Source organism: Pasteurella oralis, from assembly GCF_042681465.1.
Lineage (GTDB): Bacteria > Pseudomonadota > Gammaproteobacteria > Enterobacterales > Pasteurellaceae > Pasteurella > Pasteurella oralis.
Window position 1 is genome coordinate 57,672 of record NZ_JBHUFP010000002.1, and the last position, 46,557, is coordinate 104,228.

A 46,557-nucleotide genomic window follows, 5' to 3' on the forward strand; every position below is an offset into this window, starting at 1 on the left:
TCTAGGGCATCCAGAGCGTGTGTATGCACCATTAAGTGCGGTTGTAAAAGAAACGGTTGATGGTGGGTTGTCACAAGCAGACAGTATCATGAACGTAGATATGCTAGAGCGTTTAGGTACTGAACGTGATGAACAAATTGAAGTGCGTCCAGCGCATGCAGAAGAAGTGGGTACTCCTATTGCAATTTCTTTAGCAGAATTGACCGCACTTACTGCAGAACTAGTTTTTCCGTTGATCAATCCGACTCGTGTACCTGCAGTTGAGCGAGTGGATCTATTAGATTTTCCAGGTTATCGAGGTCGTTTAGCGATTACTTCATTGGCAGAGGTAAAAGAAGGCAATCCTGTTTCACAATTGATTTTACGCGGTAAGGTGGCTTATCTGTTTGAACGTTATACGGATAGTCAAGAAATGAATATTTTGATTGTTTGTACGCCTTCGACTAAACAGTCTGATGTGAATAGCGTTGGTCCAGTACTTGAACGCTGGATTCATAAAACACAAGGCGATAGCCCTGAACAACGCGGCTTACGTAAGCCAGGTTTATTATGGGCAATTACCATGTTTGATATGCGCATTAGCCAAGACTTATCCAAAGAAGAAGAGTTGTTAAAAATTTCTTGGGGGGCAGGTGGGTTGCTAAAACAAACAATTTTAGAGCGTTTTGGCAATTATGATTGGTTTAATAATTGGTCAGATGGTAATCCATTTGATAATGTATTTTTAGTGCGTAAGCCGGGCTTTAAAGTCGCTTTTTTAAATGTGGAAGGCGAAAATGAAGTGAGTATCAACCAGAGCGAAAAAGCCCAATTGGAATTGTTAAAACGTACTTTCTGTCAAGATCCTGATATTCGTAAGCATGTGGCAAATCCAGAAGAAGCGTGGGAGGCGATGCTGCTATTGAATGATGGTGGGATGAAGCGTATTAGTAATTACTTAGAAACCATTGCATTACCTGAAGTGAAAGCAAGCCGTTTAACTGAGCAACTCAATGAGCGTATTCATCATTTCGTAGAAAATCGCTTTGCGAGTTGGTATCAAAGTGATGGTGAAGAAGAGGTGGCGAAAAAACGCCAGCTAGCTAACACATTGGCTAAAGAGCTACATCCACAAAATCCACGTTCTATTTTAATGGGAGAATTGCTGCGTCATTTACAATTGCCAGAAGAAACAATTCGTTCTTTATATTTTTCTGATTTAGATGAAGTGCTTGCTACAGAGGAGCAACAAAACCACAGTTATTCACCAGCAGATGATTTTGATCTATTTAGTGATCCGACACCATCCGTGGCAATTCAGCAAAGTGCGGTCGAAAAAGTAGAAGAATCGCGTTTTGCACAAGCTGTGTTTAAAGCATGGGTGAGCCATTTACGCAATCTCACAGCTGATCATAAGTTAATGCAATATTTTGGGCTTTCACTTGATAGCATTGAAAATGTGGTCAATGAGCTTGTAACTGGTGCAACTCGTTTGAAATTGCAGGATCAACTATCGCAAATTGCATTACGTAATGAGAATAGTGGTAGTAAGCGTGATCAACTTGCAGAACGTCAAGTCTTTACGATGAATACTGCGATTGCCGATTTTATTTCATGGCTAGGTTATGCTGAAATGCCACTAGATCAGCGACCTGCAAGTCGTGTGTTGCAGGGACAAATGATTTTTGAGCAACGCCCTGTCGAACAACAAAATGGTTTACCAAAATTAAATGATCAAACCAGCAATTATGATGATAACTATCGTTTAGATTGGTTAGTAGCGTTCGGGCATTTCGCAGTCAATAATGCAGGGCATAGCGCAGGTCGTGAAATTAACTCAACGCAAAATGCGCAGTTAGGCAGTGTGTTGCGAGCATTCCGTTCAGCACAAATCACAGCATAAAAAACATAAGAGGAATTGATTGTGTTACGAATTGAATTAAGAGAAGACAGCCCAGGTTATGCACAGTTTAGTGCGCGTAAATGGAAAGGAACTAATGAGGTCGAGATTGCCGTACAACGCAACCAAGATCGCTATTATTTTGCGGGTAATAATCAGTGGACACCAGAACCAGTGTGGCATAAAACCTCAGAATTAACTGTAGAAGGTGATGCACTGCAAGGTAGAGTAGGTCCTTGGCTCATTGATGGTCTAATGAGTCAGATGGGGAATGTGCGTTTCTTGTTACAAGTGCGTGATGGCACCATTGAAGATGGTGGTGCTCTGAGTTTAGTTGGCAATATTTTAGCTTCTTCAGCAGGTGGCGATTCTTCCCGTGAAACTGAAGTTCGAGAAGTGATTCAACCCGTTGTAGAAGAAACATTACCACCGCTTGTTGAACCTATTGAAGTTACAGTTGAACCTGTGATTGAAGAAACTATTGTTGAAATTCCTGTTATTGAAGAACTAGGCGAGGTACCTCCTGTCGTTGAACCGCCCGTACAAAAGAAAAGCCGGTTAGGTCTAATAATCAGTCTATTGCTACTGCTATTCGTTATTGGTGGTGCTGTTGCTTATTTCCTTTTGAGCAATAAATCAAGTGCGCCTACCTCAGCACCTGTCGTTTCAGAATGTAGTGTGGCAAGCAGTACAGATGAATTGGCTTTTATTCAACGTTGCTTAAAAACGAAACCTGATAGCAAACGCGTGTTAGCAGTTATTGCTGAAGCTAAAGCCGCGAATAAATGTAGTATTGCACAGCGTTTATATGCACACCAAGCACAGGGAGGCAATGCTGAAATTGCACTAGCCTATGCGAAAGAGTATGAAGTGGGTAGCCCTTGTTTTGCTAAAGATAAAGAAAATGCGATTTATTGGTATGAAACCGTACTTTCAATTGAACCGAATAATGAAGTAGCGAAAAAAAGCTTGGCAGAGCTGAAAAAATAAGCATGTTGGAATCCATTTTTCCACATGGAGAGGAATGAAATATGGCTAAATTGAATTTGGCACCTTTATATGCATTATGTTTGGCATTGCCTTTAAGTGCTCATGCATTGGCAAATGAAAAACCCTTATTACAAGCAGGAAAAACCACGTTGTACCAACGTGTGCTAAGTACACCAACTTGTGAATTATTGGAAAACAATATAGCTAAAACAGGGAAGAAAATCCCTGCATTTTCTCGTTATTATGTGTATCAACGTGAAAATATCGCAGGTAAAACTGTTGTCAAGGTGGGACCAGATACATTTGGTAAAACAGTAGGTTGGTTAGATGAAAGCTGTACGGTGCCATGGAATATGCAAATGACGTTAGTTTTTACGAATCCATCTGATCGTGATCGTCTGTTATTTTTCAAAGATCGTGCTGAGTTAGATAAAGTCATTAATGCCAATGATCCTATGCAAGTTGTAGCACCTATTCGGCAAGATTTAGCGGATAACAAGACAAATCCCGCTGTATTGGCGCAGGAACCCGCTGAGTTTGTCGATTTTCAAAGGAATTTCTATTTATTGCCGATTTTACAAGGCGAAGAAGTAATGAATGCGAAGGGTTTTTATGAACGTGCTTTAGAAGTTGCTTCTGTCAGTAAAGACGATCATGCTTTAGCCAAATCTACTACTGACCCTACTGCAAGTAAAACCAGCCAAACTGATCCGACAAAAGCCGCTAAAGGGGAAAATACCGATCCACAAGAAGTTGTTGGTTTTAGTGCAGCAGTCGTGTTTGTCATTGACTCTACTATTTCTATGGATCCTTATATTAACCGTACACGCGAAGCGATTAAACAAGTGTATGAGCAAATTGAAAAAGAAAATTTAGGTAAGCAAGTCAAGTTTGGTTTAGTGGCGTTTCGTTCTAGTACGAAAGCGGTGAAAGGATTGGAATACACTTCGAAAATGTTTGTTGACCCAACGACGGTAAAAGATGGTAAGGACTTTATGCAAAAAGTCGCGTCGTTGAAACAAGCCAAAGTATCGAGTAAAGAATTTAGCGAAGATGCTTATGCAGGTATTAATCAGGCGTTGAATGAAATTCAATGGAATGAATTTGGTGCGCGTTACATTGTTTTAATTACCGATGCGGGAGCGATTGAAGGAGATAATCCCATTTCTACTACAGGATTAGATGCTAAACAATTACGTTTAGAAGCACAGCATCGTGGTGTTGCGATCTATGCATTACATTTAAAAACACCTTCAGGCGCTAAAAATCATGAGCAAGCGCAAGCACAATATACAGATCTTGCCTTTAATAACTATTTAAACAAAGCCTTATATTATCCAGTGAATGCGGGCGATGTGAATGAATTCGGTGAAAAGATCAGTACATTAGCCAAAGCCTTAACTGCACAAGTAAAATTAGCTTATCGTGGTGAAATGGCAGCAGGCAGTGCATTAAGTGCGGTCGAAAAAGAAAAAGTTTCAACGCCTGTACCTGCACCTACTTCAGAAATTGAGCAAGATGCGATGTTATTAGGCAAAGCAATGCAATTAGCTTATTTAGGGACAACTAAAGGAACAAAAGCACCGCCAGTGTTTAAAGCATGGATCAGTGATAAAGACTTTGCGAAGCCAAGCGTACCAACTGCAGAGGCACGTGTATTGCTGACAAAGTCACAATTAAGTGATTTAAGTGATGTGGTGAAAAAAATTGCTGATGCGGCAAATGAAGGTTTAATTTCACCTAATGACATGTTTGCTCAGTTACGCTCTGTAGCCGCAGCAATGGGGCAAGATCCAAGTAAAATCAAAACACAAAGTTCGACTAAAATCGCTGATTTAGGCTTACTAGGCGAATATCTTGATGATATCCCTTATAAGAGCCAAGTCACCTCGATTGATGAAGAAACTTGGAAAGGAATGAGTGTACAAGAACAAGAGAAATTCATTCGTGAGCTACACAGTAAGTTGCGTCATTACCGTGTATTTAATGAAGATCAGAGTCGCTGGATATCCTTATCTGAAGGAAGTGATCCACGTGATTTTGTCTATCCCGTCCCATTGGAAGCCTTACCATAATAGGATAAGGATAACTTTGTGCTGATCATTGAAAATATGTCTGTGACGAGAGGTAAAGGAGAACAACGCTTTACCGTTTCTTTACCGCATTTGAGCTTAAATGATGGTGAGGTTGTTGCGATTCAGGGAACGAGCGGCTGTGGAAAAAGTACCTTATTAGAAATGATTGGTTTAATTCTTAAACCAGAACAATTGTCTCATTTTCAATTAGGAAAACAGTCAGTGTTAGTGGACATTCACCCTTTGATTCAGCAACAAAATCAAAGGGCTTTGGCAAGTATTCGGGCTGAAAAATTGGGTTTTATGCTACAGCATGGTGGCTTACTGCCTTTTTTAAGCGTAGCTCAAAATATTGCATTGCCTAATGCATTGTTACAATCTGAAATGGATCAACAATGGATAAGCTTCTTGTGTGATGAATTAAATATTAATCACTTACTCAGTAAATATCCAAAACAATTGTCAATCGGCGAACGCCAAAGAGTTGCCTTTATTCGCGCAGTCGCGCATAAACCTTTATTGTTATTGGCAGATGAACCGACTTCAGCCCTTGATCCTTATCATGCAGATGTATTATTTGAGTTGATTTTGAAGTTGGTTGCGCAACAGCAGATTTCTGTATTGTTAGTGACTCATGATTGGGCATTAACTCAGCGTAAGCAGCTACGAACCTTGCAAGCGTATTTAGTTTCAGCGCGTCAAGCGGTATTTAGCGAATCTTAAGTTGAAAAAGTGAATAGCACATGGCATTGATACAAAAAGTGAATTTGTTGAGTAAGTTAGCATTGCGTGATTTGTTATATGATCGCAAGGTGTCTTTTTGTATTATCGCTTCCTTGATTGCGGTGATTGCGCCATTGTTACTGTTATTTAGTTTGAAATATGGAATTGTTTCGCAGCTGCGTTCACAACTTGTTAATGACCCACGTAATTTGGAAGTTAAAATTGTCGGTAATTTAAATTTATCACCAGATTGGTTTGCATGGTTAAAACAGCAACCAGAAGCACGTTTTGTGATGCCATTGACTCGTTCACTCAATACAATTGTTGATTTACGTAGTAACACTCGACGTTTTATATCAGATGTCGAGCTATTACCGACAGAATCTGGTGATCCTGTATTAGCACAGCAGCAGTTACAGCACGCACAAGGCATCGTGTTAAGTGCATTAGCTGCAGAAAAATTAGTGGTTAATGTTGGTGATAAAGTGGCATTACTTGCTACGCGAAAGTACGAAGGTATCACAGAAAAAGGCATTGTTGAATTGGTAGTTGAGGGGATATTGCCCGAATCACAGTTTACTCGGGCAGCAGCGTTTGTCCATTTAGCCACATTAGTTGGGATTGAAGACTTTCGCGATGGATTACAGACTGCACTTTTTCCAAACATGCAAGGTAAAACAAACGAACAGGCAAGGACGACATTTGCACGCGCTAGAATTTATGCCACGAGTTTAGAGGATGTTGCCCCTTTGGCATTAAAATTGCGCGAGAAGAATATTGATACACGGACAGAAGCGAAAGCAATAGAAAATGTCAAGGCCATTGATTCAGTACTAAATGTGATTTTTATGGTTATCGCGATGACATCCGTCATCGGCTGCATTCTCTCTTTAATTGGTGCTTTTTTAGCGAATATTGATCGTAAACGCAAAGAAATTGCGGTGCTACGCTTGCTCGGTTTCCAGTCACTTGGTGTGATGGGCTATTTGGTTTTGCAAGCGGTTATTTTAAGTAGTGCAGCTTTTATACTCTCTTATCTTTTTTTCTTAGTCGGTAGTCAGCTATTTAATCAAATATTGACCAGTAATTTAGCTGACACGCATTTTATTAGTAGCTTACATCCATTGCATTTAGTTTTAGCATTTATCCTTGCCTTTATTTTAGCTGCAATTGTGGCAGCAATTGGTGCTATGCGTGCAATACGTATTCAACCAGCGGAGAGTTTACGTGATGTTTAAATATACCTATTCTTTTTTGGTGCTCAGTTTAATCAGTGCTACAGCACAAGCAGCATGGGAAGAAAAATTTTATAACCCTCAACCATTAGAAAATGATGTGATTTTGCCTCTACCTTGTGAAGGTAGTATGGTGTTTCGTGTCGTAAAGACAAATACGCATAAGCCATTGGAAGATATGTCTGTGACTTTAGGTGGTAATAGTGAGCAAGATGGCTACGCAGAATATGCAACGCCTAATTACATTGCAGGTGGTTTTGCGGATAAAAACCAAGAACGTTTCTTTTTGATTGCGAAATACGAGGTTACGGAGTCGCAATATCAAGCTGTGATGAGTGAAAAATGCAGTGCGCCCAATATGAAAGGTTTATTACCAATGACTCATTTAAGTTGGTTTGATGCGATGAGCTTTACGCAAAAATATAATGAGTGGTTGCTTAAAAATGCGAAAGATAAGCTGCCTAAAGAAGATGGGATGGCAGGTTTTGTGCGTTTACCGACCAATACCGAGTGGGAATTTGCTTCCCGTGGTGGTATGGCAGTGACTCCATCGGAATTTCGTGAAAAAGTCTTTCCGATGGAAGGTGGCTTAATTAATTATGCATGGTTTAATAATGCGAAGTCGGCCAATGGTCGTTTACAGATTATTGGTCGCTTAAAACCCAACCCATTGGGGTTATTTGATACTTTAGGTAATGCCAGTGAAATGATGTTTGATAGTTTTAAAATGAACAAGTTAAACCGTTATCATGGACAAGATGGCGGTATTATTTCGCGTGGTGGGAGCTATTTAAAATCTGAAGTTGATGTGAACAATGTATTGCGTTTAGAAATTCCATTTTATGATCAAAATGGAGCGAAAAAGGCTAAAGATATGGGCTTTCGCGTTGTTATCGTGGCACCATTATTAACATCAAGTGAACGAATTAAGTTGATGGAAAAAGAGTGGGCGGCTTTAGGGCAAGATAACCAAGCGAGCGATCAAGGTGAAAATACGAAAATTGTGGATAAGTTAGAGCAGCTTGCGAACAATACGTTGGATGAAAAATTAAAACAAGAGTTAAATAATACAAAAGAGCAATTGCGTGCGGCTAATTTAGAACGTGATGAACAACGTGATTCAGCAGTTCGTTCAGCTTTACAACTCGGTGCTTTTTTATGCGCTAATGTGTCAGATTTACAAGGTGAAGTTGAGCAAAATAACAAAATTGTTGAAGCCATGACCGCACTTTATCCAAACTCGGATAAAGAAACCAATGCCAGAAATCGCTTGTTAGAATCAGAAAAAGCACGGGATTTTGTGTTGAAATATTATGCTGATACAATTGTAGCCAGTTCAGCAACTTATCATAAAGCCACGATTCAAGCACAAGTCGATCGAACGAATAATATCGTGAAGAGTAGCGGTAAGGGGAATTTAACTCAATATGTTGATCTTTATTGGCGACATCTTGAACAATATTATCAAGATGGCAAAATAAATCGCCAGCAATGGCTAGATAAATGTACTCAAATCAAACAGGGGAACCAAAATGAAAAAATCAAGCAAATCAATCTTTAGTGTCTTGACACTTTCTGCAGCAATTGCGTTAAGTGGCTGTCAAAATGCAGGTTCAAGTTATTTTGGCACGAAAAGTAGCTTATCTACTGGTGAAGAGGCTGAATTTTTTAGTGATTCAGGTTTAAGTGCTTGTGCTTGGGGCGCTGCTGGTGGTGCGGTGCTTGGTGCGGGTACAGCATTATTAGCAGGTAAAAATGCATCAACGGCAACAGTCGCTGGTGTGGCTGGTGCTGCGGTCGGCTGTGGTGCATTAATGGGGACTAACTATTATCTTGAGAAACAACGTAAAGCCTATTCGAAAAAAGAAGATCGCTTAAATTCTTATATTGCTGAAACACGTAAAAATTCAGAGATGGTTAGAAAAGCGACATCAAAAGCGAAAACACAGCTCGATAAAAATAATCGTGCTTTAGCGAATTTGAACAAACAATTAAAATCAGGTGCGATTCAAAAAGCGGACGCACAAAAACAATTAGTGCAAATTGATGCGGATATTAAAGCTGCACAAAGTAATTTAGCATCAATGAAGAAAAGAGCACAGACTTTACGTGAAGTGGCAAGTAAAGAAAAATCAAATGGCTTAAATGTAGGGCGTTTTGAAGCAGAAATTGCCAGTTTGAATAAACAAATTGCAGCTTATGAGCGTTTAGTTGACGCCTCTTCTAAACAACGTTCAGCAATTCAAATAGGGTAAGTTATGAAAGGATTAAAGTTAACATTTTTAGTATCTGCCATATTTGCGTTGACAGCTTGTTCCGTCACACCAGAACAATGTGACCCAAGTGTTGAATCTAGTGTGTGGAATAAAATGGCATGTTCTACTTCTGGCACTTATGATAGTCGTGTTCGAGAAAAAGAACAGACATTACAAAGTGAAAAAAGTAAAAACACTGCATTAAATAAAGAATATGCAACTGCACAGAAAAAAGCGAAAGCATCACAACGTACCTTAGCGCAAAAGAAAGCTGAGTTAGCACAGTTGAATAAATCTGTCAGCGATTATGCCGCACAGCTTAAACAAAAAGCGAAGGGCAGAGATGATGTGTTGGCTGAGGTGAAAAAAGTGGAGCAACAGTTGAAAAATGTCAATGGCTCTACGGTAAGTGAAGAAGCCAAACAAGCTGAAGTCAAAGCATTACAGCGTAAGCTAGAAGCATTACAAGCCGCAAGCGGTATTTAATTGAGCTTGATTAGGCAGTCTAATGGCTGCCTATTTTTTATCAATTTCATTGGAAAGAGTTATGCAACGTTTAGCCCGTTTTACTATTCAAAATGAAAATCAGTCTGCTATAGATTTGTTGTCTCGTTATGACGAGTTAATGCATATTATTGTGCGCCATTTGCCCCCGAGTACTGCGACATTATTTGCGCGTCCAGAAGTGCAAGCGGATGGTAAAACGATTGAATGGTATAGTGATTTACAAGGACAACCTTATCTATTAGGTAACAATGTTGCAGATCAACAAAAATTTGTTGAAATTCGACCGCACTTAGAGCAGCGTTTGCAAGCAGTTGCCCAATTAAATCAAGATTTAGTTAGACAAGGGGCGATTAGTGCCGAACAATCACGTTGGCTTACTTTGTTAGTTGAAGGTGCAAGCCATAACACCAAACAAATTTATGTAGTTAATAATGAGCCAGTCATTACAGGGTGGGGAATTGGTGAGAAACCTGCTGCACCGCCACCACCAATTGTACCACCAGTAAAAAAACGCCCTTGGTGTTGGTGGTTATTACCTTTGTTATTATTACTGTTAGCGCTATCGCTTTGGTGGTGGTTTTGGTTACGTGCTGCTGAAAAGCCGCCTGAAGCTGTTAAGACGCCTCCTGTGATTGAGCAGCCAAAAGAAAGTAAAAAAGAAGAAGTTAAACCGGAGCTGCCTAAAGTTGAGCCTGTGCAACCAGAGTTGACAGAACCCGTTAAACAAGCGCCTGAACAAGAAAAAGTAGTCGAGCCAACGAAAACAGAAGAGGTTGCCTTAAAACCTGTACCGCCTGAAAAGCCAAAAACCGCTGAACCACCGAAAAAAGTGTGTTCAATTTCAACCAAACCGGGGGAAAGTCCACAGATGGTGATTATTTTTGATAATTCGAGATCCATGTTGTATTCCTTATTAGAAAATAATCAGAGTATTGAACAGTTCCATTGGCGTTGGGATCGTAATTTAGTTACTCCAGAAGATTTTGCTTATATGCGTCGTTCACCGAATCGTCTAGAGGTAGCGAAAAAATCGTCTTCTAGCATTATCAATAGTATTGCTAAAACTGTGGATATTGGTTTAGTGGAGTTAAGAGGTTGCCCTGCTGCCAATAATCATGGTTATTACAGCCCAGCTAAACGTAAACAATTACGTGCCAAAATAAGCTCCATGCAGCCAGCGCCTGATAACGATCCTGTCGCAGGTGGTACGCCTTTATATAGTGGCTTACAAAAAGCAGCGGGTATGGTTGATGGTAAAAAACGTGATGGTTTCATTTTAATTTTAAGTGATGGGGAAGATTCTTGTGAAGTGGGGGATGTTTGTGCTTTAGCAAGACAAATTGCCAAGCATCAGCCTCGTTTAAAAATTAATGTCGTCGATATTGGCGGTGCCAAAGGGGCAAACTGTGTTGCTAAAGCGACGGGTGGTAAAGTCTTTACTGCAAATAGCCAGAAGCAATTGATTAACATGATTAATCAAGCCGTGAAACCAATCACGGAAGTTGAAGTATGTAAATAGTGAGAGGTTAACATGCAACGTTTAGCACGTTTTTCTATACAAACAGAAAATCAAGAAGCCATTGAACTCCTTTCACGTTATTCGGAAATTGAAAGGATTTTACTGCGCCATTTGCCACCAAGCACAGTCACTTTATTTGCGCGTCCAGTGCTGCAAGCGGATGACAAAATAATTGAGTGGTATACTGATTTACAAGGTCAGCCACAATTATTAGCTAATAGCCAAGCTGATCAGAAAAAATTGGCTGAAATTCAACCGCACTTAATGCAGCGTTTAAATGCAATTCGTCAACTGAATCAAGAACTGAGTAGTAAAGGACAGATTAGTACAGCACAATCTCAACTTTTAACGCAATTAGTTGAAGGTGCAAGTCATCACACGAGACAAATTTATTTAGTTAATAATGAACCTGTGATTACGGGTTGGGGGATTGGTGAAAAGCCGCCTGAACCTATGCCTGTCACGCCAGTACTTGTGACAAATAATCGTCATCGTTGGTGTTGGTGGCTATTACCTTTATTATTAATGCTGCTCGCTTTCCTATTATGGTGGTTCTGGTTGCGTGTGCCTGCTGTTGAGCCTGTGAAAGTAGAACCTATTATTGAACAGCCAAAGCAAACACCGCCTGAACCTATTAAAGTGGATGAGCCGAAAGAAGAAGTACCAAAAGTGGAACCTGCGCCACCAGAGAAAGTATGCCGTCAGAAAATTATTCCTGCAGAAGCACCGCAAATGGCGATTATTTTCAATAATGCCTCAGGCATGCGCTATACGATTAAAGAAGGGATTAAAAAGATTGATGATTTTGATAAACGCTTAGCACGTGAAGCGGTTCCTCAAAAGGACATTGATTATATGTATCGTAAGCCAAATCGTTCAACCGCTTCAAAAGTGGCGGTCAATAATATTTTAGCATCCATTGATCCGAATATTGATATTGGCTTAGTGGAATTAAAAAGTTGTTTAAGTAAAAGTAAAAAAACATCTGCAGCGGTCTCGCATGGTATTTTTACTTCTGGGCAACGTGAAACATTGAAACAAAAAATCAATCAAATGAAAGTCCGTCAAAACCAAGTGCCAGGCACACCAATTTATGAAGGATTAGAGAAAGCCTTGGCAATGGTGGATGGTATTGAAAGAGAAGCGCTGATTTTATTAATTACTGAAGGTAATGGTGATTGCACTTTCCGCGATCCTTGTCAGTTAATTCAACAAGAATTAGAACGTCGACCAAAATTAAAAGTCAATATAGTGAGTATTAACTCACCTTGGAATGCCACTGATTGTTTAGCGAATTTAACGGGCGGACAAATTTTTAATACTGAAGTGAATAGTGAAATTCAACTCACGGAATTGATTAATAAAGCAGTGAAATCGGTACAAACTGAAGAAATATGTAAATAACTCTTTTTTACAGTAAACAAAAAGCAGGCAATCATCAGAATGCCTGCTTTTTTGTCTGGATAAAGCTATATTTTGTCCCGCCATTTTATGCGAAAATAGACCGCACTTTTGTTATTGATTATAGAGATAAGCATGGATAACTTAGAATTGCATACGCCAATGATGCGACAATACATCGCACTTAAAGCAGAAAATCCCGATATTTTGTTGTTTTATCGCATGGGGGATTTTTATGAGCTATTTTATGATGATGCGAAAAAAGCGGCAGCATTGCTTGATATTTCATTAACTAAGCGTGGACAATCCGCAGGACAACCTATTCCAATGGCAGGGGTTCCTTATCATGCGGTTGAAGGTTATTTGGCTAAGTTAGTGCAATTGGGTGAATCAGTGGCGATTTGTGAACAAGTCGGCGATCCTGCTACAGCTAAAGGGCCGGTTGAACGTAAAGTGGTACGCATTGTCACACCTGGTACCATAAGTGATGAAAGTTTGTTACCAGAACGTCAAGACAATCTGATTGCAGCACTGTATCAAGAAAAAACACGTTTTGGTTTAGCCATTCTAGATATGAGTTCTGGACGTTTTCAAATCAGTGAGCCAGAAGATCAAGCTAGTTTACAAGCAGAATTACAGCGTATTTCCCCTGTAGAGATTCTATATTGTGAAGATCTTGCGGATTTTTCTGCCATTGAACATTTCAAGGGGCTACGCCGTCGCCCTATTTGGGAATTTGAATTAGGCACGGCAGTACAATTACTCAATCGTCAATTTAATACCAAAGATCTACGTGGATTTGGCGTTGAAAAAGCGATTTTAGGCTTATGCGCCGCAGGTTGTTTATTGCAATATGCAAAAGATACTCAACGTACTGCGCTGCCCCATATTCAAAGCATTACACTTTTACAACATACTGAAAATATTCAATTGGATGCAGCAACGCGCCGTAATTTAGAGTTAACTCAAAATTTAGCCGGAGGCACTGAAAACACGTTAGCTTCAGTCTTAGATAAGTGTGTTACTGCAATGGGCAGTCGTTTGTTGAAGCGTTGGATTCATCAACCGATTCGTGATGTAGAAAAGCTTACTCAGCGTCAACAAACAATAAGTGCAATTTTAACACAAGATTTAGTGTCAGAGCTGCAACCACATTTACACCAGATTGGTGATATGGAACGGATTTTAGCACGTGTAGCATTGCGTTCTGCACGTCCGCGCGATCTCACACGTTTACGCACAGCATTAGCGCAAATTCCCGCAATTCGTCAAATTTTACAACAGCAAATTTCACCAAATCTGACCGCACTTTTACAGCCGATAGGTGAGTTTGCCCAACAACTTGATTTATTACAACGCGCATTAATTGATAACCCGCCGATGTTAATTCGTGATGGGGGTGTAATTGCAGAAGGTTATAATGCAGAACTTGATGAATGGCGTAGTTTGTCAGACGGCGCAACGCGTTATTTAGAAGATTTAGAACGTCGTGAACGTGAAAGTACAGGTATTGATACCTTAAAAATCGGTTTTAATGCAGTACATGGTTATTATATCCAAATCAGTCAAGGGCAAACGCATAAAGCACCAATGCATTATGTACGCCGCCAGACCCTTAAAAATGCAGAACGTTATATTATTCCTGAGCTGAAAACCTACGAAGATAAAGTGCTAAAAGCTAAGGGTGCTGCTTTAGCCTTAGAAAAACAGTTGTATGAACAAATTTTTGATGAACTATTACCGCATTTGTGCGCTTTGCAGCTAGCGAGTTTGACTTTAGCAGAACTGGACGTGCTGACAAATTTAGCAGAACGAGCAGAGCGCTTAAATTATATCGCCCCACAATTTAGTGATGAGATTGGTGTGCATATTCAGCAAGGACGTCATCCCGTAGTAGAACAAGTTTTGAAAGAGCCGTTTATTGCAAATCCAGTACAACTCAATTCGCAACGTCATTTATTGATTATTACTGGACCTAATATGGGCGGTAAAAGTACCTATATGCGTCAGACGGCATTGATTACCTTAATGGCGTATATGGGTAGTTTTGTGCCCGCAGAACACGCACTGATTGGACCGATTGATCGTATTTTTACCCGTATTGGTGCGTCAGATGATTTAGCCTCTGGGCGTTCTACTTTTATGGTAGAAATGACCGAAATGGCGAATATTTTACATCAAGCCACGGCACAGAGTTTGGTACTCATTGATGAAATTGGGCGCGGTACTTCGACTTATGATGGCTTATCATTGGCTTGGGCATGCGCGGAATGGCTTGCGAAAAAATTACGCTCACTGACATTATTTGCCACGCACTATTTTGAGCTGACCGTATTACCAGAACAGCTGGCTGGCAGTGCAAATGTACATTTAGATGCGTTAGAACATAATGATACCATCGCATTTATGCATGCCGTACAAGAAGGCGCAGCAAACAAAAGCTACGGTTTAGCGGTAGCCGCCTTAGCGGGTGTACCACGATCGGTCATTAAACTGGCAAAGCAAAAATTAACACAATTAGAAAAGCTATCACAACAAAATGCTGACCAGCGCATTCAAGATTTACGCCAACTCAATCAAACGCAAGGCGAATTAGCGCTAATGGAAGAAGATGATGGTAAACATGCAGTTTGGGAAATGCTCGAAAAACTTGATCCTGATGAACTGAGTCCAAAACAAGCACTGGCGTATTTGTATCAGCTGAAGAAGTTAGTTTGAATTTTACGGAAAGTAAGGTAGACTTGCAGGACCGCTGAAATTATAAGCGGCTTAGAAAATTATTTTTTTGATTTTTCTTTAAAAGTTTTACCGCCGATTTTAGGCGGTTTTAAATTTACATTCCATTATTTTTTTAAATTTTTCTTTATTCTATTGTTTCTTTAAATTTGTTGACATTCTTTACCTTATTAGTATATTATTTACTCACTCTAATTATAAAGAGGTATAGTGACATGTCTAATAATATCAAATCTCGAATAGCTTTGTTCCTTCAAGAACAAAATATTAAGAAATCTGGAAAAGAACGTAAGAAACTAGAAAAGGCTACAGATCCTGTTGAAATTGAAGAATTACTGAAACTTATTCAAAAGTTTGATGAAAAATATCGGTTTGATACTTGGATTGCCTATTCTGCTAATAAAATGGCGAAACAATTAAAATTTGGAACACATATTTCTAAAGGCATCCATCCTGATTCTAGGGGAAATAATGTTAAATTTGAGCCTAATTCGCAGATACTGGTTGAGTATGTTGGTTCACATAATATTGAAGAGTTAGAGTTAGATGCAAATGGCGATGCTTCAGCCTTACCTTTAGCTGCATTTTTTAATTTTATTGTTGATGAAGAAAATCAACTTACATTGCGAGAATTGCTTTTAGCTGATGATCCTCGGTTAGCTGGCTGCTTTTCAGATGATTTAGCATTATCAGAGCAATATAAAAAACAGTTTCAACAAGCGCTTGCGGGTGATTTAAGTCAGTTAAATACTTATGAATTAAATAAGCAACTATTTTGGGTAAATAGTAATACTGCCATTAGAGATGACGATTATACTTGTTTAATTCCGCTTTATCCTTCTTCTCTCACTAATGCGTTTTATCAAAAAATCACTCAAAAGCGCTATTCTGAACAAAATAAGCAGGCACGTGATAGCCGATATAAAAAGAGCATAGAGCAAGAAAACTATCTCTATATAAATGGATTAGCCATCGTATCTCTAGGCGGAAGTAACAGCCAGAACGTGTCTCAGCTAAATAGTTCACAGAAAGGACACCATTACCTACTCCCTTCCCTTCCCCCCGTTTTTAAACCCAACAAAATTATGCGACTTAATCTCTCTAGTACAACCATTTTTAATGATGAATTAGCTTATATTTGCCGAGCGGGTTTATATAAGCTCTACAGTGTTATTGAGGCAAAGAAAAATATTTATACAATTAGAGATACGCGCATTGAAGCATTGAATATGATCCTAGAAGCTGTATTACGTACAGCAAGTGTATTACAAAAACAGCCAGCAGGGTGGTCGAAAGAATATCAATTAAATATGCATGAAAAGTATTGGCTTGATCCAAAACGTGCAGAATTAGCTGATGAAGAGGCATTTCGTGCAGAACGTGAAAAAGGAGATTGGGTGGCAGAAGTAGAATGCAGTTTCGCTTTATGGTTAAACCAATGCTTACAACGCCGTTTCCCTAAATTAGCACATGATTTTGCTGATGCAGAATATAACGAATGGCGTCGTAATATGCGTCGCTCCCTACGCTATCGTTTACGCCATCCCTAGGAGGAGATATGTTTCAAACTGATTACTATATTTTATTTGATCACATTAAGCTACAAGGCGCCAATGCGATTTCTGGTCCGTTAAGTTATGGTTTTCCTGCATTAACAGGGTTTACTGGCGCTATTCATGCACTGAGTCGTAAGTTAACTCATCATAATGTGCAATTAGGTGGCGTGATGATCGCGTGTCACGATTATGAACTACAAACCTATCAAAATTCGCCATTTTCTGACCGCACTTTTAAGCAAACCCGTAATCCAATCAAACGAGATGGTAAACCTGCCTCTATTATTGAAGAAGGTAAGATCCATTTAGATGTTTCGTTAGTCGTCGAAATGCATGTACCTGATCAACATTTATATGATGCGTTGGAAAATAAACAAAGCCAAACGGCACAACAGTTCTTACAGGAATGTAAGCAGTTATTATGGCAACAGCGCATTGCAGGTGGTTCAGTCTTAGAGATTGGTGATGTACAATTATTTAGCTTAGCAGAAGAACCAGATATTCCATTTGCTTTAATGCCCGCCTTTGTGCTGATGGATGCGAAGGCAGACCTAGTTAATATTACACAAGAATTGCAAACAGGATTACGTGTTGATCTCTTGGATGAAGATGGTAATGCACAATCATCACAAATCAACATTCAGCCAGAAGCGACTGCACTTGATGCGTTGTTAGAAATGGCAACCTTACACCATATTCCAAATCATCCACAAGCAAGCTCACTTGATTGGCAAGTCTACAGTGTTAAACAAGATCGAGGCTGGCTAGTACCAATGCCTGTGGGATATCAAGCGATTTCCCCTTTGTTTGATGCGGGGCAATTACAGCATTGCCGCACGACACAATATCCAAGCCAATATGTTGAAACAATTTATAGTTTAGGCAAGTGGGTTTTCCCATTTAGCTTACCTCAAGATATTTCCCAATGTTTTTGGCGCTATCGCGCTCCACAAAATAACCTTTATCTGATTTCACAAGGAGAATAATAATGAGTAAATTATCAACCCCAAGCGTATTAGCATTTGAACGTAACTTGGATATTTCAGATGCGATTTTTAGCCAAAAAGACAGTAAAAATGATCAAGATGAGCTTACCGCATTACGCATCCGTGAAAAATCAGTGCGTGGTACGATTTCGAATCGCCTTAAAAATGCGATTACAAATGATCCCGCAAAATTGGATGCAGAAACCGAAAAAGCGAATTTACAGCGTGTTGATGTGGCAACGTTAGATAATGACAAAGATACTCTAGTTGCCAGTTTTAGTATGAAAGTGCTGCCATTTACTGGGCGACCAAATGTGTGTAACGATCAGCACTATCAACAGCAAGTGATGACGGTAGTACAGCAATATTTGACGCAAACAGGTATTGATGAATTAGCTAAGCGTTATGCAATGAATATCGTTAATGCCCGTTGGTTATGGCGTAATCGTATGGGGGCTGAGCATATTCAAATAGAAGTGAAGTGTGGTGAGGAAATTATTCGTTTTGATGATGCGAAACAATTTTCATTAAACAGCTTTACATATGAAGATAGTAAGATTCAACGTATTGCAGCTGAAATTAAATCAGGCTTACTCGGTGAAAAATTTGTGATTCTTTATATCACAGCTTATGCCAATATGGGGTATGGTCAAGAAGTATATCCATCACAAGAACTTGTGTTAGATAACTCAACGACTAATCGCAAAAGCAAAATTTTATATGAAATTAATCAAAAAGCAGGCATGCATTCCCAGAAAGTGGGTAATGCGATTCGCACGATCGATACTTGGTATGCAGATGAAGTGGCTTTCCCAATTGCTGCGGAACCTTATGGTGCAGTGACTACGTTAGGGACCGCATTTCGCCAACCTAAAGCAAAACTGGATTTTTATACGATATTTGATAAGTGGGTGCTTAAAGGTGAAGCCCCAAGCATTGAACAACAACATTATGTGATGAGTGTTTTAATCCGTGGTGGTGTCTTTGGGGCAAGCGGTAAGGAATAATTATGACAAGCCATTACATTGAACTGAAAGCAATTCCGCAAATGGATATGCTACAAAGTGAAGTAGTTGGACATTGTATGCAAATATTACATAAATTCTTACCGCACTTTGAAGGGCGAATGGGCGTCGCTTTTCCCGCTTATGGATTAGGACGCACACTTGGCGGTATTTTGCGTGTTTTTGGTAACCAATCTGATTGTGATCAGCTATATCTACAATTGTTACAAGCGGGGTTGCAAGATTATGCCTTAATTAGTGAAGTGAAAAAAACGCCTTCAGCAATAGAGTATCGTTGTTATAGTCGTGCCCGCCGTAAAGGGCAAAGTGCTATTAGTCGTACGGAAAAGTTTTTAAAAAGTATTGATAAATGGCATGAAGGGATTCGTGAGGAAATGCAACAACGCCAACAAAACACGCCCTATTTTCCACATGTACATTTAAAAAGTGCAAGTACAAATCAACGTTTTATTTTGGCAATAAAAGCCAATAAAACATCTCAGCCTTATATTGCTCAATTTAGTAGTTATGGGCTAAGCAGTAAGGCAACGGTGCCGCACTTCTAACCCTAATTTATAACCCTTTTTTCTAGCTAGATAAATTAGTTAATAAGATCAAAGGGTTATAAATATACTGTAAAAAAGGGTTTTTCTTTCAGATGTTCTTTAACAATTTGAAGAATAAATGAATTTTTGTTAGTGTTATGTAGTTAAACATCGTATAGATGGCTTAGAAAAAAATAGACGCTTTATTGAATCAAGCTGGGGTGTTAAACATCGTATAGATGGCTTAGAAATCAAACACATAACCAGTCACAACTACTTCTTTGTTAAACATCGTATAGATGGCTTAGAAATCTTGCTGTTCACCAGTATCAAGATGAACACCGTTAAACATCGTATAGATGGCTTAGAAATAATTGATAACCCGCCGATGTTAATTCGTGATGTTAAACATCGTATAGATGGCTTAGAAAATCATCAAATTTGATTTCTGCACGGTATGGATGTTAAACATCGTATAGATGGCTTAGAAAGCCATATCAATTTCAAGGTGAGTGTTTTTCATGTTAAACATCGTATAGATGGCTTAGAAAACTACATATGCCTTGACCTTTATATAATCATCGTTAAACATCGTATAGATGGCTTAGAAATCCAATTCTTGGCTCAGGACACTCCCAAAGGTGTTAAACATCGTATAGATGGCTTAGAAAACAAAACAACGGCTGGATTAGTGTAAAAGATAGTTAAACATCGTATAGATGGCTTAGAAATTAAGTTGTTGAGTAAGAATAACTAAAAACACGTTAAACATCGTATAGATGGCTTAGAAACGAGGGGAAAAATAAAATGTAATACCAGCAAAGGTTAAACATCGTATAGATGGCTTAGAAATCTTTGTAGATAAAAATCATTTCTAAATGTGAGTTAAACATCGTATAGATGGCTTAGAAATCAAAAGATTCTTTTTGATAGATTGGATTCTTGTTAAACATCGTATAGATGGCTTAGAAAATTCGATTTGCTTTTCGTGATGAATCAATTTCGTTAAACATCGTATAGATGGCTTAGAAATAGCAGATGGGGCAGAGTTGAAAATCTATTTGGTTAAACATCGTATAGATGGCTTAGAAACCGAGCGCCGCCAGATAGAAAAAACATTTCCCGTTAAACATCGTATAGATGGCTTAGAAATAGCAGATGGGGCAGAGTTGAAAATCTATTTGGTTAAACATCGTATAGATGGCTTAGAAACTTTTATACTTTTAAATAATGAATTCTATAGTGTTAAACATCGTATAGATGGCTTAGAAACTCTTTTTCCGTTGTTTGTACTTCAAACACATGTTAAACATCGTATAGATGGCTTAGAAAACAACGCAGAGAAGGGGCGTTTAAATTTATTAGTTAAACATCGTATAGATGGCTTAGAAATCCTCAAATAAGACTTGATCTAATCTTAAAACGTTAAACATCGTATAGATGGCTTAGAAAATCTTCAGTTTTGGCTTGATTTGTTTTTGAATGTTAAACATCCTATAGTTTATGCACTAAAATAAGGGGTGTTATTTAAGCATGTTACAGAGATTTAACGGTATTTAAACTGAATTTTAATATTTTTTATTGTTTGTTAAAAGAGGGCTTTGTGCGTAAGACGCCTTATATTGCTTCATCAGATTTAAAAACCATTATGCATTCTAAGCGAGCGAATATTTATTATTTAGAACATTGTCGTGTGTTGTTAAATGGTGGGCGAGTGGAATATGTGACTGATGAGGGAAAAGAATCATTATATTGGAACATACCTATTGCCAATACTAGTTGCCTATTATTAGGGAGTGGTACATCAATTACTCAAGCTGCAATGCGTGAGTTGTCAAAAGCAGGGGTGATGGTGGGTTTTTGTAGTGGCGGTGGTACACCTTTATTCAATGGAACGGAAGCAGAAATTGATTGTGAATTTTTTAGTCCTCAAAGTGAGTATCGTCCAGTGGAATATTTGCAACAGTGGTGCCGATTTTGGTTTGACGATGAGAAGCGTTTAACCGTAGCTAAAACATTACAACAACGTCGATTATCTTTGTTAGAGGTTATTTGGGCTAAATTAGAATGGCATTTTTCTGCTGAAAAACTCGCCGCACTTGTACAGCAATATCAACAAGAATTTATCCGTGCGGAACATAGTCAAGCCTTATTGGCAGCAGAAGGACGTTTGACCACAAAACTTTATGCGTTAGCAAATCAAGCAACTCTGAATAATCCTGATTTTAAGCGGAGTGAGCGTGGGAATAGTATTGATACAGTGAATCAGTTTTTAGATCATGGTAATTATTTAGCCTATGGTTTAGGGGCAACTGCTTGCTGGGTACTGGGCTTACCACATGGTTTAGCAGTTTTACATGGCAAAACAAGGCGAGGGGGATTGGTGTTTGATGCGGCGGATATTATTAAAGACAGTCTCATTTTACCGCAAGCATTTATTTCCGCACAAAATGGCGAGTCAGAAAAAGAATTTCGCCAAGCTTGTATCCAAAATCTTCTTCATTTTGGGGCATTGGATATTATCATTGATACCTTGAAACAACTTGCCTTACAAGGAGCGTCGGATGAATATTCTGTTAGTTAGTCAATGTCAGAAAAATGCGCTTACTGAAACACGTCGTATCTTAGATCAATTTGCGGAACGTTGTGGTGATCGCGTATGGCAAACAGCTATTACGCAAGCAGGGTTGGAAACCCTATATAAGATGTTGCGCCAAACTGCACGTAAAAATACAGCGGTAGCTTGTTATTGGACACATGGTAAAAATATGACAGAGTTATTATGGATTGTTGGTGATAAGCGTCAATTTAACGAGCAAGGGCGTGTACCAACAAATCGTACTCAGCGCAATATTTTACGTACTGAAGATGAAGTGAATTGGAAAGATGCTTATTCTATTCAAATTTTGACCGCACTTGCAGCATTGTTACATGATTTAGGCAAGTCGAGTGTTGGTTTTCAGAACAAGTTAATTAAAACAAATAATGCACCTAAAGCTGCAGATCCATATCGACATGAATGGATTTCAGCACGTTTATTTGAAGCCATGATTGTTGGTTGTGAAACGGATCGAGATTGGTTAATGCGATTCGTTAATTGGGCAGAATTTGAACAAGAAAATCCTCAGTGGTTTAGCCATATTATTCCAGATGAGGCGCGAAAAGATTTTGCAGGTTTTGCCCATTTACCACCACTTGCTCAAGTGCTGATTTGGTTAATTACCTCTCATCATCGTCTTCCATTTAGTGAAAATTTTTTTACAAAGAATAAAAATTATCTCAGGGATTTACGGCGATACTGCAAACGTGATTTTAATTCCTTTTTTAGTCATTATCGTCCGATAGAACGCTGGGTGTTTAATGATTCACAGCATCCCACACCACAACGTTTTTGGCAATTTAACACAGTCGTGACACAAAGCCGTGCATGGCAAAAAGTCATGACACGGTGGGCAAAAAAAGCACTCAATCATCGCACCTTATTTTCCTCTTCTTACACTGAAGATCCTTTCGTCTTGTTATTAGCGCGTTTATCTTTAATTGCTGGTGATCATTATTACTCTTCACAAGTGAGAAACACTGATTTAGGGGATAAAAAATGTACTTTATTAGCCAATACGGATGATGAGGGCAACGAAAAACAACGCTTAGATGAACACTTGTTAGGGGTGTGTCGGAGCGCAAGTCGATTTGCGCGTTTACTGCCTAAATTCAGCACAGAATTACCGCATATTAAACAACATAAGCCTTTTGCTAAGCCTGCAAGGGAGCGTTTTGCTTGGCAGAATAATGTAGTTAATTTGGCAAAAAGGATACAAAAAGCCAGTGAAACACAAGGCTTTTTTGGTGTAAATATGGCAAGTACAGGCTGTGGCAAAACGTTTGCGAATGCCAAAATGATGTATGCATTAAGTGATCCTACTAAAGGGGCGAGATTAACGATTGCTTTAGGTCTGCGTGTGCTGACATTACAAACAGGTACCGCATTGAGCCAGCGTTTGGAATTGAAGAATGCCAAAGAACAAGATTATTTAGCGGTGTTAGTGGGCAGTAGTGCGGTCAGAAAATTATATGAGTTGCAGCAAGAGCGAGCGCAGCAGCTAGCAGCGCAAGGGAGCGAAAGTATCGAGCAATGGTTCGAGAATATGACAGTTGAAGGGGCTGCTTATATTGAAAGTGCGGTCGAAAATGAAGAAATTTCAGATTTTTTAACCAAGAAAGATCAAGCAATGAAGAAATTGCTGTATGCACCACTCGTCAGTTGTACTTTAGATCATATTATTGCTGCATCCGAAAGTGTGCGCGGTGGGCACCATATTGTGCCAACATTGCGTTTATTAACGTCAGATTTAATTTTGGATGAACCCGATGACTTTGGGCTAGAGGATTTACCAGCGTTGAGTCGTCTAGTGCATTTAGCAGGCTTATTTGGCAGTCGTGTATTACTTTCTTCCGCAACCCTCACGCCAGATTTTATTACAGGCTTATTTCGTGCTTATCAAGCAGGGCGTAAAATTTATAATCAACAAAAAGGAATTGTTGCAGAATTGCCCGTTTGTTGTGCTTGGGTAGATGAATTTCAGCAACAACAAATGGATTGTGGTAATGAGCAGGCTTTTATGCAACACCACCAACAGTTTGTCTTACAGCGTGCAGAAAATTTGGCGAAGAGTCCTGTACGGCGTAAAGCTGAGATTTTGACTTTACCCTCATTATCGCCTAATGAAAATGAAATGTTTGATTATCGATTATTGGCTGAACAGTTATTGAAGAATGCGGCAAAATTACATAGCTTTCATGGTGAAATTGACAGCAGAACCCAGAAAAAAGTCAGTGTTGGTTTGGTGCGTTTTTCGAATATCAGACCGATGATTCCGATAGCGCAAGCGCTATTGCAACAACAGGCAGGTGATGAGCTGGCAGATTATTGCTTCCATTTGTGTTGTTATCATTCTAGACAATTATTATTACTGCGTTCTCATTTAGAAGAAAAACTGGATCGTTTATTAGATCGTCATCAGCCACAGGATTTATATCAGCAACCTGAAATCATTTCAGCTTTAGCGAGCCATCCTGCTAAAAACCATGTATTTATTGTGCTCGGTAGCCCAGTCACAGAAGTAGGACGGGATCATGATTATGATTGGGCGATTGTTGATCCTTCTTCTATACGCTCTATTATTCAGCTCGCGGGGCGTGTGTGGCGACATCGTGCAGATAAAGTGGCAGAGCAGCCAAATATTTATTTATTGCCAACCAACTGGCGTGGTTTATCGCCAAAACGGGAACCAAATAAGCCTATTTATCATCGTCCTGGTTTTGAAAGTGAGTTAAATAAGCTGACAACGTATAAATTGGAGCAATTGATTTCAGTAGGTGATTTAGCACACATTCAAGCCACGCCACGCATTGTGAAGCCAGAAAATTTGCAGCCGACGGAAAAATTAGCCGATTTAGAACATCAGGTTATTGCTAGTTTGTTGAATAATCCTCAAGACAATCATGTTAATTTGTATTGGGATCCTCGCTATACGAATCGATTATCGGCGAATTTACCTTTGATGACACGTTTTCGACAAAGTGTGCCAGAGCAAGAGGTAGTATGTAAATACAATGATGAATCTGCTTGGGGATTTTCGTTTTATGATACGGAGAATGTGAAACGAGGTAATCGTAAGGCATTGTCTAATATTGAATATAAAACTATACAGTATCACTCTCAGGGCATGGTTAAACCTTGGTTAAATCAATCTTTAGAAGTGGCATTAGAACGATTGGCTGAAGATTTACAGTTAGATGATATGCAGGCAGTCCCTGTTGCTTATCTTAGTGCATCGCTTCAGACATTTGTGCTCAATTGGTATTACAATGAAATGCTTGGTTTTTGGGATAAGTACACAACATTAGGACGCTTTTAATATCACAATATGGCGCAACGCAAATAGAGGTTGCGCCATATTGTTAATGGGGAAGGGCAAGAAGTGCGGTCAGTTTTTGCAAAATTTCATCACTATGGATATTTGCCATACTGTCAGCGACTAAATAATGTTGATTTTTGCCATACGCGCCAATGAGTTTGGGATCTGTTGCGCCATACAAGGTAATGTTGAGTTTGTCTAATGCCGCAGTTAAATGAGCTAAGCCAGTATCAACGGAAATCACGGCTTTGGCATCGACAATGTGTTGGGCTAGTTCCGAGAGACTCGATTTGGCTAGAATCTGTACGAGAGGTAGACCTCGTGCAATGTAGTCTGCACGTTGCTTTTCTAATGGATTAGACCAAGGTAGGCATACTTGTATACCCAATGCGGTCAGTTTTTCTGCTAATTCACGCCATTGGTGGTCAGGTAAAAATTTATCTGTTCTTGTTGTACCATGGAAGAACAGCACATAAGGTGTTGTGAGGGGTTGTTGTTGAAAATGGCTAGCAATCGCGTAGTCGCCTTGTGTGGTTGGTAATGGATAACCTAAACTTTGCGCAAATAGTTGACGGATACGTTCTACAGCATGTTGTTGATAGCTAATTGCGTAGTGTTTATCATAAAACCAAGCGGCGATCGGTTCACGAATGGAATGGCGATCATAACCATGTTTACAGCCATGAGCTAAACGGGTAGCGAAAAAGGCGCTTTTGAATAAGCCTTGTGCATCAATTACCGCATCATATTGTGCTGCTTGTAATAAAGTGCGGTAGGTTTTCCATTGATTTCGTGTTGTCGTAGAAAAAGGGGATTTTCGCCAACGACGTAGTGCAATAGGAATCACCTGTTTTACTGCATTGTGCCAATGTGGAATTTCTACAAAATTTTCTTCCACCACCCAATCGACTTCTAGATTCGGCATTGCACGTTGAGCGTCCGTTAAGGCGGGCAATGTGTGTAAAATATCACCCATAGATGAGGTCTTAATCAAACAAATTTTCATACTTTATTTAGTAACTCAGTCAATTTTTCCAATACCATTTCAGGTTGAATATCAATCAAACTTTGATGATAGCCTTCTTCACTGTCTTTTCCTTTGCGTACTTTAATTAAGCCGCCTTCAATTAAGCGAATAATCACTGCTTGGTCAGATAACGGTGGTGTATAGGTTGGACTTGTTGGACCATAAAGTGCAACTAAGGGGCGCTTAACTGCCGCCGCAATATGCATTAATCCACTATCATTCGTTACAATTGCGGCACAATCTGCGATCAGATCGACGGCTTCATTTAGTGAAGTTTGTCCTGCTAAATTCAGGCAGAATTGACGGAGTTGTTTAGGTAAAGCTTGGCGAATTTGTTCTCCGACGCTTTCATCTTTGCTTGAGCCGAATAAACGAATTGCATACCCTTGTTCAATCAGTATTTCAGCGAGTTTAGCATAATGGTAATGTGGCCAGCGTTTTGCTGGACCAAATTCAGCACCAGGGCAAAAGCCAATGGCTGGGCGTTGTTGACAAAGTGCGGTCTGGTTTTTGAATTTTTCCAGTGTGGCTGCTTGTTGTACAGGATCGACTTGCAAGTAAGGTGTTGGATAGACTAAATTTTCTGCAGTAGGAATCATTCCTTTATCATAGCCAAGCGCAACGTAACGTTGCACCATCATTGGATACGCTTTTTTGTTACTGCGTAGATCATTGAGCAGAATATAGCGACTTTCTCCTTTCCAACCTCGACGATGTGGAATATTGGCAAAAAAAGGAATAAACGCCGATTTTAATGAATTAGGTAAGATAATCGCCATATCGTATTGATCGCGCAACGCTTTTCCCAAACGGTAGCGTTCGCCTAAAGCAAAGTCTCCATGCCCTAATGGCATCGTAATGGCTTGGCGGATTTCTGGCATACGTGCTAATAATGGTTTACACCAATTCGGAGCCATGACATCAATGTCACAATGGGGGTATTGCTGTTTAAGGGTTTGATATAAGCTGTGCGACATCATCATGTCGCCGACCCAAGACGGTCCAATCACTAAGATACGCATTATGTTTCCATTAAGTTAGTCCAAAAAGAGAGTTTTATTGTAATCTGCTTTAAACAGAAGAAAAACGTTTTTCCTGATTAATGAGTTTAAGGCGAAACGACTTTAGCTTTGATATCAATTATTTCGCCATTATCAAAAAATAAGCTAATTGGATAGTCATCGCCGACTACAAGCGGTTTCTCAAGATTAAATACCATAATATGTAAACCACCTCGTTTCAGCTCTGTAGTGCTTTGGGCTGGAATTTGAATACCAGTGACTTCGAGCATTTTCCCATTCTGTGTACCATGTAATTCCAAGCGAGCTTTGTCTGCACTTTGTGCAATAGCGAGGCTTACTTCTTGATTGCTATTATTGTGCAACCGCATAAAAATGGCAGTAGGTTGCCCTGGTTGTGCTGGAAAAATAATAGGCTGCTCTACCTTGATTTTAGCTAATAGTATGGTTGGGAAAAATGCGGCACAAATCAGCAATATTCTGTATAAATGCATCATACTCAGGATCCTTCGTCGTAGAAATAGAAACATTATTATACGCGTTAAAAAAGAAAAATGCCGTGATAACTTCACGGCATTCAGTGTAGAGATTGTTTGATTATGCCTTCATTTGCTCTCGTTTAGCGAGAATCACGGTAACAGAAAAAGCAATAGTGGCAGAAATTGCCATGCCGACAATATACATCGCAAGACTATCTGGTTTAATTGATGGAATACCTGGTAAGCCTGCGGCACCTAAGGCAATGGCTTTGACATTAAAGAACGCAATAAAAGCACTCGAAATACCTGCGCCTGTCATTGCAGCGATAAATGGATAACGATAACGTAAGTTGACACCAAACATCGCAGGTTCTGTAATTCCTAATAGTGCACTGATACCCGAAGGTACGGCAATACCACGTACTTTTGGATCTTTCATGACAAAGGCTGCACCTAAACAAGCCGTGCCTTGTGCAATGTTTGACATTGCGGCAATAGGGAAGATGAAAGTACCGCCTGTACGTGCCACTTCTGCCAGGAGTTGAGTTTCTACGGCGATAAAGGTTTGGTGCATCCCTGTAATTACGATTGGCGCATACAGTGTCCCGAAAATGGCACCACCGATAAAGCCAAGTGTGTCATATAACCAAGTTAAACCTGTACTAATTAAAGAACCTGCTTCACGTCCAAATGGACCGATAATGGTGAATGCTAATAACCCAGTAATAAATAATGCAAAGAGTGGTGTGATTAAATTATCTAAGAATGAAGGCACAATTGTGCGTAAATTTTTCTCAAGTGTGGCTAATACCCAAGAGGCAATTAACACAGGAATGACGGTGCCTTGATAACCGACACGTTCGATTTCTAGACCAAAAATTTGCCAGTATTGAATGTTACCATTGGCTAAGGTTAAGGCATAGTTCCAACCATCTGCCAATGCTGGGTGAACAAGTAACATACCTAGTGCCGCCCCTAGATAAGGGTTTCCACCAAATTTACGAGTTGCAGAGAAACCTAATAACACAGGTAAGAAAACGAAAGGCGCGTTAGCAACTGTATTAATAAAGTCTACTAAGTGGGCGATAGCTGGGTAGAGATCGACGACGTTTTTTTCATCCACAAAGAAGCCCTTGGCCGTTAGCATACTGTGGATACCCATTAATAAACCGCCTGCTACGATAGCAGGAATAATAGGTACGAAAATATCTGCCAAGCCTTTCACTAAACGTTGGAATAAGCCCTGTTTTTCATTGCCAACAGCTGCCACATCAGCACTGGTCATATCTCCAATACCTAATTGTTGGCTTAATTCGGCATAGACTTTATTAACTGTGCCTGAGCCAAATATAATTTGATATTGCCCCGCTACAGCAAATTGACCTTTTACACCTTCGATATTTTCGATCCCTTCTTTGTCAATTTGGCTTTCATCGACGACGACAAGGCGTAAACGCGTTGCGCAATGTGCGGCAGCTGAGATATTTTCTTTGCCGCCCAATTTTTCAATGACTTGTTGAGCAATAAGTGGAAAGTTCATGTTGAGTCACCTTAATCAATAGATATTTAAACATTAAATGTATTTTAACTAAAACGTTTTAGTTTTGAAATATAAATTTACTAAAACGTTTTAGTTTTGCGGCGTAGATCACGTTTTTATTGAAAAAGCACTTTAGCAAAGTAGACATTTTCGTAAAACAGACTGCACTTGAAAGGAAAGATCATTAAAGCGTACAGAAGAAAGGTGCAATCCTTTCAGGAAAAAGGGAGTAAGTAGGGAAGAAGTGTCAAATCAATTGCGATAAATAATTTCACAGTCAATTTTTATATTGCTAGTTTGCTCGCCGTGCAAAATTTGTTGTACTGTTGCAAAAGCCTGTTGCGCAATAACTTGATGATTTTGTTTAATAGAATGAATATGAAATGGTAGGGCATTTAATAAATCATGATTATCAAATGTCGCTAAATGTAATTGACGGTTGAGCAAATGATCCATTTGTTGATGTTCAGTGAGATAACGTAAAACTCCTTCTAGTAGCGTATAGGAAGCTGTAAAAATTGCTTCAGGTAAGCGTCCTAAGCGCTGTTTTACTTCAGCTAACATTTGATAACCTGACTCAGGTTGATAAGTGCGGTGTAAAATCCAATCGTTTTGCGGTGGTATATGAGCTTGCGCGAGTCCAGTTAAAAAGCCTTGTAAACGTGATTCACTAGGTGAGAGCGCAAATTGACCACCAAAATAGACAAATTCTTTCGGTTGATATTTTTGGGCAAGATACTGAACAAGTTCAGCAATTTTGTCACTATCATTACTAATAATGTAACGTAGATCTAAATTAGGCACATAGCGATCTAATTGTAAAATGGGCGTTTGTTGAGCAATTTGTTGATAATAATAGGGATCTTGATGTGTTGGAGCTGTGATTAAAAAATCAATCTGACGATCCAATAAACGCTCAGTTGCGAGTTTTTCTTGTTGTGGATTGTCGTCAGAACAAGCGATGACAAGTTGTAACCCATTTTCATGACATTGTTTTTCTAACATTTTTGCCGTATAAGCAAAACCATAGTTCGTTAAATCAGGAATCACTAGACCGATCACATTCGAGCGTTGAGTTTTCAAGGATTTTGCGTAAATATTGACACGATAACCTTCCGCTTGTGCAATAGCTTTTACACGCTGACAAGTTTCAGCTTTAATCTTAAATTCTTCACCACGACCATTCAAAATCATGCTCACTGTGGTAGTTGATAAACCACTGAGTGTGGCAATGTCATTGAGCGTAACGCGTTTTTTACTGGTATTTTTCATGGCTTCGCTGTTATATAGTCCATTATTTAATCGAAATTGCAGGTAATTGTGCCACAGAAACCATGATTGGGCGAGAGCTGCTAATTTGATTTTTGCGTTGTTCAATAAAGAAACGTGATGTCATAGCTTTTTCCCCATCATTGAGAAAAATTTCTACTACGGAACGATCAAAAAAGATCTCGACTTTGTATAACTCAGTGATTTCACAGTGGCGTAGTGTGCCAAACTCTTGCATAAGTGCGGTCTGTTTTGTCTGTGTTCTATCTAGGCTAAATAGTCCATTGTGGTAGCTGATGACAAGTTGATGTTGTGCGCTATTACTGAAAAATGTCATCGTGAAATTTTGATTTTGTGGAGTAAAAGTGAGGTAAGCAGTGTCTAGCCTATCTATAATTTGTGCTTCTTGGATACTAAACTGTTGTATTGGATGTAATTGTGCGTACAGTTGGGCAATGGGTTTTTGATAGAGTTTACCCTGTTGTAAAGTGAGTTGGCGCGGTAAACTCAACATTGAATGCCATTGATATCGATCTGTTGGATAAGTTAAGTCGGGTAATCCAACCCAGCCATAAAAGATGCCTTTACCCTGATAAACACTTTGAGGGGCATAAAAATCAAATCCATAATCCAATTCGTCAATATGTTCAGTGTGAAAGGTTTTATCTTGTAATACACCAAGTGCATAAGTGGCATGATAGTTATTTTGAAAATAGTGTTCTTCGCGTGGTTTACCTTGTGGTGACCAAATAAAAACAGATTTATCTGCTAATTGAAATAAATCAGGACATTCCCACATAAAAACACCTTGGTTATTAAACTGTGTGAGGGTTAATTCTCCTAATAATTGAGGTGTACTATCAAGATCAGGCATTTCATACAGCAGGGCAGTCCCTGTGCCATTTTGGCGCTGTGCACCAAGAATAAAACGGATTTTACCTTCTGTGCTAATGAATGGTTTTGGATCACGTACATGTTCGCTATAACCAACAGGTGCTTGATTGAGCAAGCAACGTTTCTCTAATAGTTTGCCGCTTTTACTAAAAATAGCTATATTTTGGTGTGGAATTCGTTGTTGTTGTTCATTACGCGTATTACCCGTATAAAAGGCGATAATCTGATCTTGCCACAAGATCGCTCCTCCCGAATAACAACCATGAGATTCAAATAATTGGTCAGGAATAAGCGGTTCAGCATAACGAAAATGTTGAAAATCTGCTGTGATCACATGTTGCCAATGTTTCATACCATGCAGGGCCGCATAAGGGAACCATTGATAAAAAATATGGTAATTTTCACCATCAAAAATTAAACCGTTTGGATCATTTAATAAACCCGTATCAGGCGCAAGATGATAAGTTGGACGAAATTCGTTATCAGACAAGACTTGTTGGCGAATTTGCGCTAATTCGCCAACAGATTGTGCGTGTAAGCTTTTGTATTTGCCATGGTTGAAAATATGCATCATGAACTCCAAAGTCGGCTGAAAATTAATTGCGTTTTATTGTGCAAGAAAACGATCAAGTTCAGCACGATTAGGTAAGGCTGACATGGCTCCTTTTGCTGTTGTGGCTAAGGCACCACAAGCATTAGCTTGTTGAATAATTGGGATAAGTGCGGTCGGTTTTTGCCAAATTTCAACTTGAGATAATCCAGCTAATAGCCCGCTTACAAACGCATCGCCAGCCCCTGTTGTATCTACTGGTTGCAATGGTTTACCTGCCACAATTTGGCTTTCGCCATTGAGGTAATATCTTGCGCCTGCTTTACCTAAAGTAATTATGATTAATTTTTCAGGGTATTGGTTTGTGAGCTTTTGTGTTGCTTGCTCGAGATTTTGGCTGTCAGTTAACAAAATGAGTTCTTCTTCTGAAAATTTAAGTACATCTGCTTGAGCAATGACTTGATTGACGATATTTTTCATTTCATCATGACTTGACCAGAGCGATTCACGTAAATTAGGATCGAAAGAGAAAAAACCACCTTTCGTTTTGATTTGTTTAATTGCGGTCAATGTAGTATGGCGAGAAGGATTATTGATTAGTGCGATAGAGCAACAATGTAACCAATCATTTTTTTGAAATTCAGGTAAATCAGATATTTCTAAAAATTGATCCGCACTTGGATTGACCATGAAAGTAAAACTGCGTTCACCTTGCTCTAAAGACACAATAACGGTAGAAGTCCGTTGCTGAGGATCTAATCGCATTTGTTGTGTACAAACTTTTTCTTGTTGCAAAGTTGCTTGCATAAAGCGACCAAGCGGATCATCACCCACACAACCGATAAACCCAGTATTACCACCTAAACGCGCAATACCTACAGCGACGTTAGCTGGCGCGCCACCTGGGCAGCGTAAATAATGATGTGGACCATCTGGAATTAAATCAACTACTGCATCGCCTAACACCCAAATTTTACTCATATGCCAATCCCTCTTTCACTGAACTAGATGGTATTAGATAATAACTAAAACGTTTTAGTTTTGCAATTTGGGTTTTAAAATTTGCGATCAAGATCAAATTTTCAGATAAAATCGACAACTTTAAAAAAGCCTGAAAAAGTGCTATATTGTCCGCCGATTTTTTCATCCTCATTTATCTGACGATATGGCAAATTATTATGATATTACTTTAGCGCTTGCAGGCGTATGCCAAGCAGCAAAATTGGTGCAGCAATTTGCGCAACAAGGGCAAGCTGATCAAGCCGCGCTAGAAACTAGCTTAAATACTTTATTGCAAATGAATCCAGAAGATACATTGGCTGTATTTGGTGGTAACGAGCAAAACCTGAAATTAGGGCTAGAAACCTTACTAGAGCAAATGAATGGCAACGGATCTGATCTGAGCCGATATTGGATTAGTCTGCTTGCACTAGAGGGTAAACTCAATAAAAAACCAAACGTAAAAGCAGAGCTTGCTCGTCGTATTCAATATTTACCTACACAACTGACACATTATGATTTGCAGGATGAACAAATGTTATCGACATTAGCGAGTATTTATGTTGATGTCATCAGCCCATTGGGACGTAAAATTCAAGTCACAGGTTCAACTCTTTATTTGCAACAACCTGCTATGCATAATCGAATTCGTGCTTGTTTATTAGCGGGTATTCGTTCTGCTGTCTTATGGAAGCAAGTTGGTGGAACAAAATGGCAGATTTTGTTCTCACGTCGTAAAATTCTTGCTATGGCAAAACAAATTTATTCTTCACTTTAATCACCTTATTTTATGGAGCAAACCTCTATGCAACTTAACGCATTAACTGCACTTTCCCCGATTGACGGACGTTACCAAGATAAAGCAAGTTCATTACGCCATATTTTTAGTGAATTTGGTTTATTAAAATTTCGTGTCACTGTTGAAGTGCGTTGGCTACAGAAATTAGCAGCGACTACACAAATTCAAGAAGTTTCTTCATTATCCAAAGAGGCAAACGATTACCTTAACCAAATTGTTGATAATTTCAGCTTGCAAGATGCCGAACGTATCAAAGAAATTGAACGTACTACTAACCATGATGTGAAAGCGGTTGAGTATTTTTTAAAAGAAAAAAGTGAAGCGTTAACTGAATTAGCAAAAGTCAGTGAGTTTATTCATTTTGCTTGTACATCCGAAGATATTAATAACCTTTCTCATGCATTAATGTTAAAAACAGCACGTGAAGAAGTCATTTTACCTGAATGGCAAAAATTAATTGATGACATTAGTGCACTCGCGAATGAATATAAAGCTATTCCATTACTTTCACGCACACATGGTCAACCAGCGTCACCTTCGACGATGGGTAAAGAAATGGCGAATGTCGTGTATCGTTTAAAACGCCAATTCAAGCAATTACAACAAATTGAGATACTCGGTAAAATTAATGGTGCAGTAGGTAACTATAATGCACATCTATCCGCGTATCCTGAAATCGACTGGCATAAATTCAGTGAAGAATTTGTAACTTCATTAGGCTTAACTTGGAATCCTTATACGACGCAAATTGAACCACATGATTATATTGCTGAGTTTTTTGATAACGTTGCGCGTTTTAATACTATCATTATCGATTTTGATCGTGATTTATGGGGTTATATTGCCTTAAATCATTTTAAACAACGCACAATTGCTGGTGAAATTGGCTCATCAACAATGCCACATAAAGTGAATCCAATTGATTTTGAAAACTCTGAAGGTAACTTAGGTTTAGCTAACGCTGTAATGGCACATTTAGGGGCAAAATTACCGATTTCACGTTGGCAACGTGACTTAACTGATTCGACGGTGTTACGTAATCTAGGCGTAGGGCTAGGCTATTGTTTAATTGCTTATGCGGCAACGCGTAAAGGGATAAGTAAATTGGAAGTCAATGAACAGCATTTACGTGATGAGTTAGATCAAAATTGGGAAGTACTTGCAGAACCAATTCAGACGGTAATGCGTCGTTATGGTATTGAGAAACCTTATGAGAAATTGAAAGAACTGACACGTGGTAAACGTGTTGATGCAGTAGCGATGCGTGAGTTTATTGAGACCCTTGCAATTCCAGTAGAGGAAAAATGTCGTTTACAACAGATGACACCAGCAACTTATATTGGTGCGGCAGTAGAATTAGTTGAGAAATTATAAATAGATTAAATTTTAAACTTATTTATTTTTTTAGATTAAAATAATTTGTTTTAAATTTAAACAAAATTAAAAAAGGCTATGTAAATAATACATAGCCTTTTTTGATTATTTTAAATAAATTAAATTAATTTAGTCGCAAAAAATAAAAATTATTGTAGTTAATATCGTTTACTAATTAATCAAAAGTAGGAGCGATTTATTAGATATGTGAATTAAATCACACAAAATACGATCTTTTTTAAAGCATTTTTTTTTAATTACTTTAATATAACATGTCATTAACATTAGTGAGTGAAAGTATATTATTTGTACAATTTAATTTTGCATTTAAATATCTACTCATAAGTGATTATATTGGTTTTTAATATTTTAATTTGGTGTTGAAATCTAGCTTATTTATAGGATTTTTTATGATTTTCTTTTTAAGTATTCTTCCAATTGCGTTATTGATTTATTTAATGGTAAAACGCAATAGCTTACCTTCTTATATTGCACTTCCGCTAATTGCGTTGTTAACTTATCTTTTACAAGCATTTTACTTTGGTACAGATTTAACTCGTTTAAATGCCAATGTGATTGCTGGCTTAATTGCTACCCAGACTCCAATTACGATCATTTTTGGTGCGATTCTATTTAATCGTATGATGGAAGTTTCTGGCAGTACCGACGTGTTGCGTAAGTGGTTAGCAAATATTAATCCCAATCCTGTTGCTCAGATTATGATCATCGGCTGGGCGTTTGCTTTTATGATTGAAGGGGCAAGTGGTTTTGGTACCCCTGCTGCAATTGCTGCACCTATTTTAGTTGGTTTAGGTTTTAAACCATTACAAGTGGCTATGCTTGCATTAGTTATGAACTCTGTACCGGTATCTTTCGGGGCAGTAGGAACACCAACATGGTTTGGTTTTGGCACATTGGGGTTAAGCGATGATGTTGTTCTTGAATTAGGGCAAAAAACAGCATTTATTCACTTCATTGCTGCTTTTGTTATTCCATTATTAGCGTTACGTTTTCTTGTTAGTTGGCAGCAAATTAAACAAAACTTAGTCTTTATTTACATTAGTATCCTTGCTTGTACGGTACCGTATTTCTTATTAGCTCAAGTAAACTACGAGTTCCCATCACTTGTTGGCGGCGCTATTGGTTTATTAATTTCAATTTTAGTTGCTAATAAAGGCATTGGTATTAGTAAAGAAGAGAATACCGATCTACAACTAGAAAAAGTAGCATTTAATCAAGTCTTCAAAGCACTTTTCCCAACCATGATGTTAATTGTGATCTTGATTGTGACGCGTATTCATCAATTAGGTATCAAACAATTACTCAATGATGCAACAACATGGTTCTCTGTTTCGCTTGGTGGATTAGGCGAATTTAAAGTTAGTCAGGCACTTATTCTGTCCTTAAATAATATTTTAGGGCAAGGCATTAATGAGAGCTATAAGACACTTTACGTACCATCTCTCATTCCATTTATTGTGACTGTGATTATCTCTATTTTGGTGTTCAAATTGAATGGCGAGAAAACTAAGAACATTGTATCAACGACTTATCATCAAACTAAAAAACCATTCTTTGCCTTATTAGGGGCATTAGTTATGGTAAAATTGATGCTAGTGGGTAATGATAACTATGATTCGATGGTAATTACTATCGGTAAAACCTTTGCTGATGTGACTGGCGATAAGTGGGTTTACTTCTCTTCTTATTTAGGTGCAATTGGTGCGTTTTTCTCAGGTTCAAATACGGTTTCAAACTTAACCTTTGGTGGAATTCAATTATCTATCGCAGAAACAACAGGTATGTCAGTTCCGCTTATCCTCGCGCTACAATCTGTGGGGGGCGCAATGGGGAATATGGTGTGTTTAAATAACATTATTGCAGTATGTACCGTATTGAATGTGAGCAACCAAGAAGGCGCGATTTTAAAACGCACGGTTATACCAATGTTCTTATATGGCGTAATTGCGGCATTAGTTGCTGTTGTTATTTATTAGCCTGTCTTTTGTTATATCTTCATACATAGCTAACTTTTGTGAAGTTAGCTATGTGCTATTTTTTGGAGTAATCAAAAATGAATGTCAATTTTTATGTAACCTGTATTGCTGATGCATTGAAATCCAATGTGGCAAAGCAAACAGTGCTTCTCCTTGAACAGCTCGGCTGTCAAATTACTTTCCTTGAGCAACAAAGTTGCTGTGGACAGCCTGCAATTAACAGTGGTTATGTAACCCAAGCTATTCCAGCAATGAAAAAATTAATCGAAACCTTTGAGGTAAATGATTACCCTATTGTGGCGCCCGCTGGTTCTTGTGTGTATGCGATCACGACTTACCCAGAGTATTTAAAAGATGAACCAGAGTGGGCAGCGCGTGCGAAAAAAGTCGCTGATCGTTTTTATGATTTAACTGACTTTATTGTGAATAAATTAGGTATCGTCAATGTAGGTGCAAAATTAGAGGGCAATGCGGTTTATCATCCTTCTTGTAGTTTATTCCGTAAATTGGGTGTTAAAGAAGAACCATTAAAACTACTACAAAATGTGGAAGGATTAACCTTATTACCTATTCACAACCAAGAAACCTGTTGTGGTTTCGGCGGTACTTTCTCTGTGAAAATGGCCGAAATTTCAGGTGAAATGGTGAAAGAGAAAGTACAACATATCATGGTTGTGAAACCTTTATATTTGATTAGTGCGGATGTGAGCTGCTTACTGAATATTGGCGGACGCATGAAGCGAGAAGGGCATAATGTGAAAGTCATGCATATCGCTGAAGTATTAATGAGTCGCTAAGGAGGAAAATGATGTCAATTAAAACAAGCCACCTTCAATTTAAGCCGCGCATTAACGAAGAAATTCACAATGAGATCATGCGTAAAGCTGTTGTCATGGCGCAAGAACGTATTGGTGCTAATCGCCAAAAAATGGTGGAAGAGCTGGGGCATTGGGAAGAATGGCGTGATTTGGCTAAAGAAATTCGTAATCATGTTATCGAAAATTTAGATGCTTATCTTTACCAACTTTCGGAAAAAGTGACTCAGAATGGTGGTCATGTTTATTTTGCTGCGACTGCTGAAGAAGCAACCAACTATATTAAACAAGTGGCTAAAGCCAAAAATGCAAAGAAAATTGTGAAGTCAAAGTCAATGGTCACCGAGGAAATCGGTATGAACCATGTTCTTGAGGCAGAAGGAATTAAAGTTATTGAAACCGATCTGGGCGAATATATTCTTCAAGTCGCAGAAGATAAGCCATCACATATTGTGGTACCTGCTATTCATAAAGATCGTCATCAAATTCGTAAAGTGTTAGCAGAAAAGTTAGGCTATACGGGTTCCGAAATGCCGGAAGAAATGACGTTATTTATTCGTGAAACTATCCGTAAGGATTTCTTAGAAGCAGATATTGGCGTGAGCGGTTGTAATTTCGCAGTCGCAGAAACAGGTAGTGTATGTTTAGTGACTAACGAAGGTAACTTACGTCTAGCAACATCATTACCGAAAACGCATATTGCAGTAATGGGGATGGAACGTTTAGCGCCCACTTTTAAAGAAGTTGATGTTTTAATCACTTTATTAGCACGCAGTGCGGTAGGTGCACGTTTAACAGGTTATAACACTTGGTTAACAGGTCCTCGTTTGGCTGGTGAAACGGATGGTCCAGAAGAATTCCATTTAGTCATTGTCGATAATGGACGCTCGAAAATGCTTGGTTCAGAATTCCGCGAAGTATTACGTTGTATCCGCTGTGGTGCTTGTTTGAATACTTGCCCAGCTTATCGCCAAATTGGCGGGCATGGTTATGGTTCTATTTATCCAGGTCCAATTGGATCAGTGATTTCACCCATTCTAGGTGGCTATGAGGAATTTAAAGATCTACCGTCTGCCTGTTCATTGTGTACCGCATGTAATCAAGTTTGCCCTGTCAAAATTCCATTAGCAAATTTATTATTAAAACACCGTCGTAATATTGCTGAGTCAGGCATGAATCCTGTAGTAGAACGTTTATCAGTGAAGGCATTTACAGTGGCTAATAGTCATCCAAGCTTATGGAAAATTGGCGTCAATGTTGGTGCGAAAGTCGCAAAATTAGCAATTCGTGATGGTAAAATGCCGATTCAAGTCGGTGCGGTTGCAGAATGGACTAAAGCTCGTGACTTACCAGAAGCTGAAGGTGAAAGCTTCCGTTCTTGGTTCAAAAATCGTTAATTAGTGAGGAATTTCTATGTTAGATCAACAAAATAGACAACAGTTTTTAGATAACCTTGCGCAACAACTTGGACGAGAATTTCGTCCTACTATCACAGGGCGTTATCCACAACTGAATAACTATCCGACAACACGTTTAACAGAATTAAGTATTGATGAGCGCTGTACTGCGTTTGTTGAATTTGCTTCGCAGACGATGTTAGTCAACTGCAAAATTACAACCCCTGAACAGGCGAGTACTGATTTATTAGCATTATGTGAACAATATGGTGGCGGTCCTGTTATTTTAAACGACGATGCACGTTTAGTTGAAGCGGGGATTACACCTGCGATACAAGCGCAATATGAAACGCATATTTGGGCGGAAAACTCAGCCGAAATGAATCGCACTTTCGCCAACAGCGCTAATATCGGTATTGTATTCGCTGAATATGGCTTAACAGAATCTGGTGGTATTGTACTGTTTTCTAATGCGCAATCAGGTCGTTCAGTCAGTCTATTACCGAAAGTATCTATTGTTGTGTTGAACAAAAGTACTATTTTGCCCCGTGTTGCACAACTATCAGAAATTTTGCATCAAAAAGCAAAACGAGGTGAGCGTATGCCATCATGTGTCAATTTGATTGCAGGTCCAAGTTCCACCGCAGATATTGAGCTTATCAAAGTCGTTGGCGTACATGGACCTGTTGCGAAAGCTTATTTGATTATTGATGATACAAAATAGGTGAAAGACCGCTAAAGTGCGGTCTGTTTTAGCTAAGTTTTATTAATAAATAAAAGTAGAATATTGTAAAAATGGAGGCTTATTGCCTCCATTATATTTATAGAATCATTTTAATTAATTTATCAGCTTTGACACGAGCAAATTTTTTCAACAGCTTTTGTACCGGTGCTGGATACTGTTTCATTTCATCTAATTCAGAATAATGTTTTAGTATCGTCGTATGCTGACGAATACAGGTTAATTCTCGCTCGACTTGATCGCGTAGTTGTTGCTTTGGATCATGGATAAACAATCCATTCTCTGCATCTAAACGCCATGCCCTCGGATTTAAGTTATTGCCTGTCAATAGAATGTAGTGTTGATCTACCCAAACGCCTTTTAAGTGATAAGAATTATCACCATCTTTCCAAGTTCGAATCGTTAATAATCTTTGATTAATTTCATATTCAAACTTTTTACTAAAGCGACGTAAATTACTTTCGTATAAATAAGGCAATGCACCTGCCATTTTGAACGGTTCAGAAGGAGGAATATAGAAATCATTTGCTGTTTTGTCACCAACAATAATTTCCACTTTTTTGCCTTTATTAAGTAAACGACGAATTTTTTGTTGCAATGTACGTGGAAAGTTAAAGTAAGGTGTACAGATCACTAATTCCTGTTCAACAACTTGAAATAGATCTTCGATAGTTTGGTTCAAACGATTGTTATATTTGCTTAAACCAAACAAGACAGAAATACTGAGCTGCTCTTCATTTTCTTCTAATAGATTTGCCCCTTTCAACACATACTGTGCTTCAAAAGCTAATGTTTTACGAAATTCTTTAATCGCTGGACGAATTTCTTTTGTTGTTGGGCGATTGATGATATCCAGAGGATAAACTGCCATTGGATTTAATAAGTATTGCTGTATAAAACAGACCATCGCATCCGCTAATTCTGCATGAATGATTTTGTGATAGCGATCATAACGATATTTATTTAATTGATGTAGATAGACATTATTAATACTTGCACCGCTATAGAGCACAGTGTTATCAAATACAAAGCCTTTAATATGTAACACACCAAAAACTTCGCGCGTGTTAATTGGGACACCAAAAAACATATTTGGATCATGGGGTAATTGGTATTTTATACGTTCATCACAATACCAATCTGCATTAGTTGCACTTTTTTCTGCACCGAGTAAATTGCGCTGTGCTCGGTGCCAATCAATTAATATCTTGACATCGAGGGAGGGATTATCTTGTTTAGCGCGATAGATTTCATCTAAAATTTCTTGCCCTGCTTCATCGTGCTGCCAATAAAGCGCTGTGACATAAATACGTGATTTTGCTTGTTTAATGAGCTGAATAATTTGGCTTTTAAATTCTGCTGGGTTATAGAGAAATTCCACTTGTTCAGCTTGCAACGGTAAACAGAATAAACGATTGATATTTTGTTTTGCTCGTTTGGTTTTGTTTATCAACATAAAAATCATTCTCTTTAAGTTTGATTAGCTCGTTAGTTTACAATATTTAATATGGAACTTGGTAGCAAAATACGGTTTTTTCGTTATAATGCTCACACTTTATCGCGAAGTAGGGCTTTTTTTGCCTGAGTTTGCGTCTTCTAACAATCAAACTGGCACATCAAAATGAGTAATAAAACAAAAGTACCTGTTTTTCAACAAGCGCAAAATAAGCAATTTAATGAGCGCGTAGTCGGTGAAAAATTTGAAAAAAACACACCGCACTTCAAACATAAATCCCAAGAACGTGCTGCAAATAAATCCCGTGATAGTTTTCATTCGACGAATAAATCGCAGACAAGAAGTAAAGGCTCTCGTAGTATTCCAAGAGTAGAACAGCATATTGCACAAACCACGTTGCGAGCAGCAAGTGGTGCAGAAGGTAAAGTGAAAGTTGTTATAAAAAGTACGGGGATAAGTGATAAAGTCGCTGAGAAAAAAACAGGTCCTCTTTCACCACGTGCCCCTGAAAAAATTAAGAAAAATCGTGCAGAAGAAATGAAAGTATACGGCGAAAATGCTTGTGCTGCATTATTTGCACAGCGACCAGACAGTATTGTACGAGTTTGGGCAACTGTAGAAATGGCAAAAAAGAGCGGTGAGTTATTCAGTTATTTAGCGACAAGTAAAAAGGTCTATCATGTCGTGGATAATGCCGAATTAACTTTAGTGAGTGGTACGGAGCACCATGGTGGTATCTGTATGTTAGTGAAAAAAGCCAGACCATTTACTTTATCAGGTTACTTAGATATCCCTCGTAAGCAAGACTGTTTAGTGATGTTGGATGGTGTACAAAATGCGCATAATATTGGTGGCATTGTTCGCACTTGCGCGGTATTCGGTGTGAAAGGAATGATTGTAGAGCGGCAATTTGTAGATAATCTGAATACATCAGCTGCAGTACGTGTTGCTGAAGGTGGTATGGAATACATTCGCGTGTTAGAAACGGATTATGCAGATAATGCGCTAAAACAACTTCGTCAAGCAGGCTATCAAGTTATACATCTTTCAGCCAGTAAACAAGCTAAAGCACTTAGTAAAATTAAGTTTGCTCATAAAGTAGTTTTTGTCGTGAGTGAAGCGGGGAGAGCTATATTAGCAGAAAAAGAAGATGAAAAAGTTGTTTTGTCTTTAAATAACCCTCTCAATGCAGAATTGAACATTGCTGTTGCAACGGGCGTATTACTGGCACAATGGGATTTAAGTATAAATTAAGCATTTATGTACTAGTTTAATGTTAGTCTATCAAATATTAGTAAATAGCAAATAAAATGATCCCCAGTCTATGCTGGGGATCATTTTATTTAAAGCAAAGTAAAAAATATTACCAACCTTTTACAACACCATCATTAAAATGTTTAACTGCTTCTTGATAAACTTCTTCACTTTGGAAAGCTTTAACAAAATCTTTAATGACATCATTTTCTTTATTGTCTTCACGAGTCACCACCAAGTTTACATAAGGTGAATCTTTATCTTCAACAAAGATACCATCTTTTTCACGGGTTAAACCATGCTGACCTGCATAAGTATTGTTGATGATTGCGAAGTCAACATCATCTAATGCACGTGGAAGTAATGAAGTTTCCACTTCTTTGATTTGAATATTTTTTGGATTTTCAACAACATCAATTGAAGTTGAGAATAAATTGCTTGAATCTTTTAATTTAATGACACCTTGTTTTTCTAAAAGCAATAATGCACGACCTAAGTTACTTGGATTGTTTGGTACCGCAACAATAGCACCATCTTGTAATTCAGATACATTTTTGATTTTTTTAGAATAAGCTGCAATTGGGAAGACGAAAGTATTACCAACGATAGCCAATTTATAACCACGTTGCTCTACCTCTTTATCCATATAAGGTTTGTGTTGGAACGCATTAGCATCTAAATCACCTTTTGAAAGCGCTTCATTTGGCTGAGTATACTCAGTAAATTCAATCAGTTTCACATCAATATTGTATTTTTCTTTTGCAATACGTGCAGCAACTTCAGTGACTTGTGCTTCTGCGCCAGACATGACACCAATTGTTAATTTACGCGCAGCAGGTTCTTGTTTTGCCGCTGTTGCTGCGGGTTTATCATCTTTACAACCTGCTAATGCGATTGCCGAGAAAATGGTCGCAAGACCTAAAAGTTTAGTTAATTTCATAAGTAATCCTCTGAAAAAAGATGTTGTGTTAGTTATGTTTTAATTAGCGATGATCAAAACGTTCTGCCAAATAATCCCCTAGTTTTTGGCTTAACATGACGATCAAAACGATAATTATTGTTGCGATCCATTTTACATAGATCATATTACGGTGTTCGCCATAAGTAATTGCAAGATTACCTAAACCGCCGCCGCCAACAGCGCCAGCCATTGCTGAATAGCCAATTAATGCTACTAAAGTAAGCGTGATGCCGTTAATTAAAATTGGAATTGACTCTGGTAAATAGTATTTGGTTACAATTTGCCAATTTGTAGCTCCCATTGATTTTGCTGCCTCTGTCAGTCCACTTGGAATTTCAAGTAAGGCATTTGATGTAAGCCTTGCAAAAAATGGAATTGCTGACACACTTAATGGAACGATAGCAGCTGTCGTACCTAATGTTGTGCCGACAACTAAACGGGTAAAAGGCAATAAAATAATCAGTAAAATAATAAAAGGTACCGAGCGACCAATATTAATAATCACGTTTAATACTTGATGCGCGCGACGATGTTCTAAAATTTCACCTTTACCTGTCAGAAAAGCAAGGAAGCCTATTGGTAAACCTACAACGATAGCAAATACTGTTGCAGTAAAACCCATATAAAGTGTTTCCAATGTTGAAAGACCAACGAGCTCCCAAATTCTTGGTGACATTTCTTGGGTAAAATCTGCCCATAATTGATCAAACATAGCCTAGTACCTCAACTTTTACATTATGTTCCATTAAATATGTTTTTGTTTTTGTAATTGCGTCATCATCACCTTCCATTTCTGCAATAACAAAGCCGAATTTTACACCACCTGCATAGTCAATTTGTGAGGTTAAAATACTTAAATCAACGCCAAACATTTTTGAGGCTTGTGAGAGTACTGGGGCATCCACGGTACGTCCAGTGAACTCAAATTGTACAATTGGCCAAGAGTTCGCATGTTTTGGTGTATCTGATAATTTTTCCATATATTCCTCTGGTAAATTAATATGAAAAGTTGAGCGAATAAATTCTTTTGCCAATTGAGTTTGTGGGTTAGAAAAGATTTCACTCACAGAACCTTGCTCAATTAAATGTCCTTTATCAATTACAGCTACTTTATCGCAAATCCGTTTGACTACTTCCATCTCGTGAGTAATTAATAGGATCGTGATACCTAAAGTGCGGTTGATTTCTTTTAATAAAGCCAAAATAGATTGTGTTGTTGCTGGATCTAAAGCACTGGTTGCTTCGTCACATAAAAGTACTTTAGGCTCACTTGCAAGCGCACGTGCAATTGCTACACGCTGTTTTTGACCACCAGATAAATTGGCAGGATAAGCATCTTTTTTATCTGCTAAACCCACCAATGCCAATAATTCATTGACTTTATTATTAATTTTTTCTTTTGGCGTATGTTCTAATTCTAATGGCAATGCTACATTACCAAAGACAGTACGTGATGTAAGCAAATTAAAATGTTGGAAAATCATGCCGATATTACGTCGTTCATGAACTAATTCTGTATTTCTTAACTGAGTTAAGTCTTTTCCATCAACAATAACTGAGCCAGTTGATGGCGCTTCAAGTAAGTTAACGCAACGTATTAATGTACTTTTTCCTGCACCAGAAGCGCCGATAACACCACAAATTTGTCCTTTTGGCACATGCAGAGATACATTATCAAGTGCGGTCAGTTTTTTACCTGAAACATCAAAAATTTTACTGATATTTTCTAGCTTAATCATATAAGCCCTTTTATTTTATGATTCTTTATAAATAACATTGGATTTGTATTTTAGACGTCTAGATTTCCATGTCAATATATAATCAAAGATTTTTTATCATTATTGGTTATTAATATAGAATCAATAGCGAGTTTATTTGCTAAGGTTTGTAAGAAAAGGGATAATTTAATCTATAACTAAAGAGATAAGGATTGAAAATGAAAAAAGCGATTTTTTTAGATCGGGATGGTACATTAAATCTTGATCATGGCTATGTTCATGAAATTGATCAATTTAAATTTATTACTGGCAGTATTGAAGCATTACAACAACTTAAACAGATGGGTTACCTTTTGATTTTAGTGACTAACCAATCTGGTATTGCACGCGGTTATTTTTCAGAGGAGCAATTTTTGCAACTCACAGAATGGATGGATTGGTCACTTGCAGATCGCGGAGTGGATTTAGATGGCATTTATTATTGCCCACATCATATTGAAGGTAAAGGAGAATATAAGAAAGAATGTAATTGTCGTAAGCCTAAATCAGGTATGTTATTGCAAGCAATCAAAGAATTAGATATTGATCCAACAAGATCAGTTATGATTGGTGATAAAGTAGAGGATATTTTGGCTGGAAAAGGCGCTAATATCGCAATTAATATTTTAGTTAGAACTGGAAAACCAATCACATCAGAAGGCGAAAAATTAGCCAGTTATGTATTAGATTCTATTGTTGAGCTACCAAAATTATTAAATGGCTTAAAAAACTAACAATAAGTAGATAAATTTTGTACTTTGCGCTTTAAAAATAATCTTTTAATAAAAAAAGTGAAAAAAAAAGCAAAAAATAGGTTGCATGAGATTAATTTTTGCCTATAATACGCCGCACACAACGACGCGCCGTTGTAGGTATAAAGATTATTACAACTTGCGTCG

At 38.4% G+C, this 46,557-nt stretch carries 36 protein-coding genes and 1 CRISPR repeat array (1 of these 37 cut by a window edge); of the genes, 25 read left to right on the top strand and 11 right to left on the bottom strand.

The genetic code is table 11. From position 1 onward, the window contains the following. From ACFSAV_RS00960 to cas3f, 17 genes are all read left to right on the top strand, one after another. Nucleotides 1–1,882 carry the 3' portion of a putative virulence factor gene (locus ACFSAV_RS00960; protein ID WP_379095196.1) on the top strand. Its footprint begins 782 nt before the window's first position, so the window shows 1,882 of its 2,664 coding nt (coding positions 783–2,664); its start codon lies off the left edge, out of view; it ends in the stop codon at nt 1,880–1,882. Nucleotides 1,883–1,903: 21 nt separating this feature from the next. Next, entirely contained in the window at nt 1,904–2,869 is a 966-nt protein-coding gene (locus tag ACFSAV_RS00965; RefSeq protein ID WP_379095199.1) for a tetratricopeptide repeat protein, read from the top strand. Between the two features lie 41 nt (nt 2,870–2,910). Further along, nucleotides 2,911–4,944: a vWA domain-containing protein gene (locus ACFSAV_RS00970; RefSeq protein WP_379095202.1), complete on the top strand. Its 2,034-nt coding sequence runs from the start codon at nt 2,911–2,913 to the stop codon at nt 4,942–4,944. A gap of 18 nt (nt 4,945–4,962) precedes the next feature. Beyond that, nucleotides 4,963–5,667, top strand: a complete 705-nt coding sequence (locus ACFSAV_RS00975; RefSeq protein ID WP_379095205.1) for an ABC transporter ATP-binding protein — start codon at nt 4,963–4,965, stop codon at nt 5,665–5,667. A gap of 20 nt (nt 5,668–5,687) precedes the next feature. Continuing rightward, nucleotides 5,688–6,905: an ABC transporter permease gene (locus ACFSAV_RS00980; RefSeq protein ID WP_379095208.1), complete on the top strand. Its 1,218-nt coding sequence runs from the start codon at nt 5,688–5,690 to the stop codon at nt 6,903–6,905. Further along, complete coding sequence (locus ACFSAV_RS00985; RefSeq protein ID WP_379095211.1) at nt 6,898–8,463, top strand: SUMF1/EgtB/PvdO family nonheme iron enzyme; 1,566 nt, start codon at nt 6,898–6,900, stop codon at nt 8,461–8,463. The genes ACFSAV_RS00980 and ACFSAV_RS00985 overlap by 8 nt, the downstream gene beginning before the upstream one ends. Further along, on the top strand, nt 8,435–9,157 hold the full coding sequence (locus ACFSAV_RS00990) for a hypothetical protein (RefSeq protein ID WP_101776185.1): 723 nt from the start codon (nt 8,435–8,437) through the stop codon (nt 9,155–9,157). The genes ACFSAV_RS00985 and ACFSAV_RS00990 overlap by 29 nt, the downstream gene beginning before the upstream one ends. 3 nt (nt 9,158–9,160) lie before the next feature. After that, the gene (locus ACFSAV_RS00995; RefSeq protein WP_379095215.1) at nt 9,161–9,643 is read left to right on the top strand and encodes a hypothetical protein; all 483 of its coding nucleotides are present in this window, start codon (nt 9,161–9,163) and stop codon (nt 9,641–9,643) included. A gap of 61 nt (nt 9,644–9,704) precedes the next feature. Then, nucleotides 9,705–11,183: a hypothetical protein gene (locus ACFSAV_RS01000; RefSeq protein ID WP_379095218.1), complete on the top strand. Its 1,479-nt coding sequence runs from the start codon at nt 9,705–9,707 to the stop codon at nt 11,181–11,183. A gap of 12 nt (nt 11,184–11,195) precedes the next feature. Continuing rightward, nucleotides 11,196–12,587, top strand: coding sequence for a hypothetical protein (locus tag ACFSAV_RS01005; protein ID WP_379095221.1), 1,392 nt, complete (start codon nt 11,196–11,198; stop codon nt 12,585–12,587). Nucleotides 12,588–12,719: 132 nt separating this feature from the next. After that, nucleotides 12,720–15,302 carry a DNA mismatch repair protein MutS gene (gene mutS, locus ACFSAV_RS01010; RefSeq protein WP_379095224.1) on the top strand — a complete coding sequence of 861 codons (2,583 nt, stop codon included), beginning with the start codon at nt 12,720–12,722 and terminating at the stop codon, nt 15,300–15,302. A gap of 233 nt (nt 15,303–15,535) precedes the next feature. Continuing rightward, nucleotides 15,536–16,870: a type I-F CRISPR-associated protein Csy1 gene (csy1, locus tag ACFSAV_RS01015; protein ID WP_379095227.1), complete on the top strand. Its 1,335-nt coding sequence runs from the start codon at nt 15,536–15,538 to the stop codon at nt 16,868–16,870. A gap of 8 nt (nt 16,871–16,878) precedes the next feature. Next, nucleotides 16,879–17,862 carry a type I-F CRISPR-associated protein Csy2 gene (csy2, locus tag ACFSAV_RS01020; protein ID WP_379095232.1) on the top strand — a complete coding sequence of 328 codons (984 nt, stop codon included), beginning with the start codon at nt 16,879–16,881 and terminating at the stop codon, nt 17,860–17,862. Between the two features lie 2 nt (nt 17,863–17,864). After that, nucleotides 17,865–18,869, top strand: coding sequence for a type I-F CRISPR-associated protein Csy3 (gene csy3, locus ACFSAV_RS01025; RefSeq protein ID WP_379095235.1), 1,005 nt, complete (start codon nt 17,865–17,867; stop codon nt 18,867–18,869). Between the two features lie 2 nt (nt 18,870–18,871). Further along, entirely contained in the window at nt 18,872–19,432 is a 561-nt protein-coding gene (cas6f, locus tag ACFSAV_RS01030; protein WP_101776177.1) for a type I-F CRISPR-associated endoribonuclease Cas6/Csy4, read from the top strand. A 142-nt stretch (nt 19,433–19,574) separates the two neighbouring features. Continuing rightward, a CRISPR array of direct repeats spans nt 19,575–20,863; the repeat unit is 28 nt; unit sequence GTTAAACATCGTATAGATGGCTTAGAAA. 151 nt (nt 20,864–21,014) lie between these two features. Further along, the gene (gene cas1f, locus ACFSAV_RS01035; RefSeq protein WP_379095238.1) at nt 21,015–21,995 is read left to right on the top strand and encodes a type I-F CRISPR-associated endonuclease Cas1f; all 981 of its coding nucleotides are present in this window, start codon (nt 21,015–21,017) and stop codon (nt 21,993–21,995) included. Next, nucleotides 21,976–25,329 (top strand): type I-F CRISPR-associated helicase Cas3f, encoded by a 3,354-nt coding sequence (gene cas3f / locus ACFSAV_RS01040; RefSeq protein ID WP_379095241.1) that lies wholly within the window; start codon nt 21,976–21,978, stop codon nt 25,327–25,329. The genes cas1f and cas3f overlap by 20 nt, the downstream gene beginning before the upstream one ends. Nucleotides 25,330–25,372: 43 nt before the next feature. On the opposite strand, the gene rfaC is transcribed toward cas3f, so the two are convergent. The 7 genes from rfaC to ACFSAV_RS01075 form a co-directional block, all read right to left on the bottom strand. Continuing rightward, on the bottom strand, nt 25,373–26,335 hold the full coding sequence (gene rfaC, locus ACFSAV_RS01045; RefSeq protein WP_379095244.1) for a lipopolysaccharide heptosyltransferase RfaC: 963 nt from the start codon (nt 26,333–26,335) through the stop codon (nt 25,373–25,375). After that, nucleotides 26,332–27,378, bottom strand: coding sequence for a lipopolysaccharide heptosyltransferase II (gene waaF / locus ACFSAV_RS01050; RefSeq protein ID WP_379095247.1), 1,047 nt, complete (start codon nt 27,376–27,378; stop codon nt 26,332–26,334). Before waaF ends, rfaC begins: the two co-directional genes overlap by 4 nt. A gap of 86 nt (nt 27,379–27,464) precedes the next feature. Continuing rightward, a complete protein-coding gene (locus ACFSAV_RS01055; RefSeq protein ID WP_379095249.1) occupies nt 27,465–27,872 on the bottom strand; it encodes a copper chaperone PCu(A)C in 408 nt (135 codons plus the stop codon). A gap of 100 nt (nt 27,873–27,972) precedes the next feature. Next, nucleotides 27,973–29,394 (bottom strand): sucrose-specific PTS transporter subunit IIBC, encoded by a 1,422-nt coding sequence (locus ACFSAV_RS01060; protein ID WP_379095252.1) that lies wholly within the window; start codon nt 29,392–29,394, stop codon nt 27,973–27,975. 252 nt (nt 29,395–29,646) lie between these two features. Then, nucleotides 29,647–30,666, bottom strand: coding sequence for a substrate-binding domain-containing protein (locus ACFSAV_RS01065; RefSeq protein ID WP_379095255.1), 1,020 nt, complete (start codon nt 30,664–30,666; stop codon nt 29,647–29,649). A gap of 22 nt (nt 30,667–30,688) precedes the next feature. Further along, on the bottom strand, nt 30,689–32,128 hold the full coding sequence (locus tag ACFSAV_RS01070) for a glycoside hydrolase family 32 protein (RefSeq protein WP_379095258.1): 1,440 nt from the start codon (nt 32,126–32,128) through the stop codon (nt 30,689–30,691). Between the two features lie 36 nt (nt 32,129–32,164). Continuing rightward, nucleotides 32,165–33,088, bottom strand: a complete 924-nt coding sequence (locus tag ACFSAV_RS01075) for an aminoimidazole riboside kinase (RefSeq protein WP_379095261.1) — start codon at nt 33,086–33,088, stop codon at nt 32,165–32,167. A gap of 184 nt (nt 33,089–33,272) precedes the next feature. Between ACFSAV_RS01075 and hflD the strand changes: the two genes are divergently transcribed. The 6 genes from hflD (at nt 33,273) to ACFSAV_RS01105 (ending at nt 40,212) form a co-directional block, all read left to right on the top strand. Further along, on the top strand, nt 33,273–33,884 hold the full coding sequence (gene hflD, locus ACFSAV_RS01080) for a high frequency lysogenization protein HflD (RefSeq protein WP_379095264.1): 612 nt from the start codon (nt 33,273–33,275) through the stop codon (nt 33,882–33,884). A gap of 27 nt (nt 33,885–33,911) precedes the next feature. Next, nucleotides 33,912–35,279, top strand: a complete 1,368-nt coding sequence (gene purB / locus ACFSAV_RS01085) for an adenylosuccinate lyase (protein ID WP_379095268.1) — start codon at nt 33,912–33,914, stop codon at nt 35,277–35,279. 410 nt (nt 35,280–35,689) lie between these two features. Continuing rightward, the gene (locus tag ACFSAV_RS01090) at nt 35,690–37,276 is read left to right on the top strand and encodes an L-lactate permease (protein WP_379095272.1); all 1,587 of its coding nucleotides are present in this window, start codon (nt 35,690–35,692) and stop codon (nt 37,274–37,276) included. A 77-nt stretch (nt 37,277–37,353) separates the two neighbouring features. Continuing rightward, the gene (locus tag ACFSAV_RS01095) at nt 37,354–38,073 is read left to right on the top strand and encodes a (Fe-S)-binding protein (protein WP_379095274.1); all 720 of its coding nucleotides are present in this window, start codon (nt 37,354–37,356) and stop codon (nt 38,071–38,073) included. An 11-nt stretch (nt 38,074–38,084) separates the two neighbouring features. Beyond that, nucleotides 38,085–39,488 (top strand): LutB/LldF family L-lactate oxidation iron-sulfur protein, encoded by a 1,404-nt coding sequence (locus ACFSAV_RS01100; RefSeq protein WP_379095277.1) that lies wholly within the window; start codon nt 38,085–38,087, stop codon nt 39,486–39,488. A 16-nt stretch (nt 39,489–39,504) separates the two neighbouring features. Beyond that, the gene (locus ACFSAV_RS01105) at nt 39,505–40,212 is read left to right on the top strand and encodes a LutC/YkgG family protein (protein ID WP_379095280.1); all 708 of its coding nucleotides are present in this window, start codon (nt 39,505–39,507) and stop codon (nt 40,210–40,212) included. A 97-nt stretch (nt 40,213–40,309) separates the two neighbouring features. Here ACFSAV_RS01105 and pssA read toward each other — a convergent pair whose 3' ends face one another. Then, entirely contained in the window at nt 40,310–41,686 is a 1,377-nt protein-coding gene (pssA, locus tag ACFSAV_RS01110) for a CDP-diacylglycerol--serine O-phosphatidyltransferase (RefSeq protein ID WP_379095283.1), read from the bottom strand. Between the two features lie 165 nt (nt 41,687–41,851). Here pssA and ACFSAV_RS01115 point away from each other — a divergent pair, with 165 nt between their 5' ends. Further along, nucleotides 41,852–42,940, top strand: a complete 1,089-nt coding sequence (locus tag ACFSAV_RS01115; protein ID WP_379095288.1) for a TrmH family RNA methyltransferase — start codon at nt 41,852–41,854, stop codon at nt 42,938–42,940. Nucleotides 42,941–43,049: 109 nt separating this feature from the next. On the opposite strand, the gene ACFSAV_RS01120 is transcribed toward ACFSAV_RS01115, so the two are convergent. Genes ACFSAV_RS01120 through metN form a run of 3 tightly spaced genes read right to left on the bottom strand, consistent with a single transcriptional unit; the run spans nt 43,050 to nt 45,640 of the window. Continuing rightward, nucleotides 43,050–43,880 carry a MetQ/NlpA family lipoprotein gene (locus ACFSAV_RS01120; RefSeq protein ID WP_101776159.1) on the bottom strand — a complete coding sequence of 277 codons (831 nt, stop codon included), beginning with the start codon at nt 43,878–43,880 and terminating at the stop codon, nt 43,050–43,052. Nucleotides 43,881–43,923: 43 nt separating this feature from the next. Further along, nucleotides 43,924–44,613, bottom strand: a complete 690-nt coding sequence (locus ACFSAV_RS01125) for a methionine ABC transporter permease (RefSeq protein ID WP_101776158.1) — start codon at nt 44,611–44,613, stop codon at nt 43,924–43,926. Next, nucleotides 44,606–45,640 (bottom strand): methionine ABC transporter ATP-binding protein MetN, encoded by a 1,035-nt coding sequence (metN, locus tag ACFSAV_RS01130; RefSeq protein ID WP_101776157.1) that lies wholly within the window; start codon nt 45,638–45,640, stop codon nt 44,606–44,608. Before metN ends, ACFSAV_RS01125 begins: the two co-directional genes overlap by 8 nt. A gap of 197 nt (nt 45,641–45,837) precedes the next feature. Between metN and gmhB the strand changes: the two genes are divergently transcribed. After that, nucleotides 45,838–46,392, top strand: coding sequence for a D-glycero-beta-D-manno-heptose 1,7-bisphosphate 7-phosphatase (gene gmhB / locus ACFSAV_RS01135; protein ID WP_379095293.1), 555 nt, complete (start codon nt 45,838–45,840; stop codon nt 46,390–46,392). Nucleotides 46,393–46,557 lie beyond the last annotated feature (165 nt).

Coding starts and splice junctions, on each gene's coding strand:
- ACFSAV_RS00970 (WP_379095202.1), top strand. CDS start 2,911: ATGGCTAAATTGAATTTGGCACCTTTATATGCATTATGTTTGGCATTG.
- ACFSAV_RS00980 (WP_379095208.1), top strand. CDS start 5,688: ATGGCATTGATACAAAAAGTGAATTTGTTGAGTAAGTTAGCATTGCGT.
- ACFSAV_RS00985 (WP_379095211.1), top strand. CDS start 6,898: ATGTTTAAATATACCTATTCTTTTTTGGTGCTCAGTTTAATCAGTGCT.
- ACFSAV_RS00990 (WP_101776185.1), top strand. CDS start 8,435: ATGAAAAAATCAAGCAAATCAATCTTTAGTGTCTTGACACTTTCTGCA.
- ACFSAV_RS00995 (WP_379095215.1), top strand. CDS start 9,161: ATGAAAGGATTAAAGTTAACATTTTTAGTATCTGCCATATTTGCGTTG.
- ACFSAV_RS01000 (WP_379095218.1), top strand. CDS start 9,705: ATGCAACGTTTAGCCCGTTTTACTATTCAAAATGAAAATCAGTCTGCT.
- ACFSAV_RS01005 (WP_379095221.1), top strand. CDS start 11,196: ATGCAACGTTTAGCACGTTTTTCTATACAAACAGAAAATCAAGAAGCC.
- mutS (WP_379095224.1), top strand. CDS start 12,720: ATGGATAACTTAGAATTGCATACGCCAATGATGCGACAATACATCGCA.
- csy1 (WP_379095227.1), top strand. CDS start 15,536: ATGTCTAATAATATCAAATCTCGAATAGCTTTGTTCCTTCAAGAACAA.
- csy2 (WP_379095232.1), top strand. CDS start 16,879: ATGTTTCAAACTGATTACTATATTTTATTTGATCACATTAAGCTACAA.
- csy3 (WP_379095235.1), top strand. CDS start 17,865: ATGAGTAAATTATCAACCCCAAGCGTATTAGCATTTGAACGTAACTTG.
- cas6f (WP_101776177.1), top strand. CDS start 18,872: ATGACAAGCCATTACATTGAACTGAAAGCAATTCCGCAAATGGATATG.
- cas3f (WP_379095241.1), top strand. CDS start 21,976: ATGAATATTCTGTTAGTTAGTCAATGTCAGAAAAATGCGCTTACTGAA.
- rfaC (WP_379095244.1), bottom strand. CDS start 26,335: ATGAAAATTTGTTTGATTAAGACCTCATCTATGGGTGATATTTTACAC.
- waaF (WP_379095247.1), bottom strand. CDS start 27,378: ATGCGTATCTTAGTGATTGGACCGTCTTGGGTCGGCGACATGATGATG.
- ACFSAV_RS01055 (WP_379095249.1), bottom strand. CDS start 27,872: ATGATGCATTTATACAGAATATTGCTGATTTGTGCCGCATTTTTCCCA.
- ACFSAV_RS01060 (WP_379095252.1), bottom strand. CDS start 29,394: ATGAACTTTCCACTTATTGCTCAACAAGTCATTGAAAAATTGGGCGGC.
- ACFSAV_RS01065 (WP_379095255.1), bottom strand. CDS start 30,666: ATGAAAAATACCAGTAAAAAACGCGTTACGCTCAATGACATTGCCACA.
- ACFSAV_RS01070 (WP_379095258.1), bottom strand. CDS start 32,128: ATGCATATTTTCAACCATGGCAAATACAAAAGCTTACACGCACAATCT.
- ACFSAV_RS01075 (WP_379095261.1), bottom strand. CDS start 33,088: ATGAGTAAAATTTGGGTGTTAGGCGATGCAGTAGTTGATTTAATTCCA.
- hflD (WP_379095264.1), top strand. CDS start 33,273: ATGGCAAATTATTATGATATTACTTTAGCGCTTGCAGGCGTATGCCAA.
- purB (WP_379095268.1), top strand. CDS start 33,912: ATGCAACTTAACGCATTAACTGCACTTTCCCCGATTGACGGACGTTAC.
- ACFSAV_RS01090 (WP_379095272.1), top strand. CDS start 35,690: ATGATTTTCTTTTTAAGTATTCTTCCAATTGCGTTATTGATTTATTTA.
- ACFSAV_RS01095 (WP_379095274.1), top strand. CDS start 37,354: ATGAATGTCAATTTTTATGTAACCTGTATTGCTGATGCATTGAAATCC.
- ACFSAV_RS01100 (WP_379095277.1), top strand. CDS start 38,085: ATGTCAATTAAAACAAGCCACCTTCAATTTAAGCCGCGCATTAACGAA.
- ACFSAV_RS01105 (WP_379095280.1), top strand. CDS start 39,505: ATGTTAGATCAACAAAATAGACAACAGTTTTTAGATAACCTTGCGCAA.
- pssA (WP_379095283.1), bottom strand. CDS start 41,686: ATGTTGATAAACAAAACCAAACGAGCAAAACAAAATATCAATCGTTTA.
- ACFSAV_RS01115 (WP_379095288.1), top strand. CDS start 41,852: ATGAGTAATAAAACAAAAGTACCTGTTTTTCAACAAGCGCAAAATAAG.
- ACFSAV_RS01120 (WP_101776159.1), bottom strand. CDS start 43,880: ATGAAATTAACTAAACTTTTAGGTCTTGCGACCATTTTCTCGGCAATC.
- ACFSAV_RS01125 (WP_101776158.1), bottom strand. CDS start 44,613: ATGTTTGATCAATTATGGGCAGATTTTACCCAAGAAATGTCACCAAGA.
- metN (WP_101776157.1), bottom strand. CDS start 45,640: ATGATTAAGCTAGAAAATATCAGTAAAATTTTTGATGTTTCAGGTAAA.
- gmhB (WP_379095293.1), top strand. CDS start 45,838: ATGAAAAAAGCGATTTTTTTAGATCGGGATGGTACATTAAATCTTGAT.